General features: G+C 27.7%; 39 protein-coding genes and 5 tRNA genes (1 of these 44 cut by a window edge). 22 read left to right on the plus strand and 22 right to left on the minus strand.

The genetic code is table 11. The features are described 5' to 3' along the window. On the plus strand, nt 1-1,148 hold the 3' portion of the coding sequence (locus tag CJ670_RS10500) for an autotransporter assembly complex protein TamA (RefSeq protein ID WP_105939915.1). 544 nt of this gene lie to the left of the window's left edge; the window shows 1,148 of its 1,692 coding nt (coding positions 545-1,692); the start codon falls outside the window, past its left edge; its stop codon occupies nt 1,146-1,148. Beyond that, nucleotides 1,145-4,033 carry a translocation/assembly module TamB domain-containing protein gene (locus CJ670_RS10505; RefSeq protein WP_105939916.1) on the plus strand — a complete coding sequence of 963 codons (2,889 nt, stop codon included), beginning with the start codon at nt 1,145-1,147 and terminating at the stop codon, nt 4,031-4,033. Before CJ670_RS10500 ends, CJ670_RS10505 begins: the two co-directional genes overlap by 4 nt. On the opposite strand, the gene CJ670_RS10510 is transcribed toward CJ670_RS10505, so the two are convergent. From CJ670_RS10510 to gpmI, 3 genes are read right to left on the minus strand one after another with little or no spacing between them, the layout of a single operon-like run. After that, entirely contained in the window at nt 4,030-6,021 is a 1,992-nt protein-coding gene (locus CJ670_RS10510; protein ID WP_105939917.1) for a transglycosylase domain-containing protein, read from the minus strand. The genes CJ670_RS10505 and CJ670_RS10510 overlap by 4 nt on opposite strands. A gap of 1 nt (nt 6,022) precedes the next feature. Continuing rightward, on the minus strand, nt 6,023-6,712 hold the full coding sequence (locus CJ670_RS10515; protein ID WP_105939918.1) for an ATP-binding cassette domain-containing protein: 690 nt from the start codon (nt 6,710-6,712) through the stop codon (nt 6,023-6,025). Beyond that, entirely contained in the window at nt 6,709-8,184 is a 1,476-nt protein-coding gene (gpmI, locus tag CJ670_RS10520) for a 2,3-bisphosphoglycerate-independent phosphoglycerate mutase (protein ID WP_105939919.1), read from the minus strand. Before gpmI ends, CJ670_RS10515 begins: the two co-directional genes overlap by 4 nt. A gap of 71 nt (nt 8,185-8,255) precedes the next feature. Here gpmI and mraY point away from each other — a divergent pair, with 71 nt between their 5' ends. The 20 genes from mraY to CJ670_RS10620 all read left to right on the plus strand — a co-directional run bounded on the left by mraY (nt 8,256) and on the right by CJ670_RS10620 (nt 26,765). Beyond that, a complete protein-coding gene (gene mraY / locus CJ670_RS10525; protein ID WP_105911436.1) occupies nt 8,256-9,317 on the plus strand; it encodes a phospho-N-acetylmuramoyl-pentapeptide-transferase in 1,062 nt (353 codons plus the stop codon). A 2-nt stretch (nt 9,318-9,319) separates the two neighbouring features. Continuing rightward, nucleotides 9,320-10,480, plus strand: a complete 1,161-nt coding sequence (gene murD / locus CJ670_RS10530; protein WP_105939948.1) for a UDP-N-acetylmuramoyl-L-alanine--D-glutamate ligase — start codon at nt 9,320-9,322, stop codon at nt 10,478-10,480. A gap of 42 nt (nt 10,481-10,522) precedes the next feature. Further along, nucleotides 10,523-10,598, plus strand: a tRNA-Phe gene (locus tag CJ670_RS10535). A gap of 16 nt (nt 10,599-10,614) precedes the next feature. Continuing rightward, nucleotides 10,615-10,691: transfer RNA gene (locus CJ670_RS10540), tRNA-Thr, on the plus strand. Nucleotides 10,692-10,750: 59 nt separating this feature from the next. After that, nucleotides 10,751-10,835, plus strand: a tRNA-Tyr gene (locus tag CJ670_RS10545). Between the two features lie 10 nt (nt 10,836-10,845). Beyond that, nucleotides 10,846-10,922: transfer RNA gene (locus CJ670_RS10550), tRNA-Gly, on the plus strand. Nucleotides 10,923-11,142: 220 nt separating this feature from the next. After that, nucleotides 11,143-12,351 carry an elongation factor Tu gene (gene tuf / locus CJ670_RS10555; RefSeq protein ID WP_105939920.1) on the plus strand — a complete coding sequence of 403 codons (1,209 nt, stop codon included), beginning with the start codon at nt 11,143-11,145 and terminating at the stop codon, nt 12,349-12,351. 9 nt (nt 12,352-12,360) lie between these two features. Next, the gene (gene rpmG, locus CJ670_RS10560) at nt 12,361-12,528 is read left to right on the plus strand and encodes a 50S ribosomal protein L33 (RefSeq protein ID WP_105939921.1); all 168 of its coding nucleotides are present in this window, start codon (nt 12,361-12,363) and stop codon (nt 12,526-12,528) included. A gap of 39 nt (nt 12,529-12,567) precedes the next feature. Further along, nucleotides 12,568-12,643 (plus strand) — tRNA-Trp (locus CJ670_RS10565). 76 nt (nt 12,644-12,719) lie between these two features. Continuing rightward, entirely contained in the window at nt 12,720-12,902 is a 183-nt protein-coding gene (secE, locus tag CJ670_RS10570) for a preprotein translocase subunit SecE (RefSeq protein ID WP_105911434.1), read from the plus strand. A 10-nt stretch (nt 12,903-12,912) separates the two neighbouring features. Further along, nucleotides 12,913-13,440 (plus strand): transcription termination/antitermination protein NusG, encoded by a 528-nt coding sequence (gene nusG, locus CJ670_RS10575; protein WP_105911433.1) that lies wholly within the window; start codon nt 12,913-12,915, stop codon nt 13,438-13,440. Between the two features lie 101 nt (nt 13,441-13,541). Further along, the gene (gene rplK, locus CJ670_RS10580; protein ID WP_105911432.1) at nt 13,542-13,967 is read left to right on the plus strand and encodes a 50S ribosomal protein L11; all 426 of its coding nucleotides are present in this window, start codon (nt 13,542-13,544) and stop codon (nt 13,965-13,967) included. A gap of 81 nt (nt 13,968-14,048) precedes the next feature. Then, nucleotides 14,049-14,747 (plus strand): 50S ribosomal protein L1, encoded by a 699-nt coding sequence (rplA, locus tag CJ670_RS10585; protein ID WP_105939922.1) that lies wholly within the window; start codon nt 14,049-14,051, stop codon nt 14,745-14,747. 161 nt (nt 14,748-14,908) lie between these two features. Beyond that, nucleotides 14,909-15,397, plus strand: a complete 489-nt coding sequence (rplJ, locus tag CJ670_RS10590; protein WP_105911430.1) for a 50S ribosomal protein L10 — start codon at nt 14,909-14,911, stop codon at nt 15,395-15,397. Nucleotides 15,398-15,443: 46 nt separating this feature from the next. Then, nucleotides 15,444-15,812: a 50S ribosomal protein L7/L12 gene (gene rplL / locus CJ670_RS10595; protein WP_105911429.1), complete on the plus strand. Its 369-nt coding sequence runs from the start codon at nt 15,444-15,446 to the stop codon at nt 15,810-15,812. 163 nt (nt 15,813-15,975) lie between these two features. Further along, nucleotides 15,976-20,121: a DNA-directed RNA polymerase subunit beta gene (gene rpoB, locus CJ670_RS10600; protein WP_105911428.1), complete on the plus strand. Its 4,146-nt coding sequence runs from the start codon at nt 15,976-15,978 to the stop codon at nt 20,119-20,121. After that, nucleotides 20,114-24,640, plus strand: coding sequence for a DNA-directed RNA polymerase subunit beta' (gene rpoC, locus CJ670_RS10605; protein WP_105939923.1), 4,527 nt, complete (start codon nt 20,114-20,116; stop codon nt 24,638-24,640). Before rpoB ends, rpoC begins: the two co-directional genes overlap by 8 nt. A gap of 25 nt (nt 24,641-24,665) precedes the next feature. Continuing rightward, nucleotides 24,666-25,049 (plus strand): hypothetical protein, encoded by a 384-nt coding sequence (locus tag CJ670_RS10610; protein ID WP_105939924.1) that lies wholly within the window; start codon nt 24,666-24,668, stop codon nt 25,047-25,049. A gap of 41 nt (nt 25,050-25,090) precedes the next feature. Further along, nucleotides 25,091-25,378: a YciI family protein gene (locus CJ670_RS10615; RefSeq protein WP_105939925.1), complete on the plus strand. Its 288-nt coding sequence runs from the start codon at nt 25,091-25,093 to the stop codon at nt 25,376-25,378. A 163-nt stretch (nt 25,379-25,541) separates the two neighbouring features. Next, nucleotides 25,542-26,765: a tyrosine-type recombinase/integrase gene (locus CJ670_RS10620; protein ID WP_105939926.1), complete on the plus strand. Its 1,224-nt coding sequence runs from the start codon at nt 25,542-25,544 to the stop codon at nt 26,763-26,765. A 72-nt stretch (nt 26,766-26,837) separates the two neighbouring features. Here the strand turns inward: CJ670_RS10620 and CJ670_RS10625 are convergent, their stop codons facing one another. From CJ670_RS10625 to CJ670_RS10715, 19 genes are all read right to left on the minus strand, one after another. Beyond that, nucleotides 26,838-28,064, minus strand: a complete 1,227-nt coding sequence (locus CJ670_RS10625; RefSeq protein ID WP_105939927.1) for an IS256 family transposase — start codon at nt 28,062-28,064, stop codon at nt 26,838-26,840. A gap of 75 nt (nt 28,065-28,139) precedes the next feature. Further along, nucleotides 28,140-28,343, minus strand: a complete 204-nt coding sequence (locus CJ670_RS10630) for a helix-turn-helix transcriptional regulator (protein ID WP_105939928.1) — start codon at nt 28,341-28,343, stop codon at nt 28,140-28,142. Continuing rightward, nucleotides 28,340-29,296, minus strand: coding sequence for a putative phage replisome organizer (locus tag CJ670_RS10635; RefSeq protein ID WP_105939929.1), 957 nt, complete (start codon nt 29,294-29,296; stop codon nt 28,340-28,342). Before CJ670_RS10635 ends, CJ670_RS10630 begins: the two co-directional genes overlap by 4 nt. Then, nucleotides 29,293-29,970 (minus strand): hypothetical protein, encoded by a 678-nt coding sequence (locus CJ670_RS10640; protein WP_105939930.1) that lies wholly within the window; start codon nt 29,968-29,970, stop codon nt 29,293-29,295. Before CJ670_RS10640 ends, CJ670_RS10635 begins: the two co-directional genes overlap by 4 nt. A 347-nt stretch (nt 29,971-30,317) precedes the next feature. Further along, complete coding sequence (locus tag CJ670_RS10645) at nt 30,318-30,500, minus strand: hypothetical protein (RefSeq protein ID WP_105939931.1); 183 nt, start codon at nt 30,498-30,500, stop codon at nt 30,318-30,320. Then, nucleotides 30,497-31,936, minus strand: coding sequence for a relaxase family protein (locus CJ670_RS10650; protein WP_105939932.1), 1,440 nt, complete (start codon nt 31,934-31,936; stop codon nt 30,497-30,499). Before CJ670_RS10650 ends, CJ670_RS10645 begins: the two co-directional genes overlap by 4 nt. A gap of 1 nt (nt 31,937) precedes the next feature. Further along, nucleotides 31,938-32,264, minus strand: a complete 327-nt coding sequence (locus CJ670_RS10655; RefSeq protein WP_105939933.1) for a plasmid mobilization protein — start codon at nt 32,262-32,264, stop codon at nt 31,938-31,940. A gap of 301 nt (nt 32,265-32,565) precedes the next feature. Further along, nucleotides 32,566-33,180, minus strand: a complete 615-nt coding sequence (locus tag CJ670_RS10660) for a hypothetical protein (protein WP_105939934.1) — start codon at nt 33,178-33,180, stop codon at nt 32,566-32,568. Nucleotides 33,181-33,245: 65 nt separating this feature from the next. Then, complete coding sequence (locus CJ670_RS10665; RefSeq protein WP_105939935.1) at nt 33,246-33,554, minus strand: hypothetical protein; 309 nt, start codon at nt 33,552-33,554, stop codon at nt 33,246-33,248. A gap of 71 nt (nt 33,555-33,625) precedes the next feature. Then, nucleotides 33,626-34,492, minus strand: coding sequence for a M28 family peptidase (locus CJ670_RS10670; protein WP_105939936.1), 867 nt, complete (start codon nt 34,490-34,492; stop codon nt 33,626-33,628). A gap of 93 nt (nt 34,493-34,585) precedes the next feature. Next, nucleotides 34,586-35,029, minus strand: coding sequence for a hypothetical protein (locus CJ670_RS10675; RefSeq protein WP_105939937.1), 444 nt, complete (start codon nt 35,027-35,029; stop codon nt 34,586-34,588). Continuing rightward, a complete protein-coding gene (locus CJ670_RS10680) occupies nt 35,026-35,271 on the minus strand; it encodes a hypothetical protein (RefSeq protein ID WP_105939938.1) in 246 nt (81 codons plus the stop codon). Before CJ670_RS10680 ends, CJ670_RS10675 begins: the two co-directional genes overlap by 4 nt. Continuing rightward, nucleotides 35,272-36,207 carry a 5'-nucleotidase gene (locus CJ670_RS10685; protein WP_105939939.1) on the minus strand — a complete coding sequence of 312 codons (936 nt, stop codon included), beginning with the start codon at nt 36,205-36,207 and terminating at the stop codon, nt 35,272-35,274. It lies immediately after the preceding gene. Between the two features lie 53 nt (nt 36,208-36,260). Further along, nucleotides 36,261-36,602, minus strand: a complete 342-nt coding sequence (locus tag CJ670_RS10690; RefSeq protein WP_105939940.1) for a PDZ domain-containing protein — start codon at nt 36,600-36,602, stop codon at nt 36,261-36,263. A 94-nt stretch (nt 36,603-36,696) separates the two neighbouring features. Continuing rightward, nucleotides 36,697-38,799 carry a DUF262 domain-containing protein gene (locus CJ670_RS10695; RefSeq protein WP_165785218.1) on the minus strand — a complete coding sequence of 701 codons (2,103 nt, stop codon included), beginning with the start codon at nt 38,797-38,799 and terminating at the stop codon, nt 36,697-36,699. After that, a complete protein-coding gene (locus tag CJ670_RS10700; RefSeq protein ID WP_105939942.1) occupies nt 38,789-40,618 on the minus strand; it encodes a DUF262 domain-containing protein in 1,830 nt (609 codons plus the stop codon). Before CJ670_RS10700 ends, CJ670_RS10695 begins: the two co-directional genes overlap by 11 nt. Then, nucleotides 40,615-42,090 carry a DUF2779 domain-containing protein gene (locus CJ670_RS10705; protein ID WP_105939943.1) on the minus strand — a complete coding sequence of 492 codons (1,476 nt, stop codon included), beginning with the start codon at nt 42,088-42,090 and terminating at the stop codon, nt 40,615-40,617. Before CJ670_RS10705 ends, CJ670_RS10700 begins: the two co-directional genes overlap by 4 nt. Nucleotides 42,091-42,275: 185 nt before the next feature. Continuing rightward, on the minus strand, nt 42,276-42,611 hold the full coding sequence (locus tag CJ670_RS10710; protein WP_105939944.1) for a hypothetical protein: 336 nt from the start codon (nt 42,609-42,611) through the stop codon (nt 42,276-42,278). Nucleotides 42,612-42,680: 69 nt separating this feature from the next. Next, nucleotides 42,681-43,088 carry a Fic family protein gene (locus CJ670_RS10715; protein WP_207763634.1) on the minus strand — a complete coding sequence of 136 codons (408 nt, stop codon included), beginning with the start codon at nt 43,086-43,088 and terminating at the stop codon, nt 42,681-42,683. Nucleotides 43,089-43,221 lie beyond the last annotated feature (133 nt).

Genomic DNA, 43,221 nt, shown 5'->3' on the forward strand with positions numbered 1-43,221 from the left:
ATTTTGGTGATATAAATATTCAAAATAGTGCAAATCTTAGTCAAGAGCTTTTACAAAAGCATATTGAGTTTAAAAAAGGAGATATATATAACTCCAAACTTCTTGATAAAACTTATGAAAACCTATATAACTTTGGGATTTATAAAACTATTATAGTTGAGCCAAATCTTAATTCAAATAGTGATTTTATACCTATAAATATAAAATTAGAAGAGGGTTTTTTCAAAGAAAACAGTTTTGGTTTTGGTTATGACACTGATAAAAAATTTAGATTTAAAGCTCAACATAAAAATGAGAATTTTTTAGGAGATTTAAAACAGTTTACAGTAGGAACAAATGTAAATAGCGAAGGCTATGAACTTTATAATAATATCTTTGACCCATATTTTATAAAAGATAATATCTCTTTAAATAATGATATTTCATATGAAAATATGGATTATACAAGTTATTCTCAAAAGAAGATAGAAGATAGATTAACTTTTTCAAAAGAGATTTTCACTTTACCAAATAGTGTTGGATTTTTAGCTGAGCACTCTACAATTGAATCAGATTTAAAAGAGTACAAAAGTGGAACTTATCTTTTAAATTCTTTGTTTTATGAGATTAAATTAGATAGAAGAGATGATAGTTTCAATCCTAAAGATGGGTATTTTTTATCTTTTTATATTGAAGATGGATCAAAATTTATAGGAAGTGAATATGATTATTTAAAAACAGTTTCTGATTTAAAATATATTAAAACTTTTGATAATCTTACTGCTTCTTTTAAAACAAAAATAGGAACTATAGATAGAGATTTGCCTATTTTTAAACACTTTTTTGCTGGAGGTGCATATAGTAACAGAGGATATGCTTATGAAAAAGTTGGTGTAAAAGATAGTGATGATAATCCATATGGTGGGCTTAGTATGATAGATAGTAGTTTGGAATTTGAGTATAATATTTATAAAAATATCGGTATAGTTACTTTTTTTGACTCTACAATGCTTAGTTTGGAATCAAATAACTTTAATGATAAATTCTACAACTCTTTTGGTTTTGGTGCTAGATATTATACTCCAATTGGTCCATTTAGAGTTGATTTTGGTTTTCCAAAAGATGATGGTGGATTTGTATTTCATATAGGAATAGGACAAGTATTTTGATAGTTTTACGAGTTTTAAAATATCTATTGTTTACAATAATAGCTTTATTTTTAGTAGCATTTTTATATCTTATTACATCAAAAGATGTTACACAAAAGATATTTAACTATCTTAGTGTTGAATTTCCTATAAAATATAGCAAAGTTGAAGGAAGCATCTATGAAGGAATTAAAATATATGATTTAAACTACGATGATATGGTAAAAGCAAAAAGTATATATATAAAACCCAATATTATTTCACTTTTATTAAAAGAGATAAATATCTCTGATTTAAAAGTAGAAAGTATAGGAATAGAAGATAAATTAATCTCATTTATCAAAGATATTAACCAAAAGGAAAATGAAAATGACAATAGTAGTTTTGAGTTTCCTTTTTCTTTGTTCATAAAAAATTTTGAACTCTCAATGTATGATTTTTCATACGAAAATCAAAAAATAGATGAGATAGTTTTAAATGCAAAAAATATCAACTCAAATCTTAAAGATAAAATAAGTGCAGATATATTTACAAAAATCAAATCAAACTTAGCGAATCTTGAAGCAAAAGCAGAGATAAAAAACAATTTCTATAAACTTAACTCAAATATTGATTTAAAAGAGTATGCAAAATCAAAAATAGATTTAGATGCAACTGGAGATTTAGAAAAAGTTAGTTTTTCTATAAAAAGTGATGATTTAAGAGTTTTAAACTTAAAAGAGAAAATTGATATAAAAGATATAAAACTTATAGGAAATTATGATATTAAAAATTCTAATCTTGATATTTCAAGTTTAACATCTATTTTAAAATATGAGCAAATTTTTACAAAACTAGATGCAAAAGCGAATCTTTTAAACAATGATTTAGATAGTTTAAAATTTCAAGCAAATTTTTACACAACTATAAAAAAGAGTATTTATAAATCTTTGGATAAAGATTTAATCATAAAATCAAACTTTATAGGAGATTTAAAGCAGATAGAATTTAAAAATATTTTAGAAGAAAATTTCGTAAAAATAGATGATTTTTTTCTAAAAATAGATAGTTCAAATTTAAATGGAGTTGCAAAAATAGATAATAAAAATATAGATATTGTTTCTACTTTTGATGTTTTTACCAACTATGCAAATAAAAAATCGAAGTTTGATTTAAAGTTAAATTTAGATGATTTAGAAAATTTATCTTTAAATTCAAAATCTATTATTGAAAGTTTAAGATATGATAATTTTAATCTAAAAGAGTTGGGAAATATTAATATAAACTCTAGTTACAAAAAAAACTTTTTGAATATTGATTTAAACTCAAAGTATGTAAATATGAATTTAAATACAAAAAATCTCAAAAAGATTATGTTTGATTTAAATATAAAAAATTTAAATCCAAACACTATTTATAAATTAGATAAAAATATAAAAATCTCAAAAATAAGCTCAAATATAAAAGGTGAGTTTGAAGATAATCTTATTTTGAAATCAAATACTATTTTAAATGATAGTTTTGATATAGATATTGAACTAAAAAATAAAAACAACAATCTTGAGGCAAAGTTTCAAAACATATCTTTTGAATCAATTTTAAATAAAAACGGTGAAGCTGTAAATATCAAAACAGATATAAAAGAGCTGAATATATTTGAAAAAGAGTTAAAAAAGATTTTAGAAATTCCAGATTTAAATCTTTTTGGTTTTGCAAATATTAATTTAGAAATATTAAAAAATAGAGTTAATTTTGATATTTTAAGCCCTAAAATTTCTTTTGAAAATCAACATATAGAAAATATAGATATAAAAGGAAATTTTGAAGAAGAGAGAGTTAGTTTTGACAAGATAGATTTTCATATAAAAAAAGCATATGATATAAATTTTAATAAAAAATTTACTCTTTTGAAAAAGGCTTTTTTTAATATATCAAATTTTTCTTCAAACTTTGAGTTTGAGAATATCTCTTTAAATAGTTCAAAAAGTAATCAAGATTTGATTTTAAATATAACTACAAAAGATTTATTTATAGAGCACATTTTGTATGGAAAAGGATTTATAGATTCTAATGTTGATATTAATTTTAAGGAAAATAGTAAAATCTATATATCTGGAGCTTTAAATTCAAATAAATTAGTAAGTTCTTATAATATTCCAGCTTTAAATATTAGTAAAGATAGAGATATAATTATTGTAAGTAGTGAAAATAACGAGATAAAAAAAGATTTTTTCACTAAAAATATTGCACTTGATTTAAAATTTATCTCAAAAGATATTAAATATATTACAAAAAATATAGAACTAAAATTAGATGCCGATTTACAAATCAAAAAAGAGTTTGAAGAAGATTTAAGAATTTTTGGAAGAGTTTCAAATATAAATGGAGTTTTTAGTCAACTTGGGAAAACATATAAAATAGAGAATTCAAATTTACAATTTAGAGGTTTAGAAACTATAAATCCTATTTTAGATATTAAAGCAAATACAAAAATTGATAATGTAGAGATTTTTATTGATATTACAGGGAATATGGAAAATCCTAGATTAAACTTAAAATCAAATCCATCTATGAACTCAAAAGATATTTTGTCTTATTTGATTTTTGGAACAAAATTTTCAAATAGTTCGATGAATGAACAAAATAAAGAGGCACAAGCTTCTTTATTTATATTAAATGAGTTATCAAAAGATTATGTAAAAGAGTTAGGAATTGATATATTACACTTTGATTATGATCCAAAAACTCAATATATAGAGACAACAGTTGGTAAAAAAATAGGTGAAAAAAATCAGATTATAATTAAAAACAAAGCTACAAATGGAGAGTTGATTTTTTTAAGAGAGCTTACAAAACTTTGGAATTTGGAGTTGGGTCTTATGGAAAAGACCCAAAGTATAGATTTAATTTACAAAAAAAGGTATTAAAATTCCATACTATTTCCATCTGGAGATGTTTGATCTATAATTATTTGAGAATCTATATCAGGAAGTGGTGATATATCTGTATAAAGTTCTTCCTTACCCATAAATTCGCCACTATAAACATTGTTTGGTTTTGTAAAAGTTCTTGGTATTTCAGGATGAATCTCAAGATACTTTTTGAAAAAATATGAAAATGCTGGAGCTGCTATTGTGCTTCCTGTTTCTGCTCTTCTCATTGGTGTATTGTTATCATTTCCAAACCAAACAATAGTTTGAATAGATGGAGAATAACCACAAAACCAAGCATCTATATTATCATTGGTTGTACCTGTTTTTCCAGCTAGTTCTATGCCATCAACTGCTGCTCTTCTTCCTGTTCCTTTTGTTACAACATCTCTTAAAATTGAAGTAATTAAATATGATTGCTCGGGAGAGTTAAGCTCTTTTTTTTGTGGTTCAAAGGTTACACTTTTTCCATCTTTATTTACAATTTGTTCTACAATATATGGTTTTACTTGTACTCCATTGTTTGAAAAAATTGTATAAGCTTGACTAAACTCTATTAAATTTACACTCATTGAACCTAAAGTTACAGATAAATTATCAACAATATTTTTAAATCCATATCTCTTTAAATCATCTGTAGTAGTATTTACTCCAACATCTGTTACTAAATTTAAAGTTGAAAGATTTCTTGATTGTACAAGAGAGTCTCTAAGACTTACAATTCCTTGAAAATTTCCACCATAATTTTTTGGTTGCCATTTTTTTTGAACACCACCAACTGTATATGTGTAAGTTCTACCTATATCAAAAAGCTGACTAGCTGGATTATATCCTTCATTTAAAGCAGTTTGATATAAAAATGGTTTTATTGCACTTCCTGCTTGTCTTTTTGATTGGAAAGCTCTATTAAATACTGATTGATTGTAATCAACTCCACCAACCATTGCCAAAATTCTTCCAGTACTACTTTCTAAAGTAAGCATTGCTGCATTTAGCTCTTTTGTAAATGCATCATTATCTGGATTTTTTGAACCATCTCTTATATTTTTATCTCTTTGCATAGCTTCATCGTATGCTTTTTTTATTGCAGCATTTGCAATTTCTTGAGTCTCTAAATCTATTGTTAAATATACTTTGTATCCACCATATAAAATATCAGGAATATCATTTACAAGCTCACTAACAGCATAATCAATAGCATATGGAGCAATATTTTGAGTTAAAGTTTGGTTATAAATAGTTGGAGTTTCGTTTATTGATTCTTCAAATTGTTCATTATTAATCCAACCTAAAGTATTCATTCTTGTTATAACTTGATTTGCACGAGCAAGTGAAACTTGAAGGTTTTTTGTTGGGTCATAAAAACTAGGAGCTCTTGGAAGTCCAACTAAAATAGCTATCTCTTTTAAAGTTAATTCATATAGATTCTTTTTAAAATAACCTTTTGCCGCAGTTTTTACACCATAATATCCATGCCCAAAATATACATGATTTAAATATCTCTCTAAAATCTCCTCTTTTGTAAGAATTGTTTCAAGTCTTACAGCCAATAAAGCCTCTTTTACTTTTCTTATAATCTTTTTTTCTCTACTTAAAAGTAAAACTTTTATAAGTTGCTGAGTAAGAGTACTAGCTCCTTCACTATATCCACCTGATTGAATATTTTTTATAACAGCTCTACTAATTGCATCTGGATTTACTCCAAAATGTTCAAAAAACTGAGTATCTTCAATAGCAACAAGCCCTTCAATAACCCTTGCTGGAATATCATCATAGTTTACATACTCTCTATTTTCATCTTTAAAAGTATTTGCCAAAAGTTTTCCATTTTTATCAAAAAATTGTGTACTTTGTTTTGGATTGTAGTTTACAACACTATCAATATCATCTTTTATCTCTTGATATAAATCGTATAGATATACAAAAGTAATAGCTCCAACAACTACTCCTAAAAATATTATCGCTTTTGTTACAAATTTTAACATCTTAATTCCTAAATTTTTTGTTTTTAAAGCTTGAGTTTAAAAGCTTTTTTGTATATTCGTTTTGTGGATTGTTTAGAACTTCTTGTGTTTTGCCAAATTCAACAACATATCCATTTTTTATAATAACAATATCATCACAAATATCTTTGATTGATTCAATATCATGAGTTACAAAAAGTATATTAATATTTAGCTTATCTTTTAAATCTTTTACAATATTTATAATATTTGTTTTATTTTCAAAATCAAGTGCAGTTGTTGGTTCATCGAGTAAAAGAAGTTTTATATCACGGCTTATCGCTATTGCAATTACAACTCTTTGAATTTGTCCACCACTTATTTGTGAAGGGTATTTTTCTAAAATTTCTAAAGGTAAATCTAAAAGTTTAAAAACCTCTTCTTTTTTTTCATCGCTACAGAAAATCTGATTTTTTATCTTTGTCATAGATGATAGTGATGTAAAAGGATTTTGTGGAATAAATCCAATAGTATCAAAGCTCAATTCAAAATCACTTTTTATACTCTTTTTTACATCTAATGAACTAGATAGAAGACTTAAGATAGCTTTTAGTGTAAGTGATTTTCCACTTCCACTCTCTCCTATTAGAGCCGTTGAACTTTTTATAGTAAAAGCAATATCAACTAAGCTTTTACTATTTAAACTAATTTTTAACTCTTTTATATCTATCAAATTAGTGGTTCATCCATCTCTTTTGGAATAGGAAGTTGCATTAATTTTAAAACAGTTGGTGCAATATTATTTAGGCTTCCATCTTTTACTTTTGTAACATTTGGTGAAATAACAAAACAGTAAACATCCCCAACTGTATGATTTGTAAGAGTATTACCATCTTCATCTTTCATCATCTCACAATTTCCATGGTCAGATGTTAAAACTATATTATAGTTCTCTTTTTTTGCCTCTTCTAAAATAAGCCCAAGTTCATAATCAACAGCTTCAACAGCTTTAATAGCTGCTTCATAAACTCCTGTGTGTCCAACCATATCACCGTTTGCAAAGTTTACAACAATAAAATCAGTTTGGTTTTTCATAGCAAGTTTTACAGCCTCTGCTACTTTTGGTGCTGACATTTGTGGTTGTAAATCATATGTTGCAACATTAGGAGATGGGATTAAAACTCTTGTTTCATTTAAAAATGACTCTTCAACTCCACCATTAAAGAAAAATGTTACATGAGCATATTTTTCAGTTTCTGCTGTATGAAGTTGAGATAAACCAGCATTTGAAATAACTTCAGCTAGAGTATTTGTTGGATTATCTTTTTCAAATATTACAGGAATTTTTACATTTTTATCATATAAAGTCATACTTGCTAATTGAAGTTTTAGCTCTTTTCTTGCAAACTCTTTAAAATCATCTTTTGCAAAAACACTTGAAAGTTCTCTTGCTCTATCGCTTCTAAAATTACAAAAAATAACTCCATCACCATCTTTAATTCCATCATAACCATTTAATGCAGTTGGAATAATAAATTCATCAAATATTTCGCTCTTGTAAGAGTTATCTATAAAATCTAAAATATTATCTTCTATTTTTGGAGTTGCATTTGCAATTGCGTTGTAAGCAAGTTCTACTCTATCCCATCTATTATCTCTATCCATTCCATAATATCTTCCACCAATTGTTGCAATTTTGATATTTTCATTACAAATATCTATAACTTGTTTGATATATATTTTTGCACAATCAGGCGCAACATCTCTTCCATCTGTGATTAGATGAAGCCAAACTTTTTTTCCATAGTTTTCAGATATTTTTGCAAGAGCAATAATATGTTCTATATGAGAGTGAACTCCACCATCGCTTAAAAGTCCTATTAAATGTATATTATTTGAGTTTGATATTGTATTTTTTACAACATCATTATCTTTTAAACTGTTATTTTTAATAGCTAAATGAATTTTTACTAAATCTTGATATAAAACTCTTCCACTTCCAATAGTCATATGTCCAACTTCACTATTACCCATTTGATTATCAGGTAATCCAACATGCTCTCCATAAGTATGGATTAAACTATAAGGCACATTTGAAAAAAGGTAGTCATATGTTGGTTTTTTTGCATTACAAAAGGCATTAAATTTGCAAGAACTATTATGTCCAATACCATCTGTTATAATTAAAACTGTTTTTTTATTCATCGTGTTTAAACCTTTTAAAAACTTAAATATTATATAATCTCGTAATATTTTATCAAATCTAAGGTTTAATTTTGTTTTATTGGCTCTACAGACATTTAGAAATAAACATTTTTCAATATATTTCAGTTCGTGCAGGAATTAGCTTCTTTTTAGCTTTCGTTTTTACAATGTATTTAATGCCAAAATTTATAAGTTGGGCAAAAAACAAAAAAGCTTCACAACCTATATATGAGTTAGCACCACAATCACATCAGGCAAAAGCTGGAACTCCTACAATGGGAGGAGTTGTTTTTATATTTTCTACAATTATTGCAACAATTCTAACAGCAAAATTAAACAATTTTTATATTGTTGGCGGGCTTTTAACACTTGCTTTATTTTCACTAATTGGTATAAAAGATGATTTATCAAAAATTCTAAAAGCAAAAAATAGTGCAGGGCTTAGCGCAAGAATGAAACTTCTTTTACAGTTTGTAAGTGCAGGATTTGTTGTAGCACTACTATTTTATCTTGGACATACAAGTGATTTATACATACCATTTTACAAATTTCCTATATTTGAAATGGGAATTTTAGCTATTATTTTTTGGATGTTTATAATTGTTGGATCATCAAATGCAGTAAATCTAACAGATGGACTTGATGGTTTAGCAACTGTTCCATCAATTTTAGCATTTTCAACTTTATCAATTTTGGTTTATGTTGTTGGTCATATTGGTTTTGCGAACTATTTATTAATGCCAAGTATTAGTATAGCTGGAGAATTAGCAATTATGGGAGCTGCAATTATAGGTGCTTTGATTGGATTTTTATGGTTTAATGCTTATCCTGCTGAAGTTTTTATGGGAGATAGTGGTTCTTTACCTTTGGGTGCATTTATGGGATATTTAGCAATTGTTGCAAAATCTGAGATTTTACTTATAGCTATTGGATTTATTTTTGTTTTAGAGACAGTTTCAGTTATGCTACAAGTTGGTTCATATAAATTAAGACAAAAAAGAGTTTTTTTAATGGCGCCTATTCATCACCATTTTGAACAAAAAGGTTGGAAAGAAAATAAAATAATTGTGCGATTTTGGATAATATCTTTTATGGCAAATCTTGTTGCACTATTAAGTTTAAAGTTGAGATAAAAATGCAAAATTTAAGAATTTTAGGAAAAGGGAAAACAGCACTTGCTTTGAAAAAGAGATTTCCAAATGCTGATTTATATGATGACAATGACTTTGAAATTTTCGATAAAGATTCAAATGATTTAACTATTGTAAGCCCTGGAATGCCACCACATAATAAACTTGTTCTTGCTTCAAAAAATATTATTAGTGATTATGACCTATTTTATAATGAAATGCCTTTTACTATTTGGATTAGTGGAACAAATGGTAAAACTACAACAACTCAAATGTGCCAGTATTTACTTGAAAAATTTGATTCTTGTTATGGTGGAAATATTGGTGTTCCTTTGAGCGGATTAAATAAAGATAAAAAAATCTGGATACTTGAAACATCTTCATTTACACTTCACTATACAAAAAAAGCAAAACCAAATATCTATATTCTTTTACCAATAACTGAAGACCATATTACTTGGCATGGAAGTTTTGATGAATATAAAAAAGCAAAATTAAAACCTTTAGAACTTATGAGTGAAACTGATATCGCTATTATTCCAGCTCTATACAAAGATTTTAAAACATCTGCTCATGTAATAACTTACGATACAAGTGATGATTTATGTAATTATTTTAAAATTGATAAAACTAAAATAAAGTTCAATGAACCATTTTTACTAGATGCTATAATGGCAATTATTTCAAGAAAGATAATATTCGATGATGTGGATTATGATTTAATAAACTCATATAAAATTGATAAACACAAAGTTGAAGAGTTTAGAGATAGTAAAAATAGATTATGGATTGATGATAGTAAAGCAACAAATTATGATGCAACAATAAATGCATTAGTTCCATATAAAGATAAAAATATACATATTATTATTGGTGGAGATGATAAGGGTGCAAGCTTAAAACCTCTTTTTGAAAATATAAAAGATTTTGATATTGTTATTTATGCAATAGGAAGTAATACTCAAAGAGTTTTAAATTACTGTGAAGAGTTTAGAATATCTTGTGTAAAGTGTGAATATTTAGAAGAAGCAGTTAAAAATATAGATAAAAATCTAAAAGAAAATAGTATAGGAATACTTTCCCCCGCAGCAGCTTCTCTTGACCAATTCAAATCCTATGCTCATAGAGGCGATGAATTTAAGAAGTTTGTGAGTAATTTAAGTTAATATTAATAAATTTGACTGTATAATCTCACTCCAATTTGAAGTGGCTCGATAGCTCAGTCGGTAGAGCAAAGGATTGAAAATCCTTGTGTCGACAGTTCGATTCTGTCTCGAGCCACCATTTTGATTTTATGGATGCTGGTGTAGCTCAGTTGGCTAGAGCAGCTGATTTGTAATCAGCAGGTCGGGGGTTCAACTCCCTTCACCAGCTCCATTTTTTAGTCGTGCGTAAGTTTTACAAAACAGCGCTTGACCAGAACAATAATTTTATATGGTGAGGTTGGAGAGTGGTCAAATCCTGCGGACTGTAAATCCGCCGCCTACGGCTTCGAAGGTTCAAATCCTTCTCTCACCACCACGCAAATGTTGCGGGAGTAGCTCAGTTGGCTAGAGCTTCTGCCTTCCAAGCAGACTGTCGCGAGTTCGAGTCTCGTCTCCCGCTCCATTTTTTTATTGATTACTGGGAGCTGAGTTATAATTGCACATTATGTTTATAACTCTACAATTTATACTCCCAATTAATTTAATTTTTAGTATTTTATTAATATAATACTCATCACAATTTGTGAAAACAAATCCCCTCTGAATAGAGAAGCCCTTATTGGCTTATCTACTCAGAGGGCAATTAAGCAAAAATAAAAATAAATTTAGAAGGGGAAATTCCTATGGCAAAAGAAAAGTTTTCAAGAAATAAACCGCACGTAAATATCGGTACAATTGGTCACGTTGACCACGGTAAAACTACTACTACAGCAGCAATATCTGCAGTTTTAGCTGTAAAATATGGTGGAGAGATGAGAGATTACGATCAAATCGATAATGCTCCAGAAGAAAGAGAAAGAGGAATTACTATTGCTACTTCTCATATTGAGTATGAAACTGAAAAAAGACACTATGCACACGTAGATTGTCCAGGTCACGCCGATTATGTTAAAAACATGATTACTGGTGCTGCTCAAATGGATGGAGCTATATTAGTTATCGCTTCAACAGATGGTCCAATGGCACAAACTAGAGAGCATATCTTACTTTCTAAACAAGTTGGAGTTCCTTACATTGTTGTATTCTTAAATAAAGAAGACCAATTAGACCCATCTGATAAAGATGAAATGATAGAATTAGTTGAAATGGAAATTAGAGAATTACTTTCTACTTATGATTTCCCAGGTGATGATACTCCAATCGTTGCTGGTTCTGCGTTTAAAGCATTAGAAGAAGCAAAAACTGGTGCTATTGGACCATGGGCTGAAAAAATCGTTGCATTAATGGATGCAGTTGATTCTTATATCCCAACTCCAGAAAGAGATACAGAAAAAGCATTCTTAATGCCTGTTGAAGATGTATTCTCAATTTCAGGAAGAGGAACAGTTGTTACTGGAAGAATTGAACTTGGAACTATTAAAGTTGGTGAAGAGATCGAAATCGTTGGATTTGGAGATACTAGAAAAACAACTGTTACTGGTGTTGAAATGTTCAGAAAAGAGATGGATCAAGGTCAAGCTGGAGATAACTGCGGAGTTCTTTTAAGAGGTATCAAAAAAGAAGATGTTGAAAGAGGACAAGTTCTTTGTAAGCCAGGAACAATTAAACCTCATACAGAATTTAAATGTGAAGTTTATATTCTTTCAAAAGAAGAAGGTGGAAGACATACTCCATTCTTTAGTGGATATAGACCACAATTCTATGTTAGAACAACAGACGTTACAGGTTCTTGTGTATTAAATGAAGGTACTGAAATGGTTATGCCAGGTGATAACGTTGAGATGACTGTTACTTTAGTTGCTCCAATCGCTCTTGAAAAGGGAACAAAGTTCGCTATTAGAGAAGGTGGAAGAACTGTTGGTGCTGGAGTTATTTCAGAAATCATCAAATAAGGATTCTTTATGGCAGCTGTAAGAATTAAAATAGGATTAAAATGTCAAGAAAGTGGAGATATTAACTACACTACTTGGAAAAATCCAAAAACTCATACTGAAAAGTTTGAAGTTAGAAAATATTGTGCAAGATTAAAAAAACACACTACTCATAAAGAAGTGAAGTTAAAATCTTAAAGACAAACTTGCTTGAGAGAGTTTCTCTCAAGCTTTTGTAGGCTAGTAGCTCCAATGGTAGAGCATCGGATTCCAAATCCGAGTGCTGGGGGTTCGAATCCCTCCTGGCCTGCCACTATTAAAGTTTTTTAAAGAGATTTTGTTAAAGTTTTTTTAAAAAATTTAGTTTAAAATTTAAAATGGAGAAAGATGTGAGCAAAGCTAGTAGCTATATAAATAATGTAAAATCAGAATTAGCTAAGGTTATATTTCCAGTAAAAGCACAAATTAGAACTGCTTATATATCTGTTTTTATTGTTGTTACGGTAATAGCTTTGTATCTTGCTATAATTGATGGAGCAATGTCTTTTACTCTATCTTCAGTAATTAAATAAGGAATAAAAAATGGCACATAAATGGTATGCAATTCAGACATATTCGGGAAGTGAATTATCTGTTAAGAAAGCTATATTAAAACTAGCAGATGAGATGGCTGATGATAGAATTGCTGAAGTATTAGTACCAACTGAAGATTTAATCGAAGTAAAAAAAGGTAAAAAAACTATTATAGAAAGACCTTTATATCCAGCTTATGCTTTTGCAAAGATTGATTTAGATACTGCTTTATGGCATAGAATTCAGTCAATGCCAAAAGTTGGAAGATTCATTGGTGAGTCAAAAAAGCCAACAGCTCTAAGTGATAAAGATATAAATCTTATTTTAGAGAAAGCTAAAAATAAAGCAGCAGCAAAACCAAAAATCTCTTTTGATGAAGGAGAGATGGTAAGAATAAATGAGGGACCATTTGCAAACTTCAACGGAATAGTTGAAAATTTTGATTTAGTTTCTGGATTACTTAAATTAAATGTATCTATATTTGGAAGAAATACTCCAGTTGAAATTTCTTATACACAAGTAGAGAGAATAGTTTAAATTTTTAATTTAGGCATTAGGCAAAGAAACTTGCTTCAACTTAGTTTTTTTGCCTAATGTCTAATCATTAAAATCATTATAATTTTTAAAGGAATAGCAATATGGCTAAAAAAGTTCAAGGATATTTAAAACTACAAATACCTGCAGGTGCAGCAAACCCATCACCTCCAGTTGGACCAGCTCTTGGGCAAAGAGGTGTTAACATTATGGAATTTTGTAAAGCATTTAACGAAAAAACAAAAGATAAAGCTGGATATAGATTACCAGTTGTTCTTACAATTTATACGGATAAAAGCTTTACTTTTGAAGTAAAACAACCGCCAATGACTGAACTTATTAAAAAAATTTCAGGAATTAAAAAAGGAAGTAGTAATCCACTTAAACAAAAAATTGGAAAACTATCAAAAGATCAAATTATGGAAATAGTTGATATGAAAATCAAAGATTTAAATACTGATGATAGAGAAGTTGCTGCAAAAATTGTAGCAGGAAGTGCAAGATCTATAGGAATTGAAACAGAATTATAATTCTGTTTTTATATTAAGGTATAACCACTAACCTTTATTAATATTAGTGGAAGCAAAAAAAATAAAATTGCGGAGAATAAAATGGCAAAAGTTTCAAAAAGATATAAAGCGTTAAGTGCAAAAGTTGAAGAGAGAAAATACTCTTTAGCTGATGCTTGTAATTTATTAAAAGATTTAAAATCTGCTAAATTTGATGAGAGTGTTGAAATTGCACTTAACTTAAATGTAGATCCAAGACATGCAGATCAAATGATTAGAGGAGCAGTTGTTCTTCCAAATGGTACAGGGAAAACTGTAAGAGTTGCTGTTTTTGCAAAAGGTGTAAAAATGGATGAAGCAAAAGCTGCAGGTGCTGATATTGTTGGGAATGACGATTTAGCTGATGATATTCAAGCTGGAAAAATTAATTTTGATGTTTTAATTGCAACTCCTGATTGTATGGGAATTGTAGGAAAAGTTGGAAGAATACTTGGACCAAAAGGTTTAATGCCTAATCCAAAAACTGGAACAGTTACAATGGATGTTACAAAAGCAGTAAATGATGCTAAAGGTGGTCAAGTTACATATAGAGTTGATAAAAAAGGTAATATGCAAGCTGCTATTGGAAAAATTTCTTTTAGTGCAGAAGCTATCAAAGAGAATGCTGAAGCATTTATCGGAGCTATCAATAAAGCTAAACCTTCAACTTCAAAAGGAAGATATATTACTAATGCAGCAGTTAGCTTAACAATGAGTCCATCTGTTATTTTGGATAATATAGAATTATTAGAGATTAGATAAGGGTTTTCCTTATCTAATTTTTTGCATTCAAAAATATTGAAATTGTTCAATATTTTTGAGTGTTCAAAGCACTGAAATAAAACTGAAGACAGCTGGTAAAAGAACTCCTCGTTCTTTTGTAAGTCCCGCCTAGGATGATGTTTTGAAAGGAGGAAAATATAATGACTAGACAAGAAAAATCAGAAATTATAAATTTTTTATCTGCTGAATTTAAGAACTCTTTGGCTGTTGTTGTTTGTGACTACAAAGGTCTTACTCATAAAGAGTTAGAAGTTTTAAGAAAAGATGCAAGAGAAAATGGAACTAAAGTTCAAGTTGTAAAAAATACTTTAGTTTCTAAGGCTGTTAAATCAGCTGATTTAGGAGATGTTGATTTAAGCGGAACAAATATTTATTTGTGGTCTGATGATCAAATTTCAGCTTGTAAAGTAGCTGATAAATTTGCAACTACTACAAAAGATAAATTCTCTATTAAATCAGGAATTATCGAAGGTGAAATTTGCGATGCTGCTAGAGTTAATGCATTTGCTAAATTACCATCAAGAGAAGAACTTCTTGGAATGCTTGCATCTGTTTGGATGGGACCTGTTAGAAACTTTACTATTGGTCTTGATGCTCTTAGAAGAAAAAAAGAAGAAGAGGCTGCTTAATTTTAAGCTAAAAATATATTAAAATAAAAAATAAAAAGGATAGAAAATGGCAATTTCTAAAGAAGACGTTTTAGAATTTATTTCTGGTTTATCTGTATTAGAGTTATCAGAATTAGTAAAAGAATTTGAAGAAAAATTTGGAGTATCTGCACAACCTGTAGCAGTTGCTGGTGCTGCAGTTGCTGCTGAAGCTGTTGAAGAAAAAACTGAGTTTGATGTTATCATTCTTGATGCAGGTGATAAAAAAATCAATGTAATTAAAGAAATTAGAGCAATTACTGGTTTAGGATTAAAAGAAGCAAAAGATGCTGCAGAGCAAACTCCTTCAACAATTAAAGAAGGAATTTCTAAAGCTGATGCTGAAGCATTCAAAGCTCAACTTGAAGCTGCTGGTGCAAAAGTAGAAGTTAAATAAGTTTTATAACTTATCGTATATAGGGATTTTCCCTATATAAGTTTAGCATCTTTGAGGGCTAAGGTTAAGATTTTTATAAATTTTAACCTTATCCTTTATGGATGCTTTTGTGCTTTATAAGAAAATAAAGCAAACATAACCAAATTTTATAACAAGGTGTAAGATGTTAAACTCTTTAAAATCTGGTAATAGACTAAGAATAGATTTCGCAAAAAACCCACAAAAAATTGAAATTCCAAATTTATTACAACTGCAACAAACTTCGTATGATACTTTCTTGATGATTGATCAAAAAGATAGATCTGGTGCTGGTATAGAAAAAGTATTTAAAGCAATTTTTCCAATTCATGATGCTCAAAATAGAGTAACTCTTGATTATTTAGGAAGTGAAGTTGGAAAACCTAGATATGATGTTAGAGAATCAATGGTTAGAGGATTGACATATTCAATCCCTCTTAAAATAAATGTAAGATTAACTCTTTGGGATTTAGATGAGAAAACTGGAGAGAAAATTGGTGTAAAAGATATTAAAGAGCAATCTTTATTTATTAGAGAAATTCCACTTATGACTGAAAGAACTTCATTTGTTGTAAATGGTGTTGAAAGAGTTGTTGTAAACCAATTACATAGAAGTCCAGGTGTTATTTTTAAAGAAGATGAGTCAAATACTATAAATAATAAACTTCTTTACACTGGACAAATTATTCCAGATCGTGGTTCTTGGTTATATTTTGAGTATGATGCAAAAGATGTATTATATGTAAGAATTAATAAAAGAAGAAAAGTTCCAATTACTATATTATTTAGAGCTTTAGGATACTCAAAAGAGGATATTGTTAAACTATTTTATCCTGTAATTAGTATTAAAATTAAAAACAATAAGTTTTTAACAGAGTTTAATCCTGATGACTTTATGGGAAGAATTGATTATGATATAAAAGATGACAAAGGAAATTTAGTTATTCAAGCTGGAAAGAGATTAACTGCTAGAAAAGCTAAAGCTTTAATTGAAGGTGGATTAAAATTAATAGAATACCCACTTGAACTTTTAATGGATAGACACACTGCTGGTTCTATTTATGATCCACAATCAGGAGAAGTTTTATTTGATGCTTTAACAAGCCTTGATGAATTAAAACTTAAAAAACTATTAGATTTAGGGTTTGAAACATTTGATATTGCAAATGATTTATCAAGTGGAGCAGATGCTTCAATTATAAATGCATTTAAAGCAGATGCTGAAAGTTTAAAATTATTAAAGCAAACTGAACAAATTGAAGATGAAAATGATTTAGCTGCAATTAGAATTTATAAAGTAATGAGACCAGGTGAACCTGTAACAAAAGAAGCTGCAAAAGAGTTTATAAAAAAACTATTCTTTGATCCTGAAAGATATGATTTAACAAAAGTTGGAAGAATGAAGATGAATCATAAGTTAGGTGTAAATGTACCTGAGTATGTTACAACTTTAACTTATGAAGATGTTATTAAAACTGTTCAATACTTAATAAAAGTTAAAGCAGGACATGGTCATATTGATGATAGAGATCACTTAGGAAATAGAAGAATTAGAGCTATTGGTGAGTTACTTGCAAACGAATTACATGCAGGTTTAATCAAAATGCAAAAAACTATTAGAGATAAAATGACAACTCTAAGTGGAACTTTAGAAGACATTATGCCTCATGATTTAATCAACTCGAAAATGATTACTTCAACAATTACTGAGTTTTTTACAAGTGGACAGCTATCACAATTTATGGATCAAACAAATCCATTATCAGAAGTTACTCATAAAAGAAGATTATCAGCACTTGGTGAGGGTGGTTTAGTAAAAGAAAGAGCTGGATTTGAAGTAAGAGATGTTCACCCAACTCACTATGGAAGAATTTGTCCAGTTGAAACTCCAGAGGGTCAAAATATTGGTCTTATAAATACTCTTTCAACTTATTCAAAAGTTAATGAGCTAGGTTTTATTGAAGCTCCTTATAAAAAAGTAGTTGATGGTGTAGTTACAAATGAAATTTCATATTACACTGCAACTCAAGAAGAGGGTCTTGTAATTGCTCCTGGTTCTACAAAACTTGATGAAAATGGAAAAATTATTGAGCCACTTGTAGAAGTAAGATTAAATGGTGAAATCATTTTAATGGATAAAAATAAAGTTGATTTAATAGATATATCATCTCAAATGGTAATGGGGGTTGCGGCTTCTTTAATTCCATTCTTAGAACATAATGATGCAAATAGAGCATTAATGGGTTCAAATATGATGAGACAAGCTGTTCCATTGATTAAACCAACAGCTCCAATAGTTGGAACTGGTTTAGAAAAAACAGTTGCAAGAGATGCTTGGGAGGCTATAAAAGCTTCAAGAAGCGGAGTAGTTGAAAAAGCAGATTCAAAAAATATCTATATTAGTGGTGAAGATGAAAATGGACCATTTATTGATTATTACGATGTAAATAAAAATGTAAAAACAAATAACAATACATCTTTTGGGCAAAGAGTTGCTATAAAAGAAGGTGATGTTATTGAAAAAGGTCAAGTAATTGCCGATGGTCCATCTATGGATAAAGGTGAGCTTGCAGTTGGAATTAATGCTATGGTTGCATTTATGCCATGGAATGGATACAACTATGAAGATGCTATTATTTTAAGTGAAAGACTTATTAAAAAAGATGCATTTACATCTGTGCATATTTATGAAAAAGAGATTGAATGTAGAGAGTTAAAGCATGGTAATGAAGAGATAACTAGAGATTTACCAGGTGTTAAAGAGGAAAATTTATCACATCTTGATAGCTCAGGAATTGTAAAAGTTGGAACTTATGTAAGTCCTGGAATGATTTTAGTAGGAAAAGTAACTCCTAAAGGTGAGATTAAACCAACTCCTGAAGAGAGACTTTTAAGAGCAATTTTTGGTGATAAAGCTGGACACGTTATAAATAAATCTTTATATTGTCCAACATCAATGGAAGGAACAGTTGTTGATGTTAAGGTTTTCACTAAAAAAGGTTATGAGAAGTGCGAAAGAGCTAAAGTTGAAATTGAACTAGAAAAGAATGAGTTAAATCAAAAACATCTTGATAAACTTCTAATGCTAGATAGAGAAGAGGCTTTAAAAATAAATAATCTTCTAACAAAATCAAAATTAGATAAAGAGCTTGAGTTAGATGGAACTGTATATAAAAAAGGTGATACATTAACTCTTGATACGCTTTTAAGTGTAAATAGATTTGCTATGAAAAAAGTAGTATCTTCTTATTCTAAAGATGTTGAAAAAGCTTATAATGATACAAAAGAGTATTTTATTAGACAAAAAGCTGAACTAAGAAAAGATCATGAAGAGAAACAAAATGTTCTAGAGCATGATGATATTTTATCAAGTGGCGTTATTAAACAAGTTAAAGTTTATATCGCAACAAAAAGAAAGATAAAAGTTGGGGATAAAATGGCTGGACGACATGGAAACAAAGGTATTGTTTCAAATATTGTTCCAAAAGTTGATATGCCATATTTAGAAGATGGAACAACGGTTGATATTATTTTAAATCCACTTGGTGTTCCTTCAAGGATGAATATTGGTCAAATTATGGAAGTTCACTTAGGATTAGTTGGAAGAAGACTTGGAAAACAAATTCAACAAGTTTATGATGCAAAAAAAGGTGAATACATAGCTGATTTAAGAGCTAAGATGATTGAAATTGCAGGAGTTGCAAAACTTATGAATGCAAAATCATTTATTGATAAATTAAGTGATGATGAACTTCTTGATTATGCTAGAGATTGGTCAAAAGGTGTTAAGTTTGCAACACAAATTTTTGATGGTGTTGAAGCTTATGACTTTGAAAAACTATTTGAAATGGCTAAGATTGACTCAGATGGTAAGTGTATATTGTATGATGGAAAAACTGGTGAGAAGATGAAAGAAAGAGTAAATGTTGGTTATATGTACATGCTAAAACTTCATCACTTAGTTGATGAAAAAGTTCATGCAAGAAGTACAGGACCATATTCACTTGTAACGCAACAACCTGTAGGTGGAAAAGCTCTATTTGGAGGTCAAAGATTTGGAGAGATGGAGGTTTGGGCATTAGAAGCTTATGGAGCAACAGCTGTTCTAAAAGAGATGCTTACAACTAAATCAGATGATGTTGAAGGAAGAACAAGAGCTTATAGAGCAATTGCAAATGGTGAAAATGTTCCACCTTCAGGAGTTCCTGAAACATTCTTTGTTTTAACAAAAGAGTTAAAAGCCTTAGCTTTAGATGTAGAGATTTTTGAAGAGGTAGAAAACAATGAGTAATAATGAAAAAGTGCTATCACCAATTGATATAAAAGAGCTTGAAAGACCACGAGATTTTGCTGCTTTCCAATTAAAGTTAGCAAGTCCAGAAAAAATACTTTCTTGGTCTTGTGGAGAGGTTAAAAAACCTGAAACTATAAACTATAGAACACTAAAACCAGAGAGAGATGGACTGTTTTGTGCAAAAATTTTTGGACCTGTAAAAGATTATGAGTGTCTTTGTGGTAAATACAAAAAAATGAGATACAAAGGTGTAGTTTGTGAAAAATGTGGAGTTGAAGTAACTTCTTCGAAAGTTAGACGACACAGAATGGGGCATATTGAGTTAGTATCTCCAGTTGCACATATTTGGATGGTATCTTCGCTTCCATCAAGAATTGGAACTATTTTAGGTGTTAAATTAAAAGATTTAGAAAGAGTTCTATATTATGAAGCATATATAGTAATGAACTCTGGAGATGCTTTTTATGATGGTGAGAAAACTAAAAAAATAAATAAGTATGATATTTTAAATGAAGAACAATATAGAACAGTTTCTGATTTATTTGAGCATACTGGTTTTGAAGCAAAAATGGGTGGAGAGACTATAAGAGGGCTTTTAGAGAACCTTGATTTATTTGAGCTTTTAACACTTTTAAAAGATGAAATGCAAACAACTAAAAGTGAAGCAAAAAGAAAAACTATTATTAAAAGATTAAAAGTAGTTGAAAACTTCATAAATAGTGGAAATAAACCTGAGTGGATGATGCTTACTATGCTTCCAGTTCTTCCACCTGATTTAAGACCTCTTGTTTCACTTGATGGTGGAAAATTTGCTGTTTCAGATGTTAATGACCTTTATAGAAGAGTTATAAATAGAAATAACAGACTTAAAAGATTAACTGAACTTGATGCTCCTGAAATCATTATTAGAAATGAAAAAAGAATGCTTCAAGAAGCTGTAGATGCTCTATTTGACAACGGTAAAACAGCAAATGCAGTAAAAGGTGCAAATAAAAGACCTCTTAAATCTTTAAGTGAAATTATTAAAGGTAAGCAAGGACGATTCAGACAAAACTTACTTGGAAAAAGGGTTGACTTCTCAGGAAGATCTGTTATTGTTGTTGGACCAAATTTAAATATGGATCAATGTGGTATTCCTAAAAAAATGGCACTTGAACTATTTAAGCCACACTTAATGGCAAAACTTGAAGAGAAAGGTTATGCAACAACTCTTAAAGCTGCTAAAAGATTAATTGAGTCTGAAACAAATGAAGTTTGGGAGTGCTTAAGCGAAATTGTTGATGAATATCCAATTTTATTAAATAGAGCACCAACTCTTCACAAATTGTCTATTCAAGCATTTCACCCTGTATTAATTGATGGAAAAGCTATAAGACTTCATCCTCTTGTTTGTGCTGCCTTCAATGCCGATTTCGATGGGGATCAAATGGCTGTACACATACCACTTTCTCAAGAAGCAATTGCTGAAGCGAAAGTTTTAATGATGAGTTCTATGAATATTTTATTACCAGCAAGTGGTAGAGCAATCGCAGTTCCTTCACAAGATATGATTTTGGGAATTTACTATTTATCACTTGTAAAAGAGGGTGTAAAAGGTGAACATAAGTTGTTTACTGATGTAAATGAAGTTAAAATTGCTCTTGATATGGGTAAAATTGATTTACATGCGAAAATTAGAACAAAACTTGAAGGAAGAGTTGTATCTACAACTGTTGGAAGATTAATTATACATGAGATACTTCCATCTTTTGTACCACTTAATTTATGGAATAAAGTTCTTAAGAAAAAAGATATTGGAGCTTTGGTTGATTATATTTATAAAGAAGCTGGGTATGCAGTAACTCCTAGATTTTTGGATAATCTTAAAAATCTAGGTTTTAAATATGCAACATCTGCAGGAATATCTATATCTATTGATGATATTATTATTCCAGAAAGTAAAACAGGACATATTATAAAATCTAAAAAAGATATTATTGAAGTTCAAAAACAGTTCTCTCAAGGACTTTTAACTGAGCAAGAAAGATACAATAAAACTATCGATATTTGGACAGAAACTAACAATAAATTAGGTTCTGAGATGATGGAACTTGTTAAAACTGATAAAGATGGTTTTAACTCTATTTATATGATGGCAGATTCAGGAGCAAGAGGTAGTGCAACTCAAATTAGACAGCTTTCAGGTATGAGAGGTCTTATGGCAAAACCTGATGGAAGTATTATTGAAACACCAATTATCTCTAACTTTAAAGAAGGATTAAATGTTCTTGAGTACTTTATTTCTACTCACGGAGCTAGAAAAGGACTTGCGGATACGGCACTTAAAACAGCAAATGCTGGATATTTGACAAGAAAACTAATTGATGTTTCACAAAATGTAAGAATTACTGATGAAGATTGTGGAACGCATGAAGGTATTGAAATTACAGATATTACTTCAGGAAATGAGTTAATTGAGTCTTTAGAAGAGAGAATTACAGGAAGAGTTATTGCTGAAGATATAATTGATCCAATTTCAAATGAGATATTATTTACAGAAGGTACTTTAATAACTGAAGAGTTTGCAAGAGTTGTAAAAGATAGTGAAGTTAAATCAGTTGTTATTAGAACACCACTTACTTGTAAAACTGAAAATGGGCTTTGTTCAAAATGTTATGGTCTAAATCTTGGTGAGCAAAGAAAAGCAAAACCAGGTGAAGCTGTAGGAGTTGTTGCTGCTCAATCAATTGGTGAGCCAGGAACTCAGTTGACACTAAGAACTTTCCACGTTGGAGGAACTGCAAGTGCAACTCAAACTGAAAGAGAGTTAAAAGCCGATAAAGAAGGGTTTATTAGATATTATAATATCAAAAAATATGATACTCAAGATGGAAGATCTATTGTAGCAAATAGAAGAAATGCTGGAGTATTATTAGTTGAGCCAAAAATAAATGCACCATTTAAAGGTAAAGTTACAATTGAAACTATTCACGAAGAGGTTGTTTTAACTATTGCAAATTCAAAAGAGAAAAAACAATATTTCTTAAGAAAAAGTGATGTTGCAAAAGTAAATGAACTTGCTGGAATTTCTGGAAAAATTGAAGGTAAACTTTATATTCCACACAAAGATGGTGAAGAAGTTGAAAATAATGACTCTATTGTTGAAATAATTAAAGATGGATGGAATGTACCAAATAGGATTCCATATGCATCTGAATTAAAAGTTTCAGATGGTGCTCCTGTTACTTCTCAAGTACTATCAGGTGCAAAAGGAATAGTTAAGTACTATAAATTAACTGGTGATTATTTAGAAAGAAGACACGATATAAAAGCTGGTGATAAAGTTGTTGAAAAAGGACTTTTTGCTGTTATTGCAGATGCTGATGATAGAGAAGCTATAAGACATTATATTTCGAGAGGTTCTTCAATAGTTTTAAATGATAATAGTGAAGTTGAAAAAGGTACACAAATTTCAGCACCAACAACTAAAGAGCAAATTGTTATTGCAGAGTGGGATCCATATGCAAATCCTACAATAGCAGAGCAAGCAGGTATTGTAACATTTGAAGATATTATTCCAGGTGTTACTGTTTCTGAGCAGTTTGATGAGTTAACAGGAACTTCAAAACTAGTTGTAAATGAGTATATTCCAGCTGGATATAAACCAACAGTTTTATTAGCGACTGATTCAAATGAAATTATAAGATATGTGCTTGATCCAAAAGCATCTTTAAATATTCAAGAAGGTAAAAGGCTAGAAATTGCTGATATTATTGCAAAAACACCAAAAGCAACTCAAAAATCAAAAGATATTACTGGAGGTCTTCCTAGAGTATCTGAGTTATTTGAAGCTAGACGACCAAAAAATATTGCAATTTTAGCTTCATTTGATGGAATAATAACTTTTGGAAAACCACTTAGAAATAAGCAAAAATTAGTTATTACAGATATTGCAGGAAATCAAACTGAGTATTTAGTAGAAAAAGGTAAACAAATTTTAGTTCATGAAGGTGAATTTGTTCATGCTGGTGAGTCTTTGACGGATGGTCAAGTTTCTCCTCATGATGTTTTAAAAATCTTAGGTGAAAAAGCTCTACACTACTTTATTGTATCTGAAGTACAACAAGTATATAGATCTCAAGGGGTAAATATTGCAGATAAACATATTGAGGTAATTACATCTCAAATGTTAAGACAAATTTCGATTATTGATGGTGGAGATACAAAATTCATCATGGGTGATATGATTTCTAAAAAGAGATTTAAAATCGAAAATGAAAAAATAATAAGAATGGGCGGAAAACCAGCTATTGCAGAACCTGTACTTTTAGGAATTACAAGAGCTGCGGTTACATCTGATAGTATTATTTCAGCTGCATCATTCCAAGAGACTACGAAAGTATTAACAGAAGCAGCAATTAGTGCAAAAATGGATATGCTTGAGGATTTAAAAGAGAATGTTGTAATAGGAAGAACAATCCCTGTTGGAACAGGTCTTTATAAAGACCAAAAAATTATCTTTTCTGAAGAGAAATAAATAGGGCAAAGCCCTATTTGTTTAAATGGAAATAATTCACTTATTTTTTATCTTTGTTGCTATTGAACTTTTTGAGTCAAATTGGCAAAAATCTTCTACACTTTATGGAATGCTAGAAAATAATTTTTTAGTATATAAGAGAAATATCTTTCTTTATTTTATTTTACATATATCATTTTTTTATTCAATTTATCTATCTATTTCTTCAAATAATTTTGGTTTTTGGATGAGTTCAATTTTAGCTTTAAAATTTTTTGATATTATTTTTAAACTTTCTATTATGAAAAAACTTTCAGATGGTATAAATATGGATGAAATAATACCTTTTGATGCAAATATTACACCAATCCTTAGATATTTAAATGTATTAATCTATCCACTACTTTTTATTTTTGCTACTACTTTATAAATTTTGTGATAAAATAATATCAAAAAATTTAAAGGATAAAAATGCAATTTTTAATAATAGCTTATGACTATGATGATGCTTTTGAAAAAAGAATGCAATCAAGAGATCAGCATATAATAAATACAAAAAAGATGATGGAAAGTGGAAATATTGTATCTGCTGGAGCTTTAGTAGAAGATGATAAGATGGTTGGTTCATCTTTGTTTGTAGATTTTGCTACTGATGAAGAACTTGATTTATGGCTTGAGGATGAACCTTATGTTGTAAATAAAGTTTGGAATATGGATGAAATACAGATAGTTCCTGTAAAGTTACTTCCTAAACAATAGTAATATATCTCAAAATATATCAAATAATCTCACAAAACATGGCAAATTGGGCTTTAAACGCTTTCAATTTGTCTCAATGAAAATCAATTAATTTAATTAAAGCTCAGTTTTTATACAGTACAATAAACAGTACAAGAAAAAAGTTTAAAGGATGTACTGTCATATGAAGAGAACTGTTAAAAAACTTACAGAGTTAGAGTTAAAAAAAGCAGAAGTAAAAGATAAAGATTACAATTTAAGTGATGGTGATGGATTATACTTTATAGTTAGGAAAAATGGTTCTAAATTCTTTAGACTAGATTTTAGGTATGGTGGTAAAAGATTATCTATGAGTTTAGGTACTTATCCTAAGATTAGCTTAAAAGAGGCAAGAGACAAAAAAGATGAATGCAAAAAGCTACTAAGTGAAAATATAAATCCAATATCTGAAAAAAGAGTAAAAAAATCTTCAGAATCACTTACTTTAGGTATGGTTATTGATGAATGGTTGAAATTACGAGCTAAAAGTTCAAGTGAAGCAACAGTTATTCAAAATAGAAGAATGTTGAAGAATATTACAAACTGGCTGGGTAATATTGCTATCAAAGATATTAAAAGAGTTGATATTATAAATATTTTAGAAAAAATACAGAATAAAGGTATTATTGAAACTGCTCATAGACTTTTATCGTTAATGAATAAAATATATATGTTTGCAGTTACTAAAGAGTATATAGAGCATAATATAATTGCTGATATTGATAAAAAATCTGTATTAGTTCCAAGTAATAAAAATATTCATCATCCTGCAATAACATCACCAGAGGAAATAAAAGAGTTACTCAAAGATATTAACTCTATAGAAGAAAAATTTAAAAGTGATATTAGTGTTATATTTATATTCAAAATTATTCCATATGTTTTTGTAAGAAGTGAAAATATTAGGCTTATGAGATGGGATGAACTAGATTTACAAAAAGGTATATGGGAAATTCCTAAAGAAAAAATGAAAACTCATATTGATTTTGTTTGCCCTTTACCAAGACAAGCAGTGAATATTATAAAAGAAATAGAGCCTTATTCGAGACATAGGAGTGAATTTGTATTTCCCTCACATTCTAAGAATGATAGAGGTATTGTTGGAGCTACATTATCAGATACATTAAATAAATTAGGCTATAAAGACCGACATACTTTTCATGGTTTTAGAAGTATGTTTTCAACAATAGCTTATGAATATTATAAAGAACATGGATTTCATAGCGATATTATTGAATCTTGTTTAGCTCATAAAGAAAAGAATAGGGTAAAAGCTGCATATAATAGAGAATCAAAATATAAATATTTTGAAGAAAAAAAAGAGCTAATGCAGTGGTGGGCTGATTGGTTAGATAAATTAAAAGATTAGGAATGAAAATGAGACCGTTAAATATTCCGTGTCAAGTTAATTCTGATAGGAGAAATCCTATCACACCAGAACTTAAATTTTAAGTTCACTATCTAATCTACCTTCGAAAAATATAGCCAGTTGTGAAAGTGTCAAGCTCCAATTCCACACTGGCATTGTCCATTTTTTCTCTGCATTTTTTATACCCATAAACAGTAATTTTAGCAAAGAGTTATCATTTGGAAATGCACCTTTGGTTTTAGTAAGTTTCCTAAATTGTCTATGAACTGATTCAATAATATTTGTAGTATAAATTACTTTTCTAATTTCTGGTGGATATTTAAAATAAACAGATAGGTTCTCCCATTTATTTTGCCAAGATTGTAAAACTATAGGATATTTTTTACCCCATTTATCTTCAAGTTTTAACAGCTCATCTTCAGCTAATTCTTTTGTACTTGCTTCATAAACTAATCTTAGATTTTTCATAAACTCTTTTTGGTCTTTAGAAGCTACATATCTTAAAGAATTTCTAATTTGATGAATAATACAAAGTTGTACTTCAGTTTTAGGAAATATTGCTTTTATAGCTTCTGGAAAGCCTTTTAATCCATCAACGCAAGCAATAAGTATATCTTTTACACCTCTATTATTTAAATCTGTTAGAACACTAAGCCAGAAATTTGCTCCTTCACTTTCTGAAAGATATAAACCTAATATTTCTTTTCTACCTTCCATATTTACACCAAGAACCGTGTAAACAGCTTTATTTACATATTTACCACCATCTTTGATTTTATAATGAATAGCATCTAACCAAACAAATGGATATATTGTATCTAATGGTCTACTTTGCCAAGATTTTACTTTATCAATAATTTTATCTGTAATTGCACTTATTGTTGCAGTTGAAATAGATACTTGATATATCTCTTCAATATGAGTTGAAATATCTACATAACTCATACCTAATCCATACATTGAAAGTATCTTCTCTTCTATTTCATCACTAATTGTAGTTTGATGTTTCTTTACTATTTGAGGTTCAAATGTTCCATTTCTATCTCTTGGTGTTTCAAGTTCAAAGCTACCATCTGAAGTACCTTTAATAGTTTTACTATTGAAGCCATTTCTTCTATTTGCTCTACCATTTAAAGCATCATTAGCAATATGAGATTCAACTTCTGCTTCTAATGCAGCTTCTGTTAGTTGTTTAATAAGTGGAGCTAAAAGTCCATCTTTTCCTGTTAATCTTTTCCCACTTCTAAATTGATTTAATATTTCATTAAAATCAAAATCTATTTGTTTTTCTTCTTGCATTGTCAACCCTTAAAATTTGTATTTTATCAGATTGACACGGAATTTCTAACACTCCCATGAAAATTCCCAATCGTTTTATTTTAGATTTTGTTTTTTAAGATTATTTAAATAAATATTAATATTATCCTGACTCCAAAGACTAGACCCACCAATTTTTAGTGGTTTTAATAAGTTAATTTTTTTAGCTAATCTATATAATGAAGCTCTACTTATTTTAATGATTAGCAGTACTTCATTAATTTTTAAATAATTATCATCAATATGTTCATTTTTATTCATAAATTATCCTCTTTATCGATAAATGGTAATTCCTCAATATCAGATAAATAATATAGTTTTTTGCTTTTTCCAATTTGTTTTGTTAGTACATCTTTAAAATACAATCTATATTTATTTTCTTCTTCTTCCTTATAATCGTGAATTTGATAAATAAACTCTTCTAATTTTTTAGTTACTTTACTTTCTATTCCAATTTTTATGAATTTTCCTAAAATTTTTTGAATAGAATCATCTTTAATCACTCCAATAATTTCTTGGTTTTCATATAAAATCTGCCATAATTTTTGAGCTTTTTCGGGATTTATATCTATCTTTTTTCCCTCAAAGTAACTCTCTAAGTAACCATTATCATTTATTTTTAGCTGATTACCTAAAAGTAAAGTAGGGCAACAATTAGTAAGAACTTTACCTTTATATTTTTTAATACAAAAATCTTTAAATTGCATAAAGCTTTTAAATTTATCTTCCTTAATTTCTAGCTCTAGCTTTAGCTCTTTTTCTAATTCTAGCTCTAGCTCTAGCTCTGGTGGATTTATCTCTGGACATTCTTTGGACAAATGTCCTAATTGTTTTTTATCCTCATCAATTCTTATTCTGTAATTTCTTTTTCTATCAGCCTCTGTTGAAGATTTCCCAATATAGTTTTGTATATCATTTATATAAATAGCTCCATTTTCAAGAATTTCTATTAAATTTAAATCTTGAAATAGTTTAACAGCTTTTTCAATATCTCCCACGCTATGTCTTGTTACTTGTGAAAGCATAACTGAATTAAAAGGAATTTTATTATTAAACATTAATTTTCCCTCATTTCTAAGGCTTCTTAAAATAAATTTTAAAAGAATATTTGAGTATTTGTATCCATCTTGCATACTTTCAAGCACAATCATTTCATCGCTGTCAAAATAGTCAGCTTTTAATTTAATATAATAATAATGTTTATTATCACTCATATTATTTCCTCACATTCGAAAATTAGTACAAGTTGATAATTACCATTATTACAAGTCTCTTTTGCCATTAGAGGCATTGTATAAGGGTCATAATCTAATATTTCATTTGGTTGAAATTGAAATTTTATACATAATTCTTCAAAATCGATAACATCAAATGTTGTATCAGTTATTGAGTCTTGCCAGACTTTTGCAAGTCCAATTTTTATAGTTTTTTTATCAATTTTTTGTAAATCAAATTCATCAATTATTTTTTCAAATACTACATAATCTTCCTCCATTGAAAAGAGATATTGATTAATGTTTAAATAATTAGTTTTTCTTAATGGTGAGAAAAAATTTCTAATATTATTGACTATCCTTGATTTTATTTTTTTCAGAATCAATTCAGTATTTTTAATCTCAGAAAAAAAATATCTTTTTGAAATTTGCCTAATTGTAGTATCAACACCTAATGTATATAAGTCATCAGTTGAAAAAATTCCATTTGTGTATCCTGTATTTAAAAAAAGACTTATTGCATCGTCTTTCATTAATACATATAGCCATGATTCTGGATTTTGTAATTCAACAATTAAATTATCTTTTGACATAGATTTAATTTTTTGAATTTGAAAATCTTTAAATAACTCGTTATAATTCCTTTGAATGGGAATTGACATTCTTTCTGACATGTTTAATCTCCTGTTTTAAGATAGATTCTTTTTCTTTTGAAAGCGACCAACTATCAGAGTTTGAAAAAGAATCTTTTTTGTAGTGATTTGTTGTCACTAAGAGAATATTAGAGTAATCATTTTACTAAGTCAAATATTGTAAAAAACTTTAAAACCACGATAAAATCGACTATCTTAAAAATATAGAACAACTTAATTAAAAATAAGTCCAGTATTAATTAATATTCAATTAAGTTAATCTTAAGGTTAATATTTATAAAAAAGTACTATTAAAAAAAAGCAAATAAAATTTTCAATATGTTACAATTTGTATCAAAATGAATCTTTTGATACAAATTTCTTATAGATTAAATTCCACTTTCATATATCTCTAATATTTGCTTTTTACTAAACCATTGCAATAATTGTTCTTTTTTATCTAAGCCATATATATACCATCCAGTAAACAATTCACCATCTATTTTAACTTCAAATTTTTGTTCAAATTTTTCTTTCCCATAACATTTTAATATTGCATCTATTTTTTTCATTTTTTAATCCTCTTAATATTTTTTGTTTTTGATTCAAGTAAATCAAAATTTTCTTTGATAACTTCACCACTTTTTAAAACATCTAGTTTAATTTTTAACTTATTAGCAAGTTTTGCAATGATTCTTCCAATATCTGCAATTTTTGAAATAATTGATTGTTTAACTCTTTGTTGCTCTCTACTATAATCTTCAAATTTAGCTCGTAAGCTTTCTGCATCTGCTGTAATTGTTTGATAAACTCTATCTCTTGATTTTCTATCTTTTGTATAAGCTCTACTTTTATATTTTCCGTTTTTAACAATTCCTGATTTAGTTGTTGCTCTAGTGCTGTCATTTTTTACTCCTTGATTTTGATAAATATCGTTGTTTTGTCTTGACTTTGTATTATTTCTTTTGTTGGTACTTTTATGTACTTTTGGTTTTGCTCTAAGTACTGTAAATCTAAAGGTATTTGCCAAGTTTGTAAATCTTTGATTTGATTTTGCAAAAGAAAATAAAATATCGTTGTTATAATCAATACTACTAGATTCACTAGTCCCATTATTATCAACTGAAATTTGTTTTTCTGATTCAACTCTTCTTTTATATTTAAATTGAATATATTCAGCTTTTCTCTGAGTGTATTCGTTAAGCTTATCTGTAAAAAATCTAATTTCTCTTTGTGTATCTCTTCTATTGTATTGTTCAACTCTTTGCTCTGTTCTTTGGCAGATGTTTTCAAATTCTCTAATGCTTGTAAATTGTTCACTGTAAATTCCTCCCTTATATCTTCGTGCTTTTTTACTATCAGGTAATTTGATAGATATATAATCACTTCCAATTCTATTCACAAAAATTCGATTTTCATTTAAAAGTTCAATCATTTGTTCTCTATTTTTTATCTGTCCACTTTTTACAAGCTCATGAAGCATCTCATCCAGCTTTTCATAGTCTTTCTGTAAAGATATTTTCTTACTTGCACCTTGTAGTGTTCTTTGTTTTGCAGGGTCTTTTGGGTCTGTAAAACCATAGGTTAAATTGCTTAGATTTTGCCAAGTATCAATTCTTGATAAGTCTTGTGTGTGATAAAAAGGATTAAGAGCTATTTTTCTAGTTAATTCAATTTTTGGAATTACAAAATTCAGTTCAAGTCTCCCCTTATCAAGATGCTCCACCCATAAAATATTATATTGGTCAGATTCAAGTGATGGTAATAAATACTTTTCAAAATCACTCATGATTTTATATTTTAAATTTTCATCTATATCTTGCTCTTCAAAGCTAAGACACCCAACACACACCTTATGTTTAAAAGAGATAGAATTGATAATATTTCTTGTTAATTGTTCATCACCAACTAAAACTCTTGCTGTTCCATCTTTTTCTCGATAGTTTAAAAGGTAATCAATAGCTTTTACACTTCCACCTTTTTTATTTGAAAAGAACTTAACTACCATATTAAATCTCTTGTTTATACTGCAGTTTTTGCAACTGCTTTTCAATTTCAACAAGCTGTGTAAGCATAGTAACCTTATGCTTTGTATGCATAGTATGCATTGATTTTGCAATTTGATTTAGGTTATTTCCAATTCGATTTAATTCATAAATCAAATCCATTTGGATTGGAATAGTAATCTTATGATTGATAATTGCATGTTTTGCAAATTGAGTGAAAGTAACACCTAAGGTCGTTAATTGAGCTTCAACTTTTGCATATTCATCATAAGAAAATCGCAGAGTTTTTCTTATGAATTTTGAGTCATATTTTTGGTCTTTGTTTTGCATTTTTGCTTCCTTTTATTAAAAAGTAAGTCATTGGGTTTTAGGGAGAGAATCATCCCTAACGAGGTCTCATTTTCAGTTTCGGCTGACAATGAGTATCCTCGCCCTTTTACCCTTTTATATTTTTAACTTACTTATAAAGGTATTCACAAAAATTCGGAATTTAAACACACCCTTAGGGTGTGGGAAATTCATAAATAATTTTTTATCAATTAGAAAATAAATATGGGCTTGTAATATCAAGAAGATGAAGGAATTAGATAAAATTGTTCCAAACATCTCCTATCATTTTTTTACCTTTGTATTAATTTAGCAAATCATCTAAGATATATCTATCTTTGATATATCTTTTTAACTTTTTTAATTCATCTTGCAACTGAGTGTTTATATCATTTAGTTCATTTTTTAGACTAACTCTTGCTTCAAAAGTTGATAAATCTATTTTTTTATGTTCTGAAATATAAAATGATTCAATTTTAGTTTGTTCAATTTTTAAATTATGTATATGTAAAAAAGTACATTTAGGTTCAACAAAACCTACACTATAATTATCTCTTACAAACGCATAATATGTTTTTGCACTATAAATTGTATTAACATATGTTTCAAATCCAAAATCACCATGTCCTAAATTTGCAAGATTATGTAGATATGTTTTAACAGATTCATTCAACTCTTCCAAATCCATATTAAAAAACTTTCTCCATTTATCAACTGGCTGTCCCCAAGATGAATCTTGTAAATAACCTTCAGAAAAATCTAAAGCTAAATAGTGATTTGCTACAAGTTTTACATCACTTATAACTTCTTCCAGATTTCTGTAAACATCATAAACTTTTTTAGGAACTGGTAAATTTTCTTCTTTTATTAAAGCTTCATCAAAAACTTTTTTTGTAAGAAATAGCATATCTTTTAGCATTTTTTATCCTTGTAGATTTGTTTATAAGTGATTATAAACAAACTACAGGACAAATTTTTGTCTAATTAAAAGAAATCGAGACAAATAATTTCAAATAATTTATCTAAAACATAAGTTGCTATCTCTTCACTGTATTTAGATTTATGTCTATTATAAGCAATAAATTGTAACAACTTAATGACTTCAGTTAATTTATCATGATATAATCTATCCATTAACTCTACTGTTTTTATATCATTTTCAACTATTTTTTTTATAGTTTCTAAATCTATTTCTTTCATAACTGATTCAGAAATGAGAAGATTAACTCTATCTTCCATAGAACCAGCCATAATCTTAAATATGTCTTTTTCACTCAACTCTAGCTTTATCATAAATTCTACCTTTTATTTTAAAATTTATAACGGGGATATTATTATAAACATGAAATAAGACATATTTGTGTCTAATTAAAAAAGTCTTTATTTTTTGTCATTTTTTTAATACTTTCTACAACCAAATCCACAACATATTGCATTTTTTCAAGATTCAAAGTTTCTAAAGTATCATTAATTGTGTGATAGTTTGGGTTTCTAAAAAAAGCTGTATCAGTAACCATAATAGCTTTATATCCAAACTTCCAAAAGTTTAGATGATCAGATGCTGTTATTTGATTTATTGGTGTTGGAATCATGGCTTCCACATACTCTATTTTTTTATCCACATTTTCAAAATTAAATTTATTCATAAAATCTTGTGATTGTTCATCGCAAACCATAGCTATAAAATTTCCTTTAGAAATATCAGCATCTTTTTTTGTAATAAACATTGATAATTTTGATAAATCTACATTTTCATTTGTAAAATAACCTATCATTTCATAATTTATCATTCCTATTACATCTATTTTATTATCAAACAAATATTTAGCATAAACATGACTTCCCATATTTTCAGTTCCAAAATATGGTGGCTCTTCAAGTGAAAAACATACAAAATCAATTCTAATCGGCAAATTATCTTTTATTTCATAAAGTTGTTTTGCTGTTTGAATAAGTCCAGCAACTGCACTTGCATTGTCATCAGCACCTTGAAAATTACCACAAACATCATAGTGAGCACCTATAATCAATCTTTTTTCATATTGTGGATTTAAAGTTGCGATTACATTTTTATATTCATTTTTATCTACTATAAAATTTTGAAAAAAAGTTTTTAAACCAATATCTTTAAATCTATTTTCTAAATATGAAGCTATATTATTTAAAGAATTTATATTTTTAAAATTTCGTGGTGGTTGTATTTGAGTTAAGTATTTTAGTGTTTCTAACATGTTTATCCTTTTAATATTTATAAAATGATTTTACAAACTTAAAAGGACAATTTTGTGTCTTATTATAAATTTTATATATGCTTTTAAAATATATTATGTTCTATTATTACACTCTGGCATCTCTTTTTTTTGCAATTTTGTGTACTCTTTTACCCACTCTGTTTTATCAAGTATATTAGCATATTTAATAAAATAAATAATTGAACAATCAGAATCTTTATGAATATCAAAAGATATACCACTTTTCACTAAAACTCTCTTTTTTTCTAATGTTTCATCAACTTCAACTTTTTGTTTTTCTACATATTTATTGTAATAAGATAATTTCTCATCTATATAATTTACTACATTTTCGTCTTTTATTTTAATATTTTCTTTTTTTAGTAAAATATAAGTATTACTATCATTTAGTGCAATAGGCTTTTTATCTGCAAAATAGGGTGAAAAATAAAAATAAGCAATACAGAAAAACAGTGTAAACATAAATAAAAAGTATATTACATAGTATTTAAAAATTCTTAAAACTAATTCCATCATTTTATCTCTCCACTATTTATTTTTTTTCTTTGCCAAGACTCAAAGCTATCTTGTAATTTTGGATTTTTAAATTTATATTTTTCACTATATGCTTGCGTAAATACAATATTTTGTATTTCAAAATCTTTTGTAAAACTAAAATATATAAATAGCGATAATCCAGCAAAGAATCCCAAATAAATTGGTAGCATTACTAAACCAAAAATTGAACTAAATATACTTTTTATAAAATCTCCTACCATTTAATCTCCTATTATTTTATTTTTTTCGTATCTGATAATATTTTTATTTAAAACTTTTGCACTAGGAACTACATTTGAAGACAGATTTAGATGTACATCTTGATCATCAAAAAATATATCAGCTCCAAAGGCTTCTAGTATTTCATACTTATCTGTTCCGCCTAAGAAAAATGCTTCATCAACTCTAACTCCCCAAACATTAAAAGTTTTAATAACTCTTTCATGAGTTGGTGCAGATCTTGCTGTTACAAGTGCAGTTCTAATTGGAGATTTATCTGTTGGAAATTTTGCTTGGATTTTTGCAATAGTTAAAAGAAGTTTTGCAAAAGGTCCCATTTCAAGTGGGTTATCTTTATTTAATTTTTCATGTTCTATAAAAGCATCTAATCCATGATTTTTATATATTAGTTCTGATTCTTCACTAAATAAAACAGCATCACCATCAAAAGCTATTCTTACTTGATTATTTGAGCTATTATTTATATTTTCATTAGAAGGTAATATTTTAGCAGCTGCAACACCATTTTCAATTGCATTTAATACATCATTATCATCAGCACTTAAAAACAAATCAACTTTAAAAGCTTTTAAATAGTTTGAAATATTTGTTCCACTTGTCCAAGCAGATCTTAAAATGTCTAGTTTTAATTCATTTATAGCATTTGTAATTCTAAGACTTGTTGCTGCATTATTTTTTGATAGAATAATTACCTCTACTTGCCTTTCATCACTAGAAAAGAAACTATTTATTTTTAAGATATTTTCAACAAGCCTATAACCTGTACCTTTTTTCAAAGATTTATCTTCATTTTCTAATTGGTATTTATAATAAGCATCTAAGCCATCTTTTTCAAATATTTGATTCTCTTCTTCTAAATCAAACAACGCTCTTGAGCTTATTGCAATTACTAGTTTATTGTTTAAGTTGTATGCCATTTTTTACCTTATTGATATAAAATAATTATAAATATATTTTACAAATTACTCTTTTATATAATTTTTTTAACAAGAAAATGATAACAAGCAACTCTTTCTAAATCTGTATGTTTTTCCATTCCTATAATTGAGAAATCATTTACTTTACCAATTTGCTTTCCATTCCCTAAAGCCCCACCTGTTCTTACTATGCCATCTTTAATATTTATTAATGGTGTGCCATTGCCTAAGCTACTACCAGTTCTTATTACTCCGTCTTTAATATTTCCTAAAGGATTACCATTGCCTAAGCTACTACCAGTTCTTATTACTCCGTCTTTAATATTTCCTAGAGGATTACCATTGCCTAAACCACTACCAGTTCTTATTACACCATCTTTAAAGTTTGCATTCATTTTAATTTCCTTGTATAAAATTATATTTATTAATTTGCTACATTAAGCAGGGATTATATTTATATTTTAAATATTTTTTTAGACATATTTATGTCTATTTATTTTTAATAAATTCATATTTTATTTCTTTGTTCTCAATTTTTGGTCTAGAAATTTCATGCTCATCTTCAACTTCATTCAAATACCATTTTCCGTCTTTAAATATAACTTTTTGATTTTCATCAATTTCAAGATATTTATAATCTTCAGTTGAAGAACTAGATTTATATTCTAGTTCTTTTCCTGATTCTTTTTCTAACTCAAATTTAAGCCAATATGTATAATATTCTGCGTGTGTACTATTCCTATTCACACTACTTAAAAGTAAAATATCTATATTAGAATTCATTATTATTAGATATTTTGTGCAATATTTTAAAACTTCAGGATATTTAATAAAACCATATCTCCAATCATTTATATCATTAAACTCATCAATTATCACTTCTAAATCTCTATCATCTTCTAATAAGTTTTCTAAAATACCTGGTTTAAAATGAAAAATTTGTTTCCAATTATCATCTTTTGCCCTTTGATTTTTTTCATAAGAACAAAATGTTCTTTTATCTCCAATATTACCAAGTAAATAATCACCTTTTGTTAATAATCCTCTTTGAAATAAATTATCTTTATCTTCAACAAATATTTTCCTAAATCTTTCAAAATATTGTTTAAATTTTTCTATTTCTTTTCCAGCCATTTCGATTAAAAATCCAATATGTCCATCTAAATAAGTATCTCTTGTTTCTAATTCTGAATCATAAATAACTTTTTCCCAATCAGCATTATCAACGATTAATTTTGCTTTTAATTGTTCTTCTTTTTGTTGAAACTCCAAATTTCTATGACTTCCAACATAATCAAAATTTAAAAATTCTTCACTTGCAACAAATTCATATAAACTGTCAATATAATTACTCATTTTATTTATCAATTTTAAAGTAGCTTGGAACTTCTCAATTTTATCAATATTATAATTGTCAATTATATTTTTAGTTATTCTTTCCCAATTCTTATATTTAGTACTTTCAAAATCTATATTATCTTGATTTCTTATTATATACATTGTTAAAGAATAAAATTTTGCTCTATCCCAATATGAAATATCATTCTTTTCAATAAAACTTCTAAAATACGGGATAGTTATCTTTTTTTTAGTTAAATCATTTAAGATATCAAGAGTATTAATTAAATCTTTTAAGTTTTTACTATTTTCTTCTCCATTTAAAATATTTTTAAATATATCAATAATGTAGATATCTTTTAAATCTTTTTTTTCGTTCAGTTTATCTGATGTAAGCCCAAGATTTATAATAAAATTGTTGAAAAAATTTAGAAATTTATCATCAATATAATAATATCCATCATCATTAGGTTTATCACCTTTAAAACTCCAAAATAAATCAGTCCATTCATTATCTAACTTAGAAGCAGTTTGTGGTTCAAAAAGTTCTACCAAATTTGATTTAAAATTTTCAAACTCAGTTAATGGTTTCCCTCTAGCATTCATTTTTATGTAAAGTTCATCTGTAAGATTAAAATCATTCAAAGGTAAAAAATCAAAAGTAATTGCTTTCTTATTGTCCTCATCACAAATTAATTTATCAAATAAGTTATTGTCTTCAGTATTTTTAAATTTTTCATGAATTGAATCAATCATATTTAACATAGATTTTATAGTTGGGTCTTTTTTCCATGATTTGAAAAACCAATTTTTATCTTCTATTAATTTTGATAGTTTTTTATTGTCTTCATCAACGAAACTATCAATATCTAGTAAATCTATTTGATTTGTAGTTAAAGCTTTACAAAATTCTCGTGAACTAACTCTTGTTTCATAAGTAAATTTTTGTAATTTTTCACTTGCTTCATCAAATTTATTTTCTTTTGTAGCTAAATACCAATGTAATAAAAAGAGTGTTGTTAATCTTTGTTGTCCATCAAGAGGAATAAGTTTATTATCAATTATTCTTCCATACACAAAATCAAGATTTACGGTTTCATGAATATTTTCTATTTTATTATATAAAACATCTAAAAATTTATCTCTAATTTTATTTTCATCTACTCTTCCTTGTGCATAATCTCTTTGAATAATTGGGATTTCAATTGAGTTTTCATCAAGTAGTTTCCAAAAAGTATATTTATTATTCTGCATTTTGAACCTCATTTTTAAATATTTCTTTAAAAGTTTTTAATATAGTATTTTTATAATCTTCTGCATCTTGTTTTGTCCATTTTTGCAAATCATTCGCATTTTCTGAATAATATTTTAAAAATAGATTCTTTGTACAAATTGGAATAAATGTACCATTTTTATCATTTTCAATTATAGTTTTTCTTTTAATTGGGAAAAAAGCATTACCATAACCTCTATTTGTTGCATTATCTAAAAGAGTTAAATTTCCAATAGAGTGCTTATTAAAATCATTATCTTCTCCTTCAATTTTGTTTTGTATATCATCAAAAAATTCATTAAATTCTTTTTTATCCATTTTTAGGATAATATCTTTAGTTTTTTCTATATTGGGAAGTTTTAAAATATCATCTACCCATTCTTCTTTTTCTTTGTCACTCTTTGGATATTTGTCTGCTTGAGAGCGAATATGTTCTATATCCCAATTTTGTTTTTTATATCTATCAAATTGAAATCTTAAATTCGATTCTCTGTTTTCAATAATAGTGTTTATATTGAACATTAACAATACTTTTCTAATAGATTCTCCATCTTTTTCATAGTTTAAATCTTCAATTTCAATATTTTTGAATATTTCTTTTATTTGATCATCTAAAAAATCTCTAAATTCTTTTTTAGTGCTATTTTCTTTCGTATATTCATCAATTAAATCAAACATTGTTTTTTTAGAATAGATAATTAAAAATCCTATTTTATGAAAAAATTCTCTATCTTCATACCACTCATTTAAAATTCTAAAATAGTTTTTAACTTCTTTCCAAAGTTTTTCATAAATTGTCTCTTTTTTCTTTTCATCTTCATCTCTAGTATCATTTTGTAAATAATGATTTATAATATGAAACTCATAATATCTATCTATAGATTTATGTTTTTCTATTTCTTTTGCAAAGTTTTCTTCAACAACTTTCAAATAATTTTTAGCAATTAATTCAAAAATAAACTCTATTCTAGTAGCTTTTTCATTTTTTTCTTTATTTATAAAATACCAAAAATCATCATTTTGTAGTGAATATTCTATAAAATCCCACTCTGAAGCTAACTCAAATTGCTTATTATTTTTATTGTCATTATTTCCATAACCTTGAATTAATAATGCTTTTATAAGTTCTGCATTTGTAAGCGGAATTTTTCCCATATTGATTCTTGTAAAAATTTCTATATCATTTTTATATTTATTATCTTCATTTACTACTTTAGTATCATCAATTTCATACCAAATAACTCTAATATTTTTGGCTTTATCAATATTATTATTCTCAATATTTGGTTTTTGTAAAAGTCTAGTAAGAAATAAATTTATATTTGCAAAATCTTTATCTTCAAACCATTTCTCAATTGTTGCAAAAGTTTTACTCATATGAAAAAAATCTATATTATTTTCATTAGGAACATTATCTATATTTTTTAAGAATTCTTGACTGTTTTTTCTAGTTTCATATCCAATTTTATATGGTTTTGTTTTTGTTTGCTGTTCAAAATATTTTAATAAAATATAAATTGTTGTTAATCTTTGTTGACCATCTATTACATCCCAAGTAAAATCAACTTCTTTCGATTTTTTAATTACTATTGGTTGCAAACAATAGAAACCAGAATTTTTATTTGATTCTACATCTTGAGCAAATTCCCAAATATCTTCTAATAACTCTTTTACTTGCTGTTCTGTCCATCTATACCCTCTTTGATAAGATGGAATAAAAAAGCTTTCAGGTTTTCCCTCTTCATTACATAATAATTCATAAATAGATTTTAATTTTGGGTTTTCTACTATTTCACTCATCTCACACACTCCTTTAATTTCTCTAAAATTTTAACCATCGCCAAAGTATCAAGTTTACAATACTCTAAAAGCGAATCTCTATATCTTTGTTTTAGCTTTTCATCATCTATTTTTGAAAGGTTCGCAAAAGCTTCCATAGCTTCTCCACCATTATGAATTAAATCTAGCTCTTTATATGCATTTTCAAACTCTGGAACAAGTGATGGAAGTACATATTTGATAGAGTAACTTCCTTTCATATTTGGATGATAGTAATCTTTATTTTGAAAAGGAATCATCAAATCTTTACAATTATCATGAATAGCCATCAAACCATAAGAATATTGCTCAAACAAATTTGCCAATTTTCGTATAACTCCTTTTTCAAATCCCATATTATATGCAAGTACTGTTACATTTGAAGGAATATCTTCAACTAATCTTTTTGTAATTTGTTCTCTTGGATCAACTCCATCTTTGGCTAAAAACTCTTTATGTTCAAGTCTTCCATCTTCATGTTCTATATGAAGAGAGTATTGAAAAGGAATTTGAGAATATGGACTTACTCCTTTAAACTCTGGAATTGCTTGTTGGAATGTTTCAAAATCAAGATGATATATTGGGTAAGTAAGAGTATTTACAAACTCTTTTATGGCTTCTTTATTTATTATAGTTCTGTTTTGCCGTTCTGATTCTATTTGTATTTGTTGAGATATTGAAAAAGAGTTTATATCTTTTATTTGAGAGAACTCTAAAATACCATTTTTATAAAGTTCAAACTTCTTTTGACTTTTTAATCTTGAAATATCAAATATAGAGTAGTTTGGAATATGCGACCAGCAATAATTTTTGGCATCACACTCATATGGGTCATTACAATGAGTTCCTATATCAATATTTGGTTCATCTTCTTTAGCTAATGTTTTTCTAAACATCTCTAGATTATTTTTGATATTTGCTTGTAGCTCTTTTACTTCATAAGTTACATCAACTATACTAAATAGTTGATTTATATCCAACTCTTCATCTCTTACATACTCATTATTTATATGAATTATATTTACCTTTTTTACATCATATCCTAAGCCATTTAAAACATAGTATTGAATACTGGCATCATGTAAGTATATATCTTTTACTTGTGTTGAGCTTTTAACTTCATTTATAATTACACTATTATCTTTGATATTTAAAATATCAATCATAATAAGTATTCCATCAAACTCAAATGTAGCTTCATATATATTTTGAATCCCTTGATTTATATATTCTTGTGTAAGAGTGATTTTATCTTGAAAAGTTGTATTAAGATAAGGTATTTCAATACCATTTGGAAATAGTTTACAAGCCAAATCTCCTACTTCATTTCCATTTTGAAAAATAGCTTGTGCTGCTGCATTTGGTGGTGTTAAAACATCTTTATTGTGTTTTTTTAGCCAAAGAGATTTTTGGCATTGTATTGCTCTTGTGTAGAGTGATTTTGATAGTTTCATTCTTTCCCCTAAAAATTGGATTTTATTCTATCTATTATGGTGTTTAACTTTTATTAATTTATTATCTACTTTTATTTTAAATACTCTTAATATCTTTTGCAATCTCATCAATAGCCAAACTAGCTTTTTTATATAAAACTTTTGAGTAAAGTGAATCATTTAAAAATACACTTGGTTCTATTTAATTAATTTTCTGGAAGTCCTGAAATTATCATATCACATTTAAATGTTTCAACTTTTAAATCATCATAATATACTCCAAAAATAATCACTGTATCTATTGGTACAATCTCATTAATTTTTATCATAAATTTTTCTAGATCACCTATGTTTAAATGTTCATTTGGAATTATGAAATTAATCAATACTCCTTTTGCTTGTTTTAAATCATTCATGATTGGTTTAAAAACAACATCCGCTATATCATCTTTACTAAAAGTTAATAAAATTCGTTCAATCCTACCACCTTTAGCTAAGATATATTTATAATCCTCATCATTTACTTCAATATAACTTTTCATCTATTTTCTCCTCAAATTATTTAATATAGTTTAATATAGTAGTTGGACAAAAAAGTGTCTTAGTTTATTTTAGATATTAATTTCATAAGAAATATTTCTTCCAGCAGTTCCTTCAATTTGTTTAATACAGTTTAATTCTATTAATTGTGCTAAATCTCTTGAAGCTGTTGTTGAAGAGCTATTTGAGATTGACATATATTTTTTCTTTGTTAAATTTCCTTTAAAATTATCAATTCCAATATCAAGTATAAAATTTAAAACTTTTATTTGTCTAGAATTTAAATTTTTATCTCTATTTTTATCCCAAAATTTTGTTTTTATAATTATAAAATTTAATCTATCTTTTGCATCGATTAAGGCTTTATATAAAGTTTGCAAGAACCACTCACACCAAAAAGTAATATCTAAAAAATTATCCTCTTTTTTTATATATCCTGTTGTATATTCTAGTGCTTTATAATAACTGTTGAGACGCATGAATTTGGCCACCCAAACGCATAAAGACTTGGCCAGTTGAGGAGTTAAAAAGTATTCTTACAAAATTATATCATAAGTGGCCAAATGTTTTTATTTTTTTGCTAAATATTCTCTCATTGAACCACCTCTTAAT

It is taken from the genome of Arcobacter cryaerophilus gv. crypticus (genome assembly GCF_002993025.1).
Classification (GTDB): domain Bacteria; phylum Campylobacterota; class Campylobacteria; order Campylobacterales; family Arcobacteraceae; genus Aliarcobacter; species Aliarcobacter cryaerophilus_B.

What these genes read in the sequence shown, in the direction of transcription:
- CJ670_RS10510 (WP_105939917.1), bottom strand. Translation starts at nt 6,021, where the DNA reads ATGTTAAAATTTGTAACAAAAGCGATAATATTTTTAGGAGTAGTTGTT.
- gpmI (WP_105939919.1), bottom strand. Translation starts at nt 8,184, where the DNA reads ATGAATAAAAAAACAGTTTTAATTATAACAGATGGTATTGGACATAAT.
- murD (WP_105939948.1), top strand. Translation starts at nt 9,320, where the DNA reads ATGCAAAATTTAAGAATTTTAGGAAAAGGGAAAACAGCACTTGCTTTG.
- tuf (WP_105939920.1), top strand. Translation starts at nt 11,143, where the DNA reads ATGGCAAAAGAAAAGTTTTCAAGAAATAAACCGCACGTAAATATCGGT.
- rpmG (WP_105939921.1), top strand. Translation starts at nt 12,361, where the DNA reads ATGGCAGCTGTAAGAATTAAAATAGGATTAAAATGTCAAGAAAGTGGA.
- nusG (WP_105911433.1), top strand. Translation starts at nt 12,913, where the DNA reads ATGGCACATAAATGGTATGCAATTCAGACATATTCGGGAAGTGAATTA.
- rplK (WP_105911432.1), top strand. Translation starts at nt 13,542, where the DNA reads ATGGCTAAAAAAGTTCAAGGATATTTAAAACTACAAATACCTGCAGGT.
- rplA (WP_105939922.1), top strand. Translation starts at nt 14,049, where the DNA reads ATGGCAAAAGTTTCAAAAAGATATAAAGCGTTAAGTGCAAAAGTTGAA.
- rplJ (WP_105911430.1), top strand. Translation starts at nt 14,909, where the DNA reads ATGACTAGACAAGAAAAATCAGAAATTATAAATTTTTTATCTGCTGAA.
- rplL (WP_105911429.1), top strand. Translation starts at nt 15,444, where the DNA reads ATGGCAATTTCTAAAGAAGACGTTTTAGAATTTATTTCTGGTTTATCT.
- rpoB (WP_105911428.1), top strand. Translation starts at nt 15,976, where the DNA reads ATGTTAAACTCTTTAAAATCTGGTAATAGACTAAGAATAGATTTCGCA.
- rpoC (WP_105939923.1), top strand. Translation starts at nt 20,114, where the DNA reads ATGAGTAATAATGAAAAAGTGCTATCACCAATTGATATAAAAGAGCTT.
- CJ670_RS10610 (WP_105939924.1), top strand. Translation starts at nt 24,666, where the DNA reads ATGGAAATAATTCACTTATTTTTTATCTTTGTTGCTATTGAACTTTTT.
- CJ670_RS10615 (WP_105939925.1), top strand. Translation starts at nt 25,091, where the DNA reads ATGCAATTTTTAATAATAGCTTATGACTATGATGATGCTTTTGAAAAA.
- CJ670_RS10620 (WP_105939926.1), top strand. Translation starts at nt 25,542, where the DNA reads ATGAAGAGAACTGTTAAAAAACTTACAGAGTTAGAGTTAAAAAAAGCA.
- CJ670_RS10625 (WP_105939927.1), bottom strand. Translation starts at nt 28,064, where the DNA reads ATGCAAGAAGAAAAACAAATAGATTTTGATTTTAATGAAATATTAAAT.
- CJ670_RS10630 (WP_105939928.1), bottom strand. Translation starts at nt 28,343, where the DNA reads ATGAATAAAAATGAACATATTGATGATAATTATTTAAAAATTAATGAA.
- CJ670_RS10635 (WP_105939929.1), bottom strand. Translation starts at nt 29,296, where the DNA reads ATGAGTGATAATAAACATTATTATTATATTAAATTAAAAGCTGACTAT.
- CJ670_RS10640 (WP_105939930.1), bottom strand. Translation starts at nt 29,970, where the DNA reads ATGTCAGAAAGAATGTCAATTCCCATTCAAAGGAATTATAACGAGTTA.
- CJ670_RS10645 (WP_105939931.1), bottom strand. Translation starts at nt 30,500, where the DNA reads ATGAAAAAAATAGATGCAATATTAAAATGTTATGGGAAAGAAAAATTT.
- CJ670_RS10650 (WP_105939932.1), bottom strand. Translation starts at nt 31,936, where the DNA reads ATGGTAGTTAAGTTCTTTTCAAATAAAAAAGGTGGAAGTGTAAAAGCT.
- CJ670_RS10655 (WP_105939933.1), bottom strand. Translation starts at nt 32,264, where the DNA reads ATGCAAAACAAAGACCAAAAATATGACTCAAAATTCATAAGAAAAACT.
- CJ670_RS10660 (WP_105939934.1), bottom strand. Translation starts at nt 33,180, where the DNA reads ATGCTAAAAGATATGCTATTTCTTACAAAAAAAGTTTTTGATGAAGCT.
- CJ670_RS10665 (WP_105939935.1), bottom strand. Translation starts at nt 33,554, where the DNA reads ATGATAAAGCTAGAGTTGAGTGAAAAAGACATATTTAAGATTATGGCT.
- CJ670_RS10670 (WP_105939936.1), bottom strand. Translation starts at nt 34,492, where the DNA reads ATGTTAGAAACACTAAAATACTTAACTCAAATACAACCACCACGAAAT.
- CJ670_RS10675 (WP_105939937.1), bottom strand. Translation starts at nt 35,029, where the DNA reads ATGATGGAATTAGTTTTAAGAATTTTTAAATACTATGTAATATACTTT.
- CJ670_RS10680 (WP_105939938.1), bottom strand. Translation starts at nt 35,271, where the DNA reads ATGGTAGGAGATTTTATAAAAAGTATATTTAGTTCAATTTTTGGTTTA.
- CJ670_RS10685 (WP_105939939.1), bottom strand. Translation starts at nt 36,207, where the DNA reads ATGGCATACAACTTAAACAATAAACTAGTAATTGCAATAAGCTCAAGA.
- CJ670_RS10690 (WP_105939940.1), bottom strand. Translation starts at nt 36,602, where the DNA reads ATGAATGCAAACTTTAAAGATGGTGTAATAAGAACTGGTAGTGGTTTA.
- CJ670_RS10695 (WP_165785218.1), bottom strand. Translation starts at nt 38,799, where the DNA reads ATGCAGAATAATAAATATACTTTTTGGAAACTACTTGATGAAAACTCA.
- CJ670_RS10700 (WP_105939942.1), bottom strand. Translation starts at nt 40,618, where the DNA reads ATGAGTGAAATAGTAGAAAACCCAAAATTAAAATCTATTTATGAATTA.
- CJ670_RS10705 (WP_105939943.1), bottom strand. Translation starts at nt 42,090, where the DNA reads ATGAAACTATCAAAATCACTCTACACAAGAGCAATACAATGCCAAAAA.
- CJ670_RS10710 (WP_105939944.1), bottom strand. Translation starts at nt 42,611, where the DNA reads ATGAAAAGTTATATTGAAGTAAATGATGAGGATTATAAATATATCTTA.
- CJ670_RS10715 (WP_207763634.1), bottom strand. Translation starts at nt 43,088, where the DNA reads ATGCGTCTCAACAGTTATTATAAAGCACTAGAATATACAACAGGATAT.